Below are 55,368 nucleotides of genomic sequence, written 5' to 3' on the forward strand. Positions count from 1 at the left end.
AGACGTCGAAATCGACGTTGGCGATCGGCTCGACCTTGGTTTCCCTGATCACATGAGTGATCTGGGTCTTCTGTTCAACCGTCACATTGTTGATGGAAGCGGTCGAGGTCTTGTCCTCCGTGGAGGCCTTGCCCTGGGCCTGTTGATCGGTCTGGACCTTTGTCTTGTCCTGAGCTTGCTGATCCGTGGTGGTGCCAGCCTTGCCCTGTGCCTGCTGGTCAGTCTGGACCTTTGTCTTGCCCTGAGCCTGCTGATCCGTCGTGGTGCCGGCCTTGCCCTGTGCCTGCTGGTCGGTCTGGACCTTTGTCTTGTCCTGGGCCTGCTGGTCAGTCTTGGTGCCGGCCTTGCCCTGTGCCTGCTGGTCGGTCTGGACCTTGGTTTTGTCCTGGGCTTGCTGGTCAGTCTTGGTGCCGGCCTTGCCCTGGGCCTGTTCGTCCGTCTTGGCCTTGGTCTTGCCCTGTGCCTGCTCCTCTGTCTTGACCTTGGTCTTGTCCTGAGCCTGCTGATCAGTCTGGGACTTGGTGCCCTGCGCCTGCTCCTTCATCTTGGAGCCCTTCTGGCAGTTGGTCGTGCCGGAAGCGCAATTTGTGTCAGCTCCTGATTGGCTGTCGGCCGGCTGCTGCGTCTGAGCCATCGCCGTCCCGCAGCCGAGCCCGATCGCAAGCATGCTGGTAATGAGAACATGTTTCATAGGAAATCTCCTTCGGAGAGTTCGTCCCTTCAAGGAGTAAAACTTCGACCAAAAAAGATTGTTCCGAACTGGCTGCGTTAATGCACCGCTCCCGATGGTTCCGAGATCGATCTTCACGGTCTTACTTCACGCCGATGCCGGCGGTGAGGCCGCCATCTATCTTGTAGTCGGCGCCTGTGCAGAAGCCGGCCTTCGACGAGCACAGGAAAGCGATGAGTTCCGCCACTTCCTCCGGCTCGCCGATGCGGCCGAGCGGATGGGCCGCACCGAAGCGCCTGTAGGCCTCTTCCACGTCGGCATCGCTGCCGCCGTCGCCACGCGCGGCCTTTTCGAGGATCGGTGTGCGGATCGAGCCCGGGCTAACCGAATTGACCCTTATGCCGGATGCGGCATAGTCGAGTGCCAGCGAACGTGTCAGCGTATGGATGGCGCCCTTGGTCGTGGCATAGGCGGCAACGTTCTGCTGGCAGGCGAAGCCCTGCACCGAAGCGACGTTGACGATGGCGCCGCCGCCACGCTTGATCATTTCCGGGATGCCGAAATGGGCGGTCAGATAGATCGAGCCGACATTGACCGTCATAGCCCGGTTCCAGGTCTCCCAGTCGGTTGTCGTCGCCGTTCCGTAGGGATGCACCGCCGCCGAATTGACGATGATGTCTATGCCGCCGAATTTCGCCATGCCGGCCGCGACCGCGTCGCGAACCTGCTCTGAAACGGAGACGTCAACCGTTTGCACCAGCGCATCGGCTCCGGATCTGGCGAGGCTTTCCTGCAGGGCGGCATTGGCCGCGCTGTCGATCCCGCAGGCGACGATCGCGGCGCCCCCAGCCGCCAGGCGTTTGGCGGTTGCCAGACCGATGCCGGTCGTTCCTGTCACAAATGCCACCTTGCCGTCAAAATCAGTCATCGCGGAAGCTCCTTCATTCGCTATCGAAACCGGCCGCTCTTAGTTTGACACCCGTCGTGCTCAAACAATAGGTTGCCGGTCTCTCGCGGAAAAGGAAGTGGCAATGGAACAATGCTGGCGCTGGTACGGTCCCGATGATCCTGTGACGCTTGAACACGTCAAACAGGCCGGCGCCACCGGCGTGGTTTCAGCGCTTCACCAGATCTATGACGGCAGGGCCTGGCCTGAAGCCGATGTGCTCGAACGCAAGCGCGTCATCGAGGCGGCTGGGCTGACCTGGTCGGTTGTCGAGAGCATTCCGGTTCACAATTCCTTCAAGATCGGCGCGCCGGAGCGCGAGCGCTATGCCGGCTATTATCGCGACAGCATCCGCGCGCTCGCGAAGGCCGGCATCCAGACGATCTGCTACAATTTCATGCCTGTGGTCGACTGGACTCGCACCGACCTGGCCTACCGGCTGCCGACGACCGGTTATGCCTTGCGCTTCGATGCCATCGATTTCGCTGCCTATGATCTGTTTGTCCTGCAGCGCAAGAACGGCGCGGCAAGCTATACGCCGTCACGTATCGCCAAGGCCGAGAAGCGCCTTGAGGCGCTGACACCGGAGCAGATCGACCAGATCGAGCGCAATCTGATCGCCGGCCTGCCGGCGACGGAGCGTAGCTATAACAGGGACAGTTTCCGCGAGGCGCTGGCGGAATACGACGCGATTGGGCCTAAGGAACTGCGCGACAACCTTGCCTGGTTCCTGCGCGAGATCATCCCGGCGGCCGAAGAGGCGGGTGTGCGCATGTGCATCCACCCCGATGATCCGCCGTTCTCGCTTTATGGCCTGCCGCGCGTCGTTTCGACGGCCGAGGATGCGCGTTTCATCCTCAAGACGGTCGACAGCCCGGCAAATGGTTTGACGTTCTGCACCGGCTCCTACGGTACGCGCGCCGACAACGACATTGTCGCCATGGTCAAGGAATTCGCCGACCGCATCCATTTCGTCCACCTGCGCAACATCACCATCGAGGAGGACGGTTCGTTCTACGAGGCCGAGCATCTCGAGGGCGGCACTGACATGGCGCATGTCATCCTCGCTTTGATGCAGGAAGAGAAGCGCCGTCGCGGAGAAGGCCGAGCCGACTGGCAAATTCCGATGCGGCCCGATCATGGCCATCTGCTTGCCGACGACATCGGCAAGAAGAAGATCAACCCCGGCTATTCGCTCATCGGCCGGCTGAAAGGCCTCGCTGAGCTGCGCGGCATCATGCGTGCGGTAGAGCGGTTCGGGCTGGCCTGAACTCATCGGACGGCAAGCTAACGTTCGCGATCCTCCGCCGGAATGTCGCGACAGGTATGAGCGAGCGCTTCGCTTCGTCCGGCATTCGCATGCCCTAACCACCCGATTGTCGACGAAGCCGAGGGCTGCCCTGCGACGAGAAGCGGCTTCGACGGGTGGTCAACAATTTTATCGAGCTGGCACGCAAATTTTCGAGGTCGGTCGTGTAGTGCTCGTCGGCGTACTTCCTGCTTGGCCAGTGTCCGAAAGCGGGCGACTTTCGCGCCACTGGGACCAGCCATCGGCGTGGGGCACGCTTATGAAAAAAGGACAGTCCTTTGACGATCTTCCCTTTTACCGAAGCCAGTCCGATCCAGTTCCAGGCGCCGCTGCCGAAGACGTCGGATGTGGTCATTGTCGGCGGTGGCATCATCGGCGTGACCGCAGCCCTGTTCTTGGCCCGTCACAACATACCGGTGACCTTGCTGGAGAAGGGACGCATCGCCGCGGAGCAGTCCTCGCGCAATTGGGGCTGGATTCGCCAGCAGGGCCGCGACGCGGACGAATTGCCCATCGTCATCGAAGCGCTGCGTCTCTGGCGCCAACTGGCGGAGGAGTGCGGCGAGGATATAGGCTTGACGCAGACGGGCGTGACCTATCTTGCGCGGACCGACAAGGAGATGGCCGGTTTCGCCAAGTTCCTGAAGATCGCCGAGGCCCATGGCGTCGACACGCGCCTCCTCGACCAGGGCGAGACCGCCAAGCTGATCCCGGCCATGTCACGCCCCTTCAGGGGCGCCATGACCACGCCGTCGGACATGCGTGCCGAGCCCTGGGTCGCCGTGCCGGCGCTTGCCCGCCTGGCCGCTCGCCAGGGTGTCACAATCATCGAGAACTGTGCGGCACGGATGCTCGACATCTCCGCAGGGCGGATCAGCGGTGTCTGGACCGAACGAGGCCGCATCGCCACCTCGAACGTGCTTGTCGCCAGCGGCGCCTGGACGTCGCTGTTCCTGCGCGCGCATGGCATCTCGATCCCGCAGCTCAGTGTCCGCACGACCGTCGCGGCGACCGCGCCTATGCCCGAAATCCATGCCGGCGCTGCCGCGGACGAACGCATCGCCTTCCGGCGTAGGAAGGACGGCGGATACACGCTCGCCGCGGGAGGCAGCCACCTGCTCTATGTCGGGCCGGATGCATTGCGTCACGCACCGAAATACCTGCCCGCCCTGAAGGCAAATCCTTTCGGCACGCGCTATCTGCCGGCGGCGCCGCGTGCATATCCGGATAGCTGGTTCACCCCGCGCAAATGGGATGCCGACAAGGAAAGCCCGTTCGAAAGGATGCGTGTTCTCAATCCTGCCCCGGAGCCCAGGGCCCTTCGCGCCATCGATCATGGGTTCAAGGCGCTTTTTCCGCAATTCGAGGCGGTGCCGCTCAGGGCAAGCTGGGCCGGCATGATCGATGCGATGCCGGATGTAGTGCCGGTGGTCGATCGCGCCGCAACGGTCGATGGTCTCGTCATCGCGACCGGGATGAGCGGCCATGGCTTCGGCATAGGGCCCGGCATGGGCCGCGTCCTGTCCGACTTGATCCAGGGCAACGAGGCTGGACACAACCTACACAGGTTCCGTCAATCCCGGTTCAGCGACGGCAGCCCTATCCGGATGGGACCATCGCTTTAGGCGAGATTGCCCTGACGCCGGTTGCGGCAGGTCAGGTCGGGCGACCTGATGCAGGTGCCTGGCTTGTCGGGATTCACGCCATGACCGGACTGAGCGATGCCGGCGAGTTCGAAGGCGGCATCGGTACGACCTACAATCTGCTTAGCAGGCTCTATGTGGCGGTCGACCAGGCCATTCGTGCCGGCGACGTGGCGCGGGCAAAGGCGCTGCGGATGGTGTCGCAGGGCTTCATCGAGGCAGTGCTGGAAGCCGGCGTGCTGCCGGGCATGAAGGCGGACGACCGGCCTCTACCAGGAGCTCGACATGCTCGCCGACCCTGACGAGCCACGCGACCTGTTCGGCATGCTGCTCAGGGCAGCCCAATAGCGTGGAGGTCGCGCGCCTGCTGGCGGTCCGATCTGCGCGAGTGATCGCGGTCATTGTCAGCTTGCCGGCGCGCGCGCAAAAATTGTTCATCGCGGCGGCCTCGAAGGGCCGATCGTTTCTTTCTTGGCAATCTGGCGTCGATGACACTTGCAGGCATTGCTGGCGGTTGTGACCGCCGAAAAGTGCACGCCTGTCCAACAGTCCTGGTTTGCGGACGATAACATCCGCACAAAGCCGGGAAAGGAGCCTCATATGCCCCGAATAGTACCCGTGCTCGACTTGAGCCGCTTTGAACAAGGCGCGTCGGAACGCCGGACATTTCTGGCGGATCTGCGTTCCGCTTCGCGCGACATCGGCTTTTTCTACCTGGCCGGACATGGCATCTCGTGGGCGGAAATCAGTGAGGTGCTCACCGCGACGCGCCGCTTCTTTGCCTTGGCCGAGGCCGACAAGCTCGCGATCGAAATGGTCAAATCCTCGCAGTTTCGCGGCTATACCCGCGCCGGCGGCGAGCTGACCAAGGGCAAGGCCGATTGGCGCGAGCAGCTCGACATCGGCGTCGAGCGTCAGCCCATAGCGCAAGGGCCAGGAATTCCCGCATGGACGCGGCTGCAGGGCCCGAACCAGTGGCCCGCTGCGTTGCCGGAACTCAAACCCGCCCTGCTGGCATGGCAGGCCAAGGCAACAGCAGTGGCCATCAGGCTGTTGAAAGCCTTCGCGCTGTCGCTCGATCAAGCCGAGGACGCCTTCGACCCGATCTACCGCGAGCAGCCAAACCACCGCATGAAAATCGTGCGCTATCCCGGCCGAGAGGCGACCGGCGATGACCAGGGTGTCGGCGCGCACAAGGATGGCGGTTTCCTGACGTTGTTGCTTCAGGATGACAATAAGGGGCTTCAGGTCGACTATGACGGAAGCTGGGTGGATGTGGACCCCATTCCCGGTACGCTCGTCGTCAACATCGGCGAATTGCTCGAACTGGCCTCAAACGGCTATTTGCGTGCGACCGTGCATCGTGTCTTGACGCCGGCGGCAGGCATTGAACGCATTTCGGTGCCGTTCTTCTTCAGCGCCAGGCTCGATGCAACGATACCGCTGCTTAGCCTTTCCGAGGACCTGGCGGCTCGGGCGCGCGGGCCGGCCAGCGATCCGGACAATCCGCTGTTTCGCGATGTCGGAACCAATGTGCTGAAAAGCCGGCTGCGCTCGCATCCCGATGTCGCTCGGCGACATTATGCGGATCTGCTTGAGCCGGAAAGCCCGGCCGTCTGAGTCTTGGATAAGAAAGAACGGGTTTTTTCCATCCCGACCGATTCTTGGAAAATCATTCGTCGTATCCGGCGAAGAATCGGCTCAAAAAGTAAAGATCCGTTCGGTGTTTTCCTCCCATTTCATTGAGCGGTGTTCCCCTCTGAAGGTTACGACCTTCTTTTTTGGCCGGGCCGTTTCGCGCCCGGCCATTTTTCTTTCCGCACTGCGTGTTGCCGGTGCGGCGCTGATCCGGCAGAGTTCAACATGCGTCGGCGGTTGAAATCAGTGGAAGAAGGAGAGGGTCTCATGACATCCAACGTTACCGTCATAGCAGGGGCGGGCTCCGGATTGAGCGCCTCGCTCGCGCGTCTTCTCGCCAGGGAAGGGTTCCATGTCGTCCTGGCCGCCCGAAACATCGAGAAGCTCGATGCGTTGCAAGCGCAAACCGGCGCGCAAGCCGTGGCGACGGATGTCTCGGATCCAGCATCGGTCGAGCATCTGTTCGATATCGCGGACAAGGCTGGCCCGCTTTCCCTCGTGATTTTCAACGCCGGCGGCCGCGCTCGCGGTCCAATAGCCGAACTCGATCCCGAGGCTGTCCGACAGGCTTTGCTGGTCGGGGCCTATGGCGGGTTCCTGGTAGCTCAGCAGGCGGCCCGCCGGCTGATCGCTCAAGGGGCGGGCTCGATCCTCTTCACCGGAGCGACAGCAAGTGTGAAGGGGTTCGCCGGCTCCGCGGGCTTTGCGATGCCGAAATTTGGATTGCGCGGGCTGGCGCAATCCATGGCCCGTGAACTGGCGCCCAAGAACATCCACGTCGCGCATTTCATCATCGACGGCGCCATTGCTTCGGCCGCTTCCGGACAGGAGCCCGGGCCGCAGGATCGCCGGCTGTCTCCGGATGCGATCGCAGAGGCCTATCTCGCCATCCATCGCCAGCACCGCAGCGCCTGGACGTGGGAAATGGAGCTCAGGCCGTGGGTCGAAAATTTCTGACTGGATCAGCGATCCATGCGACTTTTGCATGGCTCGTCTGCACGAGCTTGAGGAGAGTCGACATCGGACGAGGATGTCACTATATAGCGGCGGCTTCGCGGGCTCACGCCTTCAAGCGCAACGTCATAAGGCGGCTGTAGCGACAGCCATTGAGATTAAGAAACGGACTGGAAGCCGTAAAAGGTAGAAGCAATTGCTCGGAGCGGGAAGATCCCGCCAACGGTACAGTCCTTCAGAATCAGAAAATGTTCTTCACCCCTCGATTTCCTTCGGCTCTGTGGACCCTGGACGGCTTCGGCTTGCCGGCTGGCCGCGACTCGGCTCGAATGGGAGCATGCATCCTTCACGGGATGCCGACGCTTATGATTACCAACCGGCTTTGCCGCCAGGGAACAGCAGTATGAGTGAACACGCGATCGAGTTCTTGCGGGGATGGATCGGCGAAAAGGTCCATTGCCAGTCCCACGCCAGGATCGAGAAGCAGGCCGAGACGTTGGCCCGCGAATGCGCCGCCAAGGCTGCCGAGGTCGGCATACCGCTGGAGGACATCCAGGAGGAAGTCGGCGACATCCAGGAATTGATTGCTTCGCGGCTCGAGGAAGCGGCCGAGGCCGACGAAAACCAGCAGGCTTCCAGCAAAGCCGCGGAATAACTACGGGGTCAAACCTGTTCGAGACGCGCGGGCTTCGGCCCGCGTTTTCGTCTCAGCCATCCCTCTCACCCAAACTTTTCTTCCAGCCACGCCTTTGGCAGCGCCGGCACGAAATTGCCGTCGCGCCCGGTCATGTCGTCATTGGCGATAAGAGCGTTGAGGATCGATTCCTCCACCGTCTGAACCACCGCATCGAAGAACGCGTCGATGTCTGCATCGGGAATGAAATCGGCGCTGGCGATGCGGCCGGACAGCCCCAGCGCCGCGGCGGGGTTGGCCGTCGAGAAGGCGAGGAAGATATCGCCCGAACTGTGATAGCCGAAGCCGCCCGTCAAGGCGACGCCGAGCGGCACACGGCGCGCCAATCGCTTCATTTGATGCGGCAGGAAAGGCGCGTCGGTCGCGATGATCGCGATGATTGAGCCCTTTTCCGCGCGCGACGTGGCTTCGCGGATCGCCGGCTCGGTGAGTTCGGCGCGCAGGCCACGAATGGTGAAATTATGCCGCTTGCCGAAATTCGACTGCACGAAGGCGCCGACCGTGTAGGTTCGCCCTTGCCATGCGGCGATGCGCGAGGCCGTGCCGGACCCTGCCTTGAAGCCGAAGGTGATCATGCCGGTGCCGCCGCCGACGCTGCCTTCCTCGACCGGTCCGCCAGCAGCCCCGTCAAGGGCTTCGGCGACGTGCTCCGATGTTAGATGGTGGCCGTTGATGTCGTTGAGAAACCCGTCATAAGTCTCCGCCGCCACCGGGAGCCCCCAGGCGCTGTCGATCGCGGCCGGCAGCACCCGGTTCATCCAGCGCAGCGTGCCGTCACGCGCAACACCACAGGAATGCGTGTTGGTGATGGTGATCGGGAAGTTGAAGGCGCCGGTTTCCTCGATGATGTGCGAGCCGGTCATCTCGCCATTGCCGTTCTGGCTGAAAACGCCCGCGAAGACCGGCGTGGCCAATTCGGCGCGGGGCCTCGGCAGGATTGCGGTCACGCCGGTGCGTACCGGCCCCTTGCCGACGATAAGCGGACCATCGCCCGTTATCAGCGTCGCATAGCCGACAGAGACGCCGGGCACGTCGGTGATCGCGTTGAACGGCCCGGGTGTTCCGTGGAAGCCGATGGTGAAGCTTCGCGCGCGCGGCTTGCCGGACGGCGTTGCCAGATGGTGCGGATTGTCGATCATGCTCTTAGAACAGGGATCCCTGATTGCCGGGTTCCTTTGCCTTTGCCGACGGTCTGGCCACGGGCTTTGGCCGCGCCGCGCCACTGGTTGCCACCGCATCCGCCGTGCCATCGGCGAACTCCAGCGACAGCGCCATCCCCGACGCCACGTCGGCGGCCTGCTTGATGACCGCGCCGTCGGTATCCTTCACCAGCGCGAAGCCGCGCGCCAGGACGGCCTTGTGCGAAAGCGTCGCCATCAGCCGGTCGGCCTGGACGATGCGGCCGCGCAACCGCTCCAGCCTGACCAGCATCGCCTGGCCGCCGCGTCTCGTCAAAGCCGTCAGAAGGTCCCTCTGCACACGTTGGCGCCGGGCTGTCGGCTCGATGGTGATTCGACCCTGGAGCAAAGCCAATTGCTGCCTGTGCCGCCGCAGCGATGCCTTGGCGCATTTTGGCAACTGATCCGCGGCACGATTGAGCTCCGCGCGCCGGCTTCTGGCCAGAGTGCGCAGCGCCCCTTGCGCCCGCAAAAGGTTACGGTCGTTGGCGCGCCGCGCCTCGGCAATCCGCTGCGACAGCATTGCCGGCGTCAGTTTTACAGCGAAGAATCGCGCCCGCTTGCGCTCGGTGGAAACCATCAGGCCACGACCGAGCCTCGATGTCGCCTCGTCCAGGCGCCGGCGCGGCAGCGCCAGCAATTGGTCGGGCGAGGGCAGCGCACGCGCCGCCGCACGGGTTGCCTGCCGCTTGCGTTCGAAGTTGCGCAAGACGGCGGCCTTGAGCCGCGCGCCGAGGCTGGCCAGCGTCGCTTCGAGGTCAGCCTTCACCGGCACGGCGATTTCGGCCGCGCCCGTCGGTGTCGGCGCCCGCACATCCGCGACAAGGTCGATCAGCGTCCAGTCGGTTTCGTGGCCGACAGCCGAAATCACCGGAATGCCCGAGGCGGCGACCGCGCGGGCGAGTGCCTCGTCGTTGAAGCCCCATAGATCTTCCAGGCTGCCGCCGCCGCGCGCCACGATCAGCAGATCGGGGCGCTGAATGGGGCTGTCCCATGCCAGCGCGTTGAAACCGGTGACGGCATTAGTCACTTCCGCACTCGCCGTGTCACCTTGAACCCGCACGGGCCAGACCAGCACATGCAGCGGAAAGCGGTCCTTGATGCGGTGGATGATGTCGCGGATGACCGAGCCGGTCGGCGAGGTGACCACGCCGATGACGCGTGGCATGAACGGCAGCCGGCGTTTGCGCACCGCATCGAAAAGCCCCTCCGCCTGCAGCCGGCGTTTGCGCTCCTCCAGCAGCGCCATTAGCGCCCCGGCGCCGGCCGGCTCGAGATTGTCGATGACGATCTGGTAGTTGGACTTGCCGGGATAGGTGGTGAGCTTGCCGGTGGCGATCACCTCCATCCCTTCCTCGGGACGGAATTTCAGCCGGCTCATCGTGCCTTTCCAGACCACGGCGTCGAGCCGCGCACGGTCGTCCTTCAGCGCGAAATAAGCATGGCCGGAGGAATGCGGCGCACGATAGCCTGAGATTTCGCCGCGCACCCGCACATTGCCGAAGACGTCCTCGACCGTGCGCTTTAGCGCGCCTGATATTTCGCTCACCGTGTATTCGGTGGCGTTGGTGCGTGATTCGGATGCTGCTTCGCTCATCGGTCGATTGGGGGCCGGTTGGACGCCGACGTCAAGGCGGCCGTGTCAGGCCCGATATTCATGACCCGGTTTTTACCAGCCCGGCAGGATCTGGTTCGGCTTGCTCCGCTTCATCTTGGAAAAGGCGAGCGCCGCGAAATCGAACGTCCCGGTCTCCTCGCCAAGCGGCACGGAGATGTTGTCCAGACTTTCGGAGATGTGGCGGGCAAGCGCATCGACGATCTCCGGCCGCGAGGTCTGGCCGCGCATGATGCCGATGCGGCAGTCGGGCAGGGCGCCGAAGCCGTCGGCCTCGCCCAGAACCCGCATGCCGGGCCTGAGCGCGCATTCCGGCAGCACCGAGATCGCCAGCCCCGAAAGCACGGCGGCGGTGATCACGGTCGCCGAGAAGCTGGTGAACAGGATGCGGTAGTCGCGGTTCTGCAGGTCCAATACGTCGACCGCGGCACGCCGCCAGATGCAGTTTGGCCGGCCGAAGGCCATCGGCAGCGTCTCCTGTTCATGTGTCGCATGGTTGGCCGAGGAGACCCAGAGCAGCGGTTCACGCCGCACCACCTCCGACTGGCCGCGCACATCATTGTGCGTCACCAGCGCCAGATCGAGATTGCCGCGCTTGATGTGCTCGACCAGCCCCGGCGTCGGTTCGCAGATGACGGTCAGTTCGACGCGCGGATTGGAGCGCGTGAACCGTGCCATGATCTCGGGCAGGAAACGGTCCGCATAATCGTCAGGCGTGCCGATGCGGATCGTGCCTTCGAGCCGTTGGTCGTCGAAGGCGGCGAGCGTTTCGCGGTTGAGATAGAGCAGCCGCCTTGCGTAGGAGAGCAGTTTGTCGCCTTCCTCCGTCAGCCTGTTCGAGCGCCCCTCCTTCTCGAACAACGGCTTGCCGATCCGCTCTTCCAGACGGCGCATCTGCATCGACACCGCCGACTGGGTGCGGTGCACTTCTTCCGCCGCGCGGGTGAAGCTGCCGGTATCGGCAATCGAGATGAAGGTCTGCAATTGATCGAGATCGAGCGGCGCTTTCATCGGTTCAATCCATCACTGCTGTTGATACTAAAGATTAGAAACATTCGTTGGATTAATCAATCGGTCGATGGCAAATTGGCATTGTCCAAATGAAAGCCATGCATGTAGCCCAAAAGTGGACACCGGTTTTGGGACGACGACATGCATCTCTAAAATTGTATTTGAGACCGGAACGGTCGCTGTCGCCAGCGCCGATCGTCGGGTTTCGTCCGTTCGAGTCTGAAGGAGACCGACATGACCACGATCGATTTCGCCACCGAGACCTCGCGCATCACCTCGCGTCCGGCCGTTGCAACGCGCGTGGCAAACATTGTCTCCAATGCCTACAGCGCCTGGAAAAACCGCCGCGCCTTCTACCGCCTTGGCGAGATGTCGGACGCAGAACTCGCCGATATCGGCCTGACGCGCGCCGACCTGCATGTTGCAATCGACGTGCCGTTTGGCCGTGACCCGACAGCAATCCTGCGTGAGATCGCCAGCGATCGCGTGGAAACGATCGAGGAAATCGCCCGCAAGGTGGCCTGATTGGTTCAGCTTCGGTTCCGTTGAATCCTTTCACGGTGCAGCGCGACCAAGGTTCTGCAGGCTCCCCACTCCCTGCCGGTTCCCCGCCGGCCTGCCTGCACGCTGCCCGGTCCTCCCAAGGACCGGGCTTTTCCTTTAGGTTTGCCGAAGGCCGGGCGACTACCGCCGGTCCATGTCCCGCTTGAACTGGTCGAAGATCGTTTCCACGCCCTTCTGGTATTCGTCGCGCTGCTGGGCCCCGGTCTGGAACATCTTGCCGAAAATGTCGTCGAACGGGTTCCTTGGCCGTCCGCTCGGATTGGCTTGGGGCTGTGGTGCCTGGCGCTGCTGCGGCTGCGCTTGAGGTTCCGGCGCCGGCTGCCCGCCGGGCATCCCGAGGCCGCCGCCACCGCCTTGCCGCAGCATCTCCTCGAAGATTTTCCCCAGCGGGTTGTCGCCGTAGGGGCTCTGTGTCGGCTGGGGCTCGGGCCGACTTTGTGGTTGCTGCGGCGCGCCGCCACCGAACATGTCCTGCAGCACCTTCCCGAGCGGATTGTCGCCATAGGGGTTGGGTGCCGGCCGCGGCTGGCTTTGCGGCCGCGGCGAGCCGCCGCCGAACATGTCCTGCAAGACCTTGCCGAACGGGTTGTCCATGGGGTTGTGGGGCGCCGGGCGCTGTTGCGGCGCCGGTGCCTGCATGCCGCCTTGCCGCATCATCTGCTCGATTATTTCGCCCAGTGGATTGTTGCCGACGCCACCAAGGCCAGCCGCTGCCTGCATCTGGTTTGTCGTCTGCTTGAACAGTCCGCCCATCACCATCGAGGCGATCGCGGGCAGCATCTGCTGAAGGATCTGCTGGCTGACGCCGCTCGCCTGCGCCGCCTGGCTGGCCACGGCGCGCGACAGGTCTTTCGAACCGAACAGATGTCCCAGAATGCCGTTGCCCTCATCGACGCCTTGCGGCGAGAAGGCGCGCGTGGCGTCCTCGAAATACTTGGCGTGCTGGCCGCTTGCCATCGCCGTCATGAAAGCGCCGAGCCCATAGGGATCGGCGGTGTTGCGTTGCAACCCTTGTGAAAAAGCTGGCAGCAGTGCGGCGACCGCCGCCTGCGTCTGCTGCAGCGAAAGCCCGTATTGCTGGGCAAGCGCCTGCATGCCGTTGCCGTTCTGGGCCTGCGCCAGCATGTCGAACAAGGTAGGCATAGGCTTCTCCTCCGGGAAATCCTCGAACGAGAGCCTAATTCGTTTCAACGCCCGATTGAAGCTACTTTTGCCGCCGGCCATGGCTCGCGGTTAATAGGCATACTCCATGAACACCGGCTCTATCGAGCCGCCCCAGCGCGTGTGGTAGGCCGACAGCATCTCCTCCGCACTGGTGGTGCCGCGCGCCACGACCTCGTCGAGCGTGTTGAGGAACGAGGTTTCGTCGTAGCCGTCACGGTTCTTCTTGCCGCGGTTCTTCAACCCCGTGCGCGAAATGGCCATGACGTCGCGGGCGACCTCGCGCAACGTCGTGTTGCGGAAGGGTGCGGCAATGCCGAGCTCCGGCACGGCGTTGCGCATGGCCAGCACTTCCTTGTAGGTCCAGCTCGACGTCAACGCCTCGGCCGCGTCGAGTGCCGCCTCGTCGTAGAGCAGCCCGACCCAAAAGGCCGGCAGCGCGCAGATGCGCCGCCAGGGACCGCCATCGGCGCCGCGCATTTCAAGGAAACGCTTGAGCCGCACGTCCGGGAACAGCGTCGACAGATGGTTCGCCCAGTCGCCCATCGTCGGCAGCCCGTCCGGCACTTCATTGCGCGCGGCCCCGGCCATGAACTGGCGGAAGGTGATATGCGTCATGTCGTGATAACGGCCATCGCGAATGACGAAATACATCGGCACGTCGAGTGCCCATTCGACATAGTCGGCGAAACCAAAATCGGGCGAGAAGCAGAATTCGAGCAGGCCCGAGCGCTGGTTGTCGGTGTCGCGCCAGATGTCGCCGCGCCAGCTCTGCAGCCCGTTCGGCCGGCTGTCGGTGAAGGGCGAGTTGGCGAACAGTGCGGTCGACAGCGGCTGCAGCTTCAGCGATACCTGCATCTTGCGGCGCATGTCGGCCTCGCTCTCGAAGTCGAGGTTCACCTGGATCGTGCAGGTGCGGTACATCATGTCGAGGCCCTTTGTGCCGACCTTGGGCATGTAGCGCGTCATGATCTCATAGCGCGACTTCGGCATTTTCGGTGTCTCGGCCAGCGACCATTTCGGGCTCCCGCCAAGGCCGAGGAAGCGGATGCCCATCGGCTCGGCGATCTCGCGCACCTGCGCCAGATGAGCGTTGCCCTCGCGGCAGGTCTGGTGGATCGTCTCCAAGGGCGCGCCGGAAAGCTCGAACTGGCCGCCGGGCTCGAGCGAAATTGCCCCCTGGCCCGTTGGTTCGACCAAGCCGATGATGCGGCCGTCATCCATGATCGGATCCCAGCCAAGCTTGGTCTGCATGCCTTCAAGGATGGCGCGGATGCCGCGCTCACCACCATAGGGGACCGGTGCGTTGCCATCGACATAGAAGGGGAATTTCTCGTGCTCGGTGCCGATGCGCCATTTTTCGCGCGGCTTGTTGCCTTCGGCCAGGTGTTCGACAAGCTCGTCTATGCCTTCGATGGGCCGGAAATCGGTTGTGTCGCGCGCCATTCTCAAGCCCTCAAAGGCGGTTGGACCACCGCCGGCGCTAAATGGACGAAATGTCAGTAGCCGATCAAGCGAAAAATCCTGAGCCACAGGTCAAGAGGAATTGAAGGCCACGCCCTGCAAGCACCTCTTGCAAGAGACAGAGCACTACCAGTCGCCAATTGTTGCCTGCATAACCGCTAGCGCTGCCACGGCCGCCGTGTCGGCACGCAGGATACGCGGCCCGAGCGGAATGGCGGTCACGAAGGGGAGCGCGCGCAGCATCTTACGCTCCTCGTCGGAAAAGCCGCCCTCGGGCCCGACCAGTAGGGCGAGCTTCTTCTCCTTCACCGTCTGCAAGGCAGGCAGTGGGTTGTTGGTCGAGGCGTCCTCGTCGCAGAAGATCAACCGGCGTTCCTTGTCCCAGCCGGTCAGCAGGCGCTCGAATTTTTCCGCCTCGCGAACGTCCGGCACCGCGAGGATGCCGCATTGTTCGGCGGCCTCGACGACATTGGCGCGCAGGCGATCGATCGACGGCTTGGCCACCTGGGTATGCTGGGTGATGACCGGCTGCAGGACGCCGGCGCCCATCTCGACCGCCTTCTGCACGAGATAATCCAGCCGGCCCTGCTTCAGCGGTGCGAAGCAATAGATCAGGTCAGGCAAAGGCGGCTGCGGCCTTTGCAGCCCCAGTACTTTCAGCCGCACCGACCGCTTCGATTTCGCTGATATCGCGGCCGACCACTCGCCGTCGCGGCCGTTGAAGACAAGGATCTCGGCGCCTTCGGCGAGCCGCAGCACATGCAGGAGATAATGGCTCTGCTGCTGGCCGGGTTCGACCTCGATGTCCGGTCCGAGGTCGTCGGGCACGAACAGACGTTGCATCTTGTAGTTGGCGCGCATGGCCGAGGAATGGGCGAGGCGGCCGCCGGCGTCAAGCCTTGGCGGAAGGATGCCACAAAGGCTGAAAACCACGACGCAGGATGGCAACCGTCGTTTCCGGGGTCAACAGCACCAGCGTCTCGTCCTTGAACCGATCCAGGCTGGTTGGCGGGCCGTATCCGGCAAAAGACCATGGCAACGCCTTGCCCTGGGACAAGGCGTAGGTCCCGCCGCCGGTTGCGATCATCGCGCCGTCGGGTAGGCGGGCAAGCGCGCCCATCGCGACGGCAGGCCGTTTGCCGCCCGACGCGAACCGCTCCTTGTGCAGCCGTTGGTCCACCTGCGGCGCGTGCGGCTCGGCAATGACGAAGGCTTGGCCGAAACGGCTGACAAAATCCCTGGCTCGTTCGCGCTGGCAAAAGAAGCAGGGACGATGCCCGGCGGCGAGCGCCGTCACCTCGTCGAGGAAGAACAATTCGGTCCAGCCGGCCTTGCCGCCGGCCCGGTTGCGGCCCATCGGCTCGCGCCGCACATTGCGGAATTGGCACATGCAGATGATCCAGGCCTGAAGCGCCCAGCGCTTTTTCAGGAGCGTCTTTGTCTCGGGGTCGTGGATGATGCCGCGATTGCCAGTGAACAGGCCGCGCTCCGGCACGGCATGAATGGCGCCGAACGGATCGACCCGGTTCTGCAGTGGCATGGTTTTCTCCTGGGACACGCATCTTGGCTGCAATACTGGCGACATGATATCGCTGGTTCCTCGTTTTCATGTCAGCAGGGTGTGCCATGCGGGTGCTGGTGGTCCAGAACTTCGACAATACCGGTCTTGGCCAGGTTGGCGCGGCGCTCGCGGAAGTGGGTGCCGATCTCGACGTGCGCCTTCCCTACAAGGGTGACGCGCTGCCAGGGGACGCAACCGGCCATGATGCCATGGTGGTGCTCGGCGGTGGCCAGAATGCGCTGGACGACGAAGAATATCCCTATTTCCCGGCGCTGTTGGAACTGACCCGCGATTTTGCCGGCAAGGACCGCGCGGTGCTCGGCATCTGTCTCGGCGGTCAACTCGTCGCCCCGTGCTTTTGGCGGCGTGAACCGCATCGGCGGTGCCAATGAATTCGGCTGGCGCGGCGTGTCGTTGACCCCGGACGCCAAGGCCGACCCGGTGCTGTCTGCACTGCCGGAAACGTTTCCGATCTTCCAGTGGCATGACGATACATTCGAGCTGCCGGATGACGCCGTGCGGCTCGCCGGCAACGATGTCGCCGAAAACCAGGCGTTTCGGGTCGGCCGCGCCGTTTACGGCTTCCAGTTCCATTTCGAGGCCGACCGACCGCTGGTGAAGGACTGGAGTTCCTCCTTCGCGCCGACCATTGCCGCGCTCCATCCCGACTGGGCCGGCGAGCTCGAGAGCGAAATGGCCCGCAACGGCCCTGACGCCGATGCTGCCGGCCTCGCCATCGCCCGTGCCTGGGTGGCGACGATCTAAGCATTCGCTTCCGCGTCCTACCGCGTGACATAATTGGCACGGGGGCCGGAATCCGTCTGGGGAAAACCCTTTCATCCTTGGCTTGTGTCCGCACGCTATCCTAGAAGGCGCGCGCTATATCGGCTGTGCAACGGGGATGAACCTTTTGTGTGACCCGTGCGACACACCATCGATACAGAACACGCCTAGAAGCGCGAAATCGTCGAAACTTTGAAGCGATTTTTCCGTTTCAACGCATTGGTAACCGCCTCGTGCACAGATGCAGAAAGCTCAACAAGAGATGACCTCCGTGAAAGCAGCTCTTCTGTCCTTTGCCATGCTGTCCGCCATCGTGCTTTGCGGCCTTGGCATCTATGCCGCCGATGCAGCCAACAACCACAATGCGGTCGACGGCTACGGCGTCACCGCCTCCCTACGCTAAAGCCCAGGCATCCCTCGCGCCAGGATCCCTCGCGCCAGTATTCCTCGCGCCAGGATCGCTCGCGCTCTGGGGCGCCGGGTCTCAAGGTTCCTTTATCGACATTTCGAGGATGCGTTTGTGCGGGCCGTCCACGACGAGCGCGGTAAGCATGCCTGACTGCCAGGCAAGCGTGTCGACATTGACGCGGTTGGCCATCACTTCCGCCTCGGGAACCGGCGTGTGGCCATGCACCACGATCTTCGGAAGGAGAGCGGTGTGATCGTGGAAGACGTCACGGATCCAGATCAGGTCCTGCGGATTCTGTTTCTCCAACGCAATGCCTGGCCTTATGCCGGCATGGCAGAAGAAGAAGTCGCCTGACGTCACCGAGAACGGCAGCGACCGCAAGAAGTCGATATGGCTTCGCGGCACGGCCGCGAGCAGGGCTTGATGGCCCTTGCGCGTGGCTGACTCGGCCTTGCCGAACCAAATGCCGCTGCCGTTGTTGATCGTCACCCCATAGGATTGCGCGGTCTGGATGCCGCCAAAACGGATGAAGAGCCCTTCGGGGTCGGGTGTCTGGAGAAAGTCGAGAAAACCAATGTCGTGATTGCCGGCCAGCATCAGGTTTCGCTGATCGCGTTGGCGTGCCTCGATCAGGAAGTCGATGACGCCCTTGGAGTCCGGTCCTCGGTCGACATAGTCGCCGAGATGGATGATGCGCCAGTCCGCGACTAGGTCCCTGGCGATCTCGGCCTCGATCTGTCCGTGCATGGCGGCCAGCAGGTCGAGCCGGCCATGCACGTCGCCGATCGCGTAGAGACGCACGCCGTCCGGCCCGCGTGCGTCGAGGAAATGGATGCCGGGTTCCGCCAAGGTTCTGGTCTCTCCGCGATCAGATGTCACGGACTTAGCGCCGAAGCTGATCCCTGCCCATGTCGGTGACCAGACGCTTTCCGCACAGCGCCAGCGTAATGTCCATCTCCTTGCGGATGATTTCCAGCGCCTTGGTAACCCCTTCCTTGCCGAGCGCGCCCAGGCCGTAAAGAAATGGCCGGCCGATATAGGTGCCCTTGGCGCCCAGGCAGAGTGCTTTCAACACATCCTGGCCGGAGCGGATGCCGCCGTCCATATGCACTTCTATTCTGTCGCCGACCGCATCGGCGATCTCTTCCAGCGCCATGATGGAGGACGATGCACCGTCGAGCTGGCGCCCGCCATGATTGGAAACGATGATGGCATCGGCGCCGGTGTTGGCCGCCAGCAGCGCGTCCTCCTTGTCGAGGATGCCCTTGAGGATCAGTTTGCCACCCCAGCGCTCCTTGATCCAGGCGACGTCCTTCCACGACAGGTGCGGATCGAACTGCTCGGTCGTCCAGGACGACAACGAAGCCACGTCGCCGACGCCCTTGGCATGGCCGACGATGTTGCGGAAGGTACGGCGCTTCGTGCCAGCCATGCCCATCCACCAGCCAGGCCGCACAGCGATGTTGGCGATGTTGGCGAGCGTCATCTTGGGCGGCGCCGAAAGCCCGTTGCGGACATCCTTGTGGCGCTGGCCGAGGACCTGCAGGTCGAGCGTCAGCACCAGCGCCGAGCACTTCGCCGCCTTCGCCCGGTCGATCAAATTGAGGACGAAGTCCTTGTCGCGCAGCACATAGAGCTGGAACCAGAACGGTTTCTTCGTCACCGAGGCGACATCCTCGATCGAGCAGATGCTCATTGTCGAAAGCGTGAACGGCACGCCGAATTCCTCTGCCGCCTGCGCTGCCAGCATCTCGCCGTCGGCGTGCTGCATGCCGGTCAGGCCTGTCGGCGCCAGCGCCACCGGCATCGACACTTTCTGGCCGATCATGGTCGATTCCAGCGAGCGGTTGCTCATGTCGACCAGCACGCGCTGGCGGAATTTGATCTTCTGGAAATCTTCCTCGTTTGCCCGGTAGGTGCTCTCGGTCCAGGCGCCGGAGTCGGCATAGTCGAAGAACATCTTGGGCACGCGACGGCGCGCGAGATCCTTGAGGTCTGCGATGGTCAGAATGTCGCTCATGATGGTCCCCGCTTGATCGAATTGATTAGGAGCGGCTGCGCGCTGGTTCGCTGCCGCCGGTTTCCGAGCGCTGCCTTAGCCTCAGCCGCGACACGCGTTGCCAGTCGCCGCTGCGCTCGGCTTCCGCCATCGAGCGCTCGACATAGGTCATGTGGTCCATCGCCGCCTGGCGGGCGGCGGCCGGATCACCAGCCCTGACCGCGGTGTGAATCGCCCGGTGCTGCGCCAGCAGCGCCTCTCGCGCGCCCGGCACGGTAAACACCAGCAGCCGGTTCTGGAACACGCCTTCCGATAAGAGGCGGTAGCAGGAGCGCAGCGTGTGCAAGAGCAGGATGTTGTGCGCGCATTCGCAGATCGCATGGTGGAATTCTACGTCGATTTCTGCCTCGTCGTCGAAGTCGCCGGTGCGATGCGCCTCATCCATGCGCGCCATGATGCGGTCGAGCAGGGCAAGGTCTTCGGGTGTGGCGCGCCGCGCGGCGTATTCGGCGGCTATGCCCTCGACCTCGCGGCGATACTCCAAATAGTCCGTCACCGCCTTGCGATGCGTCGAGATCAGATCCGCCACGGGCTTGGTAAACAACTGGCCGATAATGTCGGCGACATGCGTGCCGCCGCCGGCCTTGGTCGTCAGCAACCCACGTCCTTCGAGCGCCTTCAGCGCATCGCGCAGGATGGGCCGCGATACATCGAACTGGCGCGCCAGTTCGCGCTCGCCCGGCAGCCGGTCGCCGGTGCGCAGCACGCCTTCGAGGATGAGGCTTTCGATCTGCTGCACGACTTCGTCGGCGGTGCGCGAATGCTCGATCCTGGAGAAAATATCGCTCAAAGGCAGCGCCTGGGGAACGGAATGAATGTCGCGCAGATTAAAGCGTCTGTCGCCAACTGGTCAAATTATTTATCCAATTCGTCTGGTTCGGTCGATTTTCGCATCGCGCCGGCATATCGCCTCGCGCTAAACTTTGCTGTTTACGTGCCTTGTCGATTGCCGCAAGACGGCACCATTGCACGAAGGGTCGAAACCAGGGGGACCAGACGTGTCGGACGAGACGTCCAATCTTGAATTCCAGCCGCGCAGCCAAGGCAGCGTCCTGGGCTTTCCGGCGCATGAAGGCCGGCCCGGCGCGCTCGGCGAGGTTCATGCCCGTCCGCATCCGCTCGTCGAGAAGCCGCGCGTCCTCGTCCAACTCTCCTTCATGACCGAGGGAGGCTCCGCGGTCGACCATGCCGTGCTTTCGGAACTGTCGCGCCGCCTCGGCATCGCGGCCCCCGAGCGTCATGCCCGCCACCACGCCATGAAATGGGGCAAGGGCACGCTGCGCTGGGAGCGGCATACGGAGTTCTCGACCTATCTCTGGGAAGGGCCGCTGGCCGAGAATGGCCGGGGGCAAGAGGATTCGCCGTTCGGCAATGGCTTTTCGCCGCCGGGAACCGTCATCTCGGGCATCCGGCTCGAGATCCGCAAGTGGACGCAGGCGAACGAGAGGCTGATCGCCGGCTTCGACCCGACCAGCCTCTGTCACTCGCTCGTCGAGCGCGGCAGCGCGGCTATTGTCACCGACTTCCGCCAAGACGGCGATGGCATGACCCGCATGCTGGTCCTCGATCGGGGTCTGACCCCGGCCAGCACCGGCGCGCTGTCGCAGCGGCTGATCGACATCGAGACCTACCGCACGCTTGCCATGCTCGGTTTGCCGCTGGCGCTCACCTTGTCCAGCCGCGCCCGCCGCATCGAGGACCGCTTGGCACAGACGACCCTGGAAATGAAGGTGGCCGAGACCCGCGACAGCCAGACGCTGCTCGCCGACCTGACGGAGCTTGCCGCCGAACTGGAGGCTGATGCCGCTTCCAGCCTTTACCGCTTCGGCGCCAGTCGCGCCTATGACGGCATCGTTACTGAAAGGCTCGAGGCACTGGATGAGGAGCCAGTGCAGGGCTACGACACCTGGGCGGGCTTTCTGCTGCGGCGCATGGCGCCAGCCATGCGCACCTGCCGCTCGGTCGAGGAGCGCCAGGCCAACCTGTCGCGAAAGCTGACCCGTGCCACCACGCTGTTGCGCACCTGGGTCGATGTCGAGGTCGAGAAGCAGAACCGCGACCTGCTCGCCTCGATGAACAACCGCGCCCGGCTGCAACTGCGCCTGCAGCAGACCGTCGAAGGGCTCTCGGTCGCCGCCGTCTCCTACTATGTGGTGGGCCTCATCGGCTATGTCGCCAAGGGCGCGTCGGTCTTTGGCCACGCCTTCGCGCCGGAGGTCGTTACCGCCGCATCGGTGCCGGTCGCCATCCTGCTCGTCTGGTGGGGCGTGCGCAGGGTCCGACAGATGCATTCCGAGCCGGCGAAGCATCCGGCCGAATAGACCGCGCCAAGCTTCGAAGCGCGATAGATGTGCAGCGGCAGATTGCCGCTGCGGAAGCCTTGCTTGCATCCGCCCCCGGATGCCATCAAAGCAAGGTTTGCAACAAATGTCGCTAGCTGGTAAATCATTTTTACCAGTTGAGTGGAGGAAGCGCCGATGTCCGGCCTTGCCATGCCCAAGCCAAACGCCGAGACTCTGCGCCGGCGAAGCGAAATCGTCGCCGACATGCGCATCATTGTGCCGGGCGAGGGCGTGGTCGACGCGGCCAATGAAATGCGGGCCTTCGAAAGTGATGGCCTGACCGCCTACCGGCAAGTGCCGCTGGTGGTGGTCCTGCCCGAGACGGTGGCGCAGGTTTCCCGTCTGCTGAGATACTGCAACGACCGCAACATCCGCGTCGTGCCGCGGGGATCCGGCACCTCGCTGTCGGGCGGCGCGCTGCCGCTGGAAGACGCGGTTCTGCTCGTCATGAGCCGGTTCAACCGCATCCTCGAGATCGATTTTCCCAACCGCATGGTCGTCGCCCAGCCCGGCGTCACCAATCTCGGCATCACGTCAGCCGTCGAGCAGGAGGGCTTTTACTACGCCCCCGATCCATCCTCCCAGATCGCCTGCTCGATCGGCGGCAACGTCGCGGAGAATTCCGGCGGCGTGCACTGCCTGAAATACGGCCTCACCGCCAACAATGTGCTTGGCATCGAGATGGTGCTGATGAGCGGCGAGGTGGTGCGGCTCGGCGGCGGCCACCTCGATGCGGAAGGCTATGACCTGCTCGGCGTCATGACCGGTTCGGAAGGTCTGCTGGGCGTCGTCACCGAGGTCACCGTGCGCATCCTGAAACAGCCGGAGACGGCGCGGGCGCTGCTGATCGGCTTTCCGACCAGCGAGCAGGGCGGCCAGTGCGTCGCCGACATCATCGGCGCCGGCATCATTCCGGGCGGCATGGAAATGATGGACCGGCCGGCGATCCATGCCGCGGAGGATTTCGTCCATGCCGGTTATCCCCTCGATGTCGAGGCGCTGCTGATCGTCGAACTCGACGGGCCGGGCGTCGAGGTCGATCATCTCATTACGGCGGTCGAGGCGATCGCCATTCGCAACGGCTCGACCACCTGCCGCATCTCGCAGTCCGAGCAGGAGCGGCTGAGTTTTTGGGCCGGCCGCAAGGCGGCCTTCCCCGCCGTTGGCCGCATCTCGCCCGATTACTACTGCATGGACGGCACGATCCCACGCAAGGAGTTGCCGCGCGTGCTGGCCGGCATGCGCCAGCTGTCGCAAAAATATGGGCTCGGAGTCGCCAATGTCTTTCACGCCGGCGACGGCAATCTGCATCCCCTGATTCTTTATGACGCCAACGTGCCTGGTGAACTCGACAAAGCCGAAAGCTTTGGCGCTGACATTCTGAGGCTTTGTGTCAAGGTCGGTGGCGTGCTCACCGGCGAACATGGCGTCGGGGTCGAGAAGCGCGACCTGATGCCGGAAATGTTCACCCAGGTCGATCTCGACCAGCAAATGCGCGTCAAGTGCGCCTTCGATCCCAACCATCTGCTCAATCCCGGAAAGGTGTTCCCGCAACTGCGCCGCTGCGCCGAACTGGGGCGCATGCATGTGCATCGCGGGCTGGTGGCGTTTCCCGACATTCCGAGGTTTTGAGCTGATTGGGCCTCGGAACCAGGTGCGACTATGACCATCTTCACCCCCGCCACCTCAGCCGAAGTCCTCTCCACCGTTGCCTGGGCGGCGGCGGAGGAGACGTCGCTCGAAATTCTCGGCCACGGCTCCAAGCGCGGCATCGGCCATCCGTTGCAGACCGAGCACACGCTCGACCTGTCGAAACTCTCGGGCGTGACCCTCTATGAACCCGCGGAATTGGTGCTGTCGGCCAAGTCAGGCACGCCGCTGGCCGAGATCGAAAGGCTGCTGGTTGAAAACGGCCAGCAACTCGCCTTCGAGCCGATGGACTACGGCCCGCTGCTCGGCGGCGAGCCGGGCAAAGGTACCATCGGCGGCGTGCTCGGCGCCAACCTGTCCGGTCCGCGCCGGCTGAAGGCGGGCGCCGCGCGCGATCATATCCTTGGCATCAATGTCGTCTCCGGCCGGGGCGAGACCTTCAAATCGGGCGGCCGCGTGGTCAAGAATGTCACCGGCTACGACATGTCGAAGCTGATGGCCAACAGCTGGGGCACGCTATCCGTCTTTACCGACGTCACTTTCAAGGTGCTGCCTGCGGCCGAGACCGAAGTCACGCTCGCTGTCCGTGGCCTGCTCGATGATGCAGCCTGCGCCGCCATGGCCTTGGCCCTTGGTTCCAGCGCGGAAGTGTCGAGCGCTGCCCATCTGCCGGAGCGCATCGCCGCCCGCGTTGCCGGCGGGATGCTCGGCAGTGAAGCCGCCACGCTGCTGCGCGTCGAGGGCTTTGGCCCCTCCGTTGCCTATCGCATCACCGCGCTGAAGACCCTGCTCGGCAAGGCCGGGCCGCTGGAGGAAATTTCCGGTGAGACCTCCAAGGCAATCTGGCGCGACGTGCGCGATATCAGGCCCTTCGTTGATGGCAGCGAGAAGCCGGTCTGGCGGGTCTCGATGACGCCCGCCCGCGGGCACCTGATGGTTCTGACTCTACGCATGCAGGCCGCCGTCAGTGCCTTCTACGACTGGCAGGGCGGGTTGGTGTGGCTGCGCATGGAGGAGGGTGATCCCGAAGCCACCCTGCTTCGCGGACTGTTGCGGGAACATGGCGGCGGCCACGCGACGTTGGTGCGCGCCGCCCCCGCCCATCGTTCCGCCCTGCCGGTGTTCGAGCCGCAGGCGCCGGCGCTTGCAGCGCTCAGCCATCGCCTGAAACAGGAATTCGACCCGAAGAACATCCTCAATCCCGGCCGCATGGCCTAGGACATCAGAGATGCAGACCAATTTTTCGCCCGCCCAGCTTGCCGACCCTGACGTCGCCGAGTCCGAAAAGATCCTGCGCAAATGCGTGCATTGCGGTTTCTGCACCGCCACCTGCCCAACTTACGTAACGCTTGGCAACGAGCTCGATTCACCGCGCGGGCGCATCTACCTGATCAAGGACATGCTGGAAAACGGCCGTCCCGCCGACAAGGAAATCGTCACCCATATCGACCGCTGCCTGTCCTGCCTGGCCTGCATGACCACCTGTCCTTCGGGCGTGAACTACATGCATCTGGTCGACCATGCGCGGGCCCATATCCAGGAAACTTACAAGCGGCCGCTGCTCGACCGGCTGACCCGCGCCATGCTGGCCTTCGTGCTGCCTTATCCCCAGCGCTTCCGCGCCGCGCTCAAGCTTGCGAGGCTGGGCAAGCCGTTTATCGGCCTGTTCGAAAAAGCCCCGGCGTTGAAGCCGCTCGCCGCGATGCTCAAGCTCGCGCCTGCATCGATCCCCGCGGCCTCGCCGATGGCCTTGCCGGGTGTCCATGCCGGGCCGGGGGCGAAAAAGGGCCGCGTCGCCATCCTGACCGGCTGCGCGCAATCGGTGCTCGACCCCGCCATCAACGACACCACCATCTCGCTGCTGACACGGCTCGGTGTCGAGGTTGTGGTGCCGCCGGGCGAGGGCTGCTGCGGCGCGCTGGTCCATCACATGGGGCGGGAGGAAGCCGCCCTTGCCTCGGCTAGGCGGAATGTCGATGCCTGGACGCGTTCCATTGAGCGGGGCGGGCTCGACGCCATCGTCATCACCGCATCGGGCTGCGGCACGATGATCAAGGACTACGGCTTCATGCTGCGGCTCGATCCTGCCTATGCCGACAAGGCCGCGCGCGTGTCGGCGCTGGCCAAGGACATCACCGAATATCTGGCAAGTCTCGAGCTCCCTGAACCGGTGCGCAAGCCGGGCACGGTGGTCGCGTATCACTCGGCCTGCTCGATGCAGCACGGCCAGAAGATCACCCGCGAGCCGAAGGAGCTGCTCGCCAAGGCCGGTTTCATTGTGCGCGAGCCGCGCGAGGGCCATCTCTGCTGCGGCTCGGCCGGCACCTACAATATCCTGCAATCCGAGATTTCGGCTAGGCTGCGCGATCGTAAGGTGAAAAATATCGAGGCGACTGGCGCTTCGATCGTCGCCACCGGCAATATCGGCTGCATCACGCAGATCGCATCCGCCGCCAGCATGCCGGTGGTGCACACGATCAAACTGCTCGACTGGGCCTATGGCGGGCCGAGGCCGGATGGCATTTTGGATGAGAGTCTGGTCGCGGCGGAGTAGGCCGGGCGCTACTCCGCAGCTAGCCTGTCCGCCACACCGTATGTCGCCTGATAGAGCGCGCGCTGGCGGCTGAGCGCGACCATGGTATTTCGCAGCAGGATCGCCACCGTCAGCGGACCGACGCCTCCCGGCACCGGCGTGATCCACGAGGCCACTTCCTTGACGCTGTCGGTGTCGACGTCGCCGACGATGCGGCTCGTGCCGTCCGGTCCGATCTCCGAATTGATGCCGATGTCGATGACGGCGGCACCTGGCTTGACCATATCGGCCTTGATCAGCCGCGGCTTGCCGACAGCGACGAACAGCGCGTCCGCGCGCCGCGCATGGGCGGCGACCGACCGTGTCATATGATGGCAGACCGTCACCGTCGCGCCCTCGCTCATCAGCAGGAAGGCGATCGGCTTGCCGACGATTTCCGAATGGCCGACGATGACCACTTCCAGCCCCTTGAGATTGAGGCCGGTTTCCTTGAGCAGTTCGACCGAGGCGGCCGCCGTGCAAGGCGCTAGATCGAGCTGGTTGTAGACGATGTTGCCGATCGAGGCCGGATGCATGCCCTCGACGTCCTTCAGCGGATGCACGGCCGCCTGCAGCATCTTGATCGGGATATGCGCGGGAACCGGCCGCTGGATGATGATGCCGGTGACACGCGGATCGGCATTCAGCCCATGGATGGCTGCTTCGAGTTCACCTGAGGTGATTGTGGCGGGAAAGCGCCGTTCCTCGAAATCGATGCCGGCAAGTTGAGCCTTGGCACGCTGGTTGCGCACATAGACATCGACGGCATCGGTATCGCCGACGGTGATCGAGATCAGTTTGGGCGGAAAGCCCTCGGCCTTGGCAATGGTCGCGTCCTCGCGCACGGCGGCGATGATGCGCTGGGCAACCGGGCCGCCCCTGAGATAACGGCTGTCGTCGGACAGGGACATGGGTCGAAACCTTTGGTGGGGAAATTGTGCACTGCAATAGCAGAGCATGGCCCGGAAATCAGCCCTGAAAACGAAACACCGTGCCTCCGGGGCGACCTGTCGCACCGTGAAACGAAAAGGGCAGCCCGGTTACCCGTGCTGCCCTCTCGTGACTGGCCGTATCCCCACACGGCCCGTCCCCCGCTAAGTCGTTGCCAGTCTAAGCACGTCTTGCAAAACTGCGCTATGGCTTGAGGGCAACAGTGCGCCAAAACCTGCTCAGCACTGCTTAACCGGCTGATTCGATGCCACTATATCACCTCGACGGTGGTTCCGACATTGACCCGCTCGTAAAGGTCGACCACGTCCTCGTTGCGCATCCGGATGCAACCCGATGATACAGCGCCGCCGATCGTCCAGGGCTGGTTGGTGCCATGGATTCGGTACTCGGTCGTGCCGAGATAGAGCGCGCGCGCGCCGAGCGGGTTTTCCATGCCGCCGGCCAGATAGGTCGGCAGGTAGCGGCCCTTGGCCGCTTCGCGCTTGATCATCTCGGCCGGCGGACGCCAGTCCGGCCAGACGCGCTTGTTGGTGATCTTGTGCGTGCCCGACCATTCGAAGCCGGGCTTGCCGGTGCCGACGCCGTAGCGCCGCGCCTTGCCGTTTTTCTCGACTAGGTAGAGGAAATTCTGCGTGGTATCGATGACGATGGTGCCCGGCTTCTGGGCGCCGTCATAGGCGACTTCCTGCGGCAGGTAGACGGGGTTGATCTGCCGGCGCATGAGCATGCGTTTGGCCGGCGCCTGCACGGCGGCCGTCTGTACGCTGTCGGGCTGTGCCGGCTGCAGGGTGCGTTGGCGCGGCTGCTGCACGGCCTGTCGGTTCTGCCGCACGATTCCCGGTGCATGGCCGAGCTGCAGCACCCAAGGCGCGGAAAGGTCGGGGCTCACCATCACCGGTGGCCTGTCGGCATAACGGTCATTGGCGGTTGAGGGCGTGACGCCGGCGGCAAACACAGCCACGGCGCCGAGCAAGGGAAACAGAATTCTCTTCATCGGGAAGGCACCTTGATCGTCTAATACGCCGGGCAAGAACACTCCCGGCTTGCGCGATCATTGGCGGCGAGCAGCAACCGAAACATGAATCGGAATGCGTAAAATGCCGTTCTGCCAGTAAACTCTTTGGTGTGGTTACCGCCCGGTTCAGGAATCTGGTAAAGCCACGGTAAAGACAGCGCGCAAGCGCGTTAACGGATGGACTTCTTGGATGAGCAATGAAAACACCGGCCTGCTTGCCGGTCCTGACGGTGTCGTCCGGTGCTTCTGGCATGGCAATCTGCCCGATTACCTGCATTATCATGACCATGAATGGGGCCGGCCAGTGGCCGACGACCGCAGGCTGTTCGAGAAGATCTGCTTGGAAGGGTTTCAGTCGGGTCTGTCGTGGCTGACCATTTTGCGGAAGCGGGAGAATTTTCGCGAGGCCTTCGCTGGCTTCGACTTCGACAAGGTCGCCGCCTTCAACGAACGGGATGTCGAGCGCCTGCTCGGCAACGCCGGCATTATCCGCCATCGCGGCAAGATCGTCTCGACCATCAACAACGCCAAACGCGCCCGCGAGATGGTGGATGAGTTCGGCTCGCTGGCCGCCTGGTTCTGGAAGTTCGAACCCGGCAAGGAGGAGCGGCCCAAGAACGTCGACCTCGCCCATCTGCGCGCCAACCCGACCACCGCGGTCTCGGTGCGCATATCGAAGGAGCTGAAGAAGCGCGGCTGGAGCTTCGTTGGCCCGACCACGGTCTACGCCTTCATGCAGGCGATGGGCCTCGTCAACGATCACCTCGAAGGCTGCGTCTGCCGCAAGGGGGTCGAGAAGGAACGGAAGGCTTTCCAGCGGCCGAAATAGCCGCGGACAGCTCAGGTGCCGTTGGCGCTGGCGAGGAACAGCCCGGCGACGATTGCCGCCACCGTGGCGACCGTCGGATAGATCACCAGCAGACCGGTCACCAAGGTGTCGCGCAGGGAAGGCTCGTTGCTGGTGCCTGGCGGCACATCGAACGGCCCGGCTGCCTGGCCATCTATCTTCGGTGCATGGGTGCCCGCCGGGCGCAGGCGCGTCGGCACCTCGCCGGCCTCGCTGTGGGCATCAAATTCCGTTGCGCTGGTCATGTCCCGAACCCCTTCGTTTCGGTGCGCTATATCGGCCGCGATTGTGTCGGCACGATGCCGCGCTCGTGGCCGCATTGTTTCATTTGTGGTGCGGTTTTGTTTCAAAGGGGTTCGACTGTTGCCGCGCTCGTCGGAGATGGCGCCGGGTGCCGACCCTTGCTGCTCCGGGCCTCTTCGGTTAGGACACGCCCGTTGCGAAAATCGCAACATCGTTGACCTCTAGACACTCCACGAAAACACCGAGCGAAATCCCATGGCCGACAAATCGGAAAAGACGAAAGCGCGGCTGCCGCGCGGGTTTGCCGACCGTAGCGCCGAGGATATCCGCGCCGTCGAGAAGATGATGGCGACGATCCGCTCGGTTTATGAGCTCTATGGCTTCGAACCGGCCGACCAGCCGCTGATCGAATATACCGATGCGTTGGGCAAATTCCTGCCCGATCAGGACCGGCCGAACGAAGGCGTATTCTCTTTCCAGGACGACGACGACCAATGGCTGTCGCTGCGCTACGACCTGACCGCGCCGACCGCGCGCTTCGTCGCCGAGAATTTCGAACGCCTGCCAAAACCCTACCGCAGCTACCGTTCCGGCTGGGTGTTCCGCAACGAAAAGCCCGGGCCCGGCCGCTTCCGCCAGTTCATGCAGTTCGACGCCGACACGATCGGTACGCCGGGCGTCGCGGCCGACGCCGAGATGGCGATGATGATGGCCGACGTGATGGAAGCGCTCGGCATCAAGCGCGGCGACTACGTCATCCGCGTCAACAACCGCAAGGTGCTGGACGGTGTGCTCGAGGCGATCGGTCTTGGCGGCAAGGAAAATGCCGGACGAAGGCTGACGGTGCTGCGCGCCATCGACAAGCTCGACAAGCTCGGTCCGGACGGCGTCCGGCTTCTGCTTGGCCCTGGGCGTTGGGACGGCGGCAAGGAAGGCGAGGGCGACTTCGCCAAGGGCGCCGGGCTGAATGACACCCAAGCGCAGGCTGTTCTTATGGCGACAGCGCGAAATGTGCAGGCGGGCCAGGATGCCAGCGTCAGCGGGAACGCGGTCTACCAGGAGGGCGTTGGCGAACTCGCGACCATCGAAGCGCTGGTCAGGGCTGCCGGATATGCCGAGGACCGCATCGCCATGGATCGTTCAGTCGTGCGCGGCCTCGAATATTATACCGGCCCAGTCTTCGAGGCCGAGCTTCTGGCCGAAATCCCCAACGAGGACGGCCAGATCGTGCGGTTCGGCTCGGTCGGCGGCGGCGGCCGCTATGACGGTCTGGTCTCGCGCTTCCGTGGCGAACCGGTGCCGGCGACCGGTTTTTCCATCGGCGTCAGCAGGCTGATGACGGCGCTGAAAAATCTCGGCAAGCTCGACAGCGCCGACGTGATCGCGCCGGTTGTCGTGCTGGTCATGGACAAGGACACCGAAAGCCTCGGCCGCTACCAGAAGATGGTTGGCGAATTGCGCGCCGCCGGCATTCGCTCCGAAATGTATCTCGGAGGCGCCGGCATGAAGGCGCAGCTCAAATATGCCGACCGGCGCGGTTGTCCCGTCGCCGTCATTCAGGGCGGCGACGAGCGGGCCAAGGGCGAATTGCAGATCAAGGACCTGATCGAAGGTGCGCGCATGTCGGCGGAGATCACCGATAATGCGGAATGGCGTGCCTCGCGCCCGGCGCAGGTGACGGTGGCGGAAGGCGAACTGGTCGCCGAGGTGAAGAGGATTTTGGCTGCGCAGGCTGCCGATCGTGTGAAGGGTGGCACGTCGCGCCCATCCAGTCCATGACCACCCGCTACCCCGCAATATCAGCCGACATCATCACCCTCTTCGCCGCGCGCGACACGCATGCGGTGGAAGTCGCGGTGCTGCAGCCGGCCGATCCCTTCCTCGACATGGCCGGCGAGGATCTGCGCCGCCGCATTTTCCTGACCGAAAGCGAAACCGGGCAGACGCTCTGCCTGCGGCCCGAATTCACCATCCCCGTCTGCCTCGACCACATAGCCAGCCAAGCCGGCACGCCGCGCCGCTATTCCTATCTGGGCGAGGTGTTTCGCCAGCGCCGCGAGGGCGGCAATGAGTTCTTCCAGGCGGGCATCGAGGATCTCGGCGACCGCGACACGGCCGAAGCCGATGCCCGCTCGGTCGCCGACGCCCATGCGTTGCTGTCGCTGGCGCTGCCTGGCCAGTCGCTGGCGGTCACGCTTGGCGACCAGGCTATTTTCGAGGCCGTGCTGGCGGCGCTCGGCCTGCCGCGCGGCTGGCGCATGCGGCTGGCCCGCGCCTTCGGCTCGGCGCCTATGCTGAAGGCAGCACTCGCCGACCTCGCCAACCCGCCGCGCAACAGCCAGCTCTCCGGGCCGGTCGCGGCGTTTGTCCTCGATGGCGATCTGGAGCGTCTTTCCCAGCATATTGCCGGCGGCATGGAGGAAGCCGGCTTGTCGGAATCGGCCGGGCGCGCGCCGTCGGATATCGCGCGGCGGCTGATCGAGAAGGCCGAGTTGCGCAGCGTGCGGCTGTCGAACGAGGCTTTCGCGGCGCTGAAAGGTTTTCTGGCGATCGACGTGCCGCTCGATGGCGCGGCCCAGGTGTTGGAAACCTTCGCGGCCGGCGCCGGACTTTCGCTGGGTGCGGCGCTGGAAAAATTCTCGGCCCGCGCCAAGGCGATGGAGGCGCATGGCTTGCCTTCCGAAAAAATCCGCTACGACGCCGCTTTCGGCCGTCCGCTCGACTACTACACCGGTGTCGTCTTCGAAATCGCGGCCGCCAACGGCGAGCGCGCCCTGGCCGGTGGCGGGCGCTACGACCGGTTGCTGACGCTGCTCGGCGCCAAGACCGCGATCCCCGGCGTCGGCTTTTCGGTGTGGCTCGACCGCATCGAGGCGTTGCGGGGGGTGGCATCATGATCACGCTCGCCGTTCCCTCGAAGGGTAGGCTCAAGGAGCAGGCGCTGGAGGTGTTGGCCAAGGCCGGCCTCGCCGTCAGCCTGCCCGGCGACGAGCGTAAGTATCACGCCCGCGTCGAGGGCCTGGACAATGTCGAAGTGCTCTTCCTGTCGGCCTCCGAAATATCGGGCGAAATAGGCCAGGGCGCGGTCGATCTCGGCATCACCGGCGAGGACCTGGTGCGGGAAAGTCTCGCCGACTGGGAAGCGCGGGCCGAGATCGTCGCCCGCCTCGGCTTCGGCCATGCCGATGTCGTGGTCGCGGTGCCCGAGATCTGGCTCGATGTCGACACCATGGCCGATCTCGACGATGTCGCCGCCGACTTCCGGCAGCGCCATGGCCGCAGGCTGCGGATTGCGACCAAATATTGGCGGCTGACGCAGCAGTTCTTCTCCCAAAAGCACGGTATTCAGGTCTATCGCATCGTCGAGAGCCTCGGCGCCACGGAGGGCGCGCCGGCGGCCGGCCTTGCCGACGTCATAGTCGACATCACCAGCACGGGCTCGACGCTGCGCGCCAACCATCTCAAGGTGCTGGGCGATGGCGTGGTCCTGAAATCGCAGGCCTGTCTGGTCGCGTCAAGGAAGATACGTGCAGCTGCCGACGACGCCGTTTTGCGCGACATCGTCGCGAAAATGGCGGCAGCGGTCGCATAGCGATCCTCAGGGAAGGGGCTCCAGGACCATCGATGGGATTTCCAGCATCCCGGCAGGCTGATAGGTTCGGCCAGTCTTCGGAGGAGCCAGCGATGCCGGTCAATCTCGACGAACTCAAGAATGCCACCAATCTGCGCGGACGCGGCGCGCGCGCCGGCAGCGTTTTTATTGCACCGGTCGATGGCAGGGCGCATGTCTCGGGCGATCGCAACGTGCCGTTGCTCGACAAGACCATTCCTGAGCATTTCTCCGACACCGTCAGCAAATACGGCACGCTCGATGCCGCTGTGTTCGTGGGCCAGGACAAGCGCTTCACGTGGAGCGAATTGTCGGACACGGTGGATGCGCTGGCCGCCGGCTTCTTGGCGCTCGGCCTCCAGAAGAGTGACCGGATCGGCATCTGGGCGCCCAACCGCTGGGAATGGCTGGTGACGCAGTTCGCCACCGCCCGCATCGGCCTGATCCTGGTCAACATCAATCCGGCCTACCGGCTGACCGAGCTGGAATATGCCCTGAACAAGGTTGGCTGCAAGGCACTGGTGACGGCGGCGAGCTTCAAGACATCGGACTATCTCGGCATGATCGAGACTCTGGCGCCGGAGATCGCCACGGCGACACCCGGCAAGCTGAAGGCCGTGAAATTGCCGGCGCTCAGGATCGTCATCCGTATGGGCGAAGAGAACTCGCCAGGCATGTTCAATTTCGGCGACGTGCTGGCCATGGCCGGTCGCGACGAGCATGATAGCCTCGACCGCATCTCGGAAGGGCTGAAGCCGGGCGATGCAATCAACATCCAGTTCACCTCAGGCACGACAGGCGCACCCAAGGGCGCGACGCTCACCCATCTCAACATCGTCAACAACGGCAATTTCGTCACCTCGGCCATCAAGCTCACTGTCGACGACCGGCTCTGCATCCCGGTGCCGCTCTATCACTGCTTCGGCATGTCGATGGGCACGATGGGCTGTGTGTCGAAGGGTGCGACCATGGTTTTCCCCTGCGAGGGGTTCGATTCGGGCCTGACGCTGAAGGCGATCGCGCGGGAGCGCTGCACCGGCCTCTACGGCGTGCCGACCATGTTTGTCGGCATGCTCGACCATCCGGATTTCCCGACCTTCGATCTCTCCAGCCTACGCACGGGCATCATGGCCGGTTCGCCATGCCCTGTCGAGGTGATGAAGAAGGTGGTGTCGCTCATGCACATGGCTGAAGTGACCATCGCCTACGGCATGACCGAGACCAGTCCGGTCTCGTTCCAGAGCAGCACCGACGATCCGCTGGAAAAGCGTGTCTCGACTGTCGGGCGCATCCACCCGCATGTCGAGGTCAAGGCGATCGACGCCGGCGGCGCCACCGTTGCGGTCGGCGCGCCGGGCGAGCTTTGTACGCGCGGCTATTCGGTGATGAAGGGCTATTGGGACGACGACGAAAAGACCCGCGAGGCGATCGATGGCGATGGCTGGATGCACACCGGCGACCTCGCCACCATCGATGCCGAGGGCTATTGCAACATTGTCGGCCGCGTCAAGGACATGGTCATTCGCGGCGGTGAGAACGTCTATCCCAGAGAGGTCGAGGAATTCCTCTACCGCCATCCCAAGGTGCGGGAAGTGCAGGTCTTCGGCATCCCGGACGCCAAATATGGGGAGGAGCTGTGCGCCTGGATCGTCTTGAAGCCGAGCCAGATCGCCACCGAGCAGGAGATCAAGGCCTTCTGCGCAGGCCAGATCGCCCATTACAAGGTCCCGCGCCACATTCGCTTCCGCACGGAATTGCCGATGACGGTGACCGGCAAACCGCAGAAATTCCTGATGCGTCAGGCGATGGTCGAGGAACTCGGGCTGGTGGCGCAGAAGACGGCGTGAGGCCGGATCAACCGTGTCGCACAAGCTCGCCGATAGCGTCGAGCAGCGCCTGTCGGTCGCCGGCCCAGAACCAGTGGTCGTCGCCGTCGACCTCGATGAACCGCGCGCCCGGAATCCTGGACGCGAGGAACCGCCCGGCCTCGATGCGCACGGCGCGGTCGCCGGAACGGTGGAGGATCATCGTCGGGGCGGAGACCTTTTCCAGGAGGTGACGGACATCGGCGTCCCGCAACGCCTCGAGCAGCCCTGCGAGCGCGCCGGGACTGGAGGCTGCCCTCAGCAATCCGGCCCACCAGGTCCTCGCCTGACGGTCGCCAGCGAGGCTCGGGGCGAAGGTTTCGATTTCCGCCGGGCCACCCCAGCCCGCCAGCAGGCGTTGCTTCCACAGATCATACTGCGCGACGGTCAAGGCGTGGGGATAGTCAGGTGCGAGGCTGCCCTTCGCGAGCGAGCCCCACAAGACAAGGCCCGTCAGCCGATCGGGATGCTGGACCGCAAAACGGATACAGCCTGGCCCACCCTCCGACGCGCCGACCAGCAAGGCCCGGCGGCTGCCGGCCGCGTTCATGACCGCCAGAATATCCTGCGCCGTCGCCTCGACCGTGGGGCGGGCACCGACGCGGTCGGAAAGCCCCATGCCGCGCCGGTCGAAGAGGATCAGGCGACCCAGGCGCGAAACCGCGGTCAGCCAGGCGCGGCAACCCGGGTCTTCCCAGATACGCTCGACATGCGAAATGAAGCCGGGAACAAGCACGATGTCCGTCGGGCCGCTGCCAAGGACCTGGTACGCGATGTGGATGCCGCCCACCGCGACATAGCGCGTCCTGGGCACATCCAGGGCGGCGTCCTGAGTTGGCCGGCTCAGCATGGCAAGCGTGGCGGGGTCCGGCGCTACACCGAGTTCGTCCCGCAAGAGCCGGATGCACGTGTCGATCTGCCGCTCGGCCGCCGCCCTGTCCCCGGCCGCCAGATGGGCACGGATCAGATGTCGGTGCGCGCTTTCGCTCAAGGGGTCGAGTGCTGCCAGCCGTGTCGCGTGAACGACCGCGCCGCGAGGCTGGCCGTCGGCGATCTTGGCGTCGACCAGCCGCTCCAGCGCCTGCACCAGCCGGCCGCGCAACGTCTCTCGCCGAAAGAAGACCCATTCCTCGAATTGCGGACAGTCCGGCAGCGAGAAGCCGGCGAGATAATCGTCTTTGTGGATCTCGGCTGCCTTGTCGAGTGCGCCGGAGTTGCAGGCCTGCTCGAACATCCTGGTGTCGATCTCGGCGGACAACGCCGGGGGCAGGCTTAGCGAGACGCCTGTGGCGACGATGATCTCGCTGCCGAACGCGATGCGGATTTTGTACAGCGTACGTCGAAGGCGGGCGCGTGTGGCCTGCTCGTCGGCTTCTGGCCATAATAACGTGGCGGCGACCTCGCGCGCCACCGGCCCGCTGGCCTCGGCGAGATAGATGAGGAGGGCTGCCGCCTTGCGCAGGGCGAGTTCCACCCGCCGGCCGTTCAAGCGGAACTCCGGAAAACCCAGAAATCGGAATTCCAATCGCTCCATCGATCCGACCACGGCCATGCAGGGACGTTGAGGGGACGCCGGCCTTCTATCCATTCCCACGACATCGGGCCGATCGGGCCCGATCATGAGACTCCCTTGGAGCGAGAAATGTCACTGGTCAATACTCTCACCCGCCCTGTCGGTACCGCCAACACACGGCAAGGAGGCTGAGACATGTGCCAATCCTGTCTCTCCTGGTACGCGCGCTGCATTGCTCCCTACCTCGTCCACGCCGGCTGTTCGGCCCACGCTTTCACGGACATGCGAAGGCGTCTGATCCCGCGGGCGGGGGGCGTCGTCGTCGAAGTCGGTTTCGGCTCCGGCCTGAACCTTCCCTATTACGACGCCGCCAGGGTGAAGCGGCTGGTCGGCGTCGATCCCGATGGCACGATGCTGGGCCTTGCCGAACCGAAGAGCCGTTCCATGCCATTCGATGTCGACTGCATCCGGGCCAGTGGTGAAAGGCTGCCCTTGGCCGACAGCTTCGCCGACACGGTGGTCGTCACCTATGCCTTCTGCACCATTCCGGACCCCGAGGCGGCGCTGACCGAGATCCGGCGCATCCTCAAGCCCACGGGCCGGCTGATCTTCATCGAGCACGGCCAGGCCGAAGGGCCGCGTTGCCGCCGGTGGCAAGAGCGTCTGAACCTGATATGGGGCCGGCTCGCCGGCGGTTGCCACCTCAATCGCGATCCATTGCACCTGATCCGGACGGCGGGCTTTCATACCGTCGAAGCGCAGCGCGAGCGGTTCCAGCTACCCTTCTGGCAGTTGGGAAGTCACCATGCCGGCATTGCGATACCCCTAGCGGGTTGACTGGACAGGTCGTCCGCTAACGCCGTCCGCGCCGAATTTCCGCCGGCCGTGGCGCCGAACCCGGCTCCTGCACCAGCGGCCCCAGCAGCACCTCGCCGAACAGTGGCTGGTAGCTGCGGCGCACCGCCGGGTCCTCGTTGAAGGACAGCGCACATTGCCCGATCTGGTGGAAATAGGTGATGCGGGCCCTGACCAGGCTTTCGTCCTCCGGATAACCCATGGCGCGGAAGGAGCGGATCAGGAGTTCGATGCGCAGGTTGACCTCCCGCGCCAGCTTTTTCGAAGTTCGTGACCAGTCGCGCACGGCGAGGTCGAGCAGGGGACTGAACGGCGTGTCGGCTTGGCCGACAAGGTCGACCGCTATCCCCGCGAATTGTTCGGGGCCAGCAGCAGCGTGTCGCGATCGCGCGCGCCATGGCGATGAAGCCCAAGGTGCTGCTCTTCGACGAGCCGGCCTCGGCGCTCGATCCGGAACTGGTCGGCCGAGTCCTGCAGGTCATGCGCGACCTTGCCGTGAGCGGCATGACGATGGTTGTCGTTACCCACGAGGTCGGCTTTGCCCGCGAAATCGGACCAACTCGCGTTCATGGACGGCGGCGTGATCGTCGAAGGCGGCGCGCCGCGCGAGATGATCGCCAACCCGGCGTCGCCGCGCACCCGCGAGTTCCTGTCGCGGGTGCTGTAACGAGCGTTAGGGCAACCTCTCAGGCCGGCAACAGCACCGGGCCTAGTCCCCGAATAATCTTGGCTAGCTCGACGCATTCGCCGTGCCGCGCATTGTTGCTTCGCCAGGCTAGGCAGATCATGCGCTGCGGCATCGGCTCCTGGAACGGCACGATCTTGAGGTCGGGGATGGTGCCGGCGGGGCCAGTCGCCATTTCGGGGATGAGCGTGACGCCGAGCCCGTGCGCCACCATCTGCAGGAGCGTGGTCAGGCTGGTGGCGCCATAGCTTGCCATCGCCACCGGCCGCACATTGCCGCAGACGGCCAGCGCCTGTTCGCGCAGGCAATGGCCTTCTTCCAGCAGCATCAGTCTTTCCAGCGCTGGGCTCTCGGGTGGAACCGGCGGCGAGGCAAAGGCCGGATCGTCCGACGGCACGGCCAGGAAGAACCGGTCGGGAAAGAGCGCCTCGGTGATCAGTCCTGGATGGTCGAGCGGAAGCGCGGCGATGAAGGCGTCGAGTTTTCGCGATGCGGTGTCCTCGACCAGGGAGGTGGTTACCGCCTCGCGCAGCTCGAGCAGCAAGGCCGGGAAATGCTTCTTCAGTTCGGGCAAGGCGCGCGGCAGAAGATAGGGCGCGATAGTCGGGATGATGCCCAGCCGGAAGCGTCCCTCCATGGCCGTGCGGCCGCGCCTGGCCGTCGTTTCCACGTCACGTATATCAGCCAGGATGCGCTCGATACGCGGCAACAGGGCGATCGCTTCGTCCGTCATGCGCACCGACTTGCCGCCGCGTTCGAAGAGCCGGCAGTTCAGCCGTTGCTCCATTTCGGCGATCTGGGAGGAAAGCGCCGGCTGGCTGACGCCGGCAAGTTTCGCCGCACGCCCGAAATGCAGCGTCTGCGCCAGCGCGTCGAAATAATGCATCTGGCGAACTGTCAATCCGATCATACGGTCAAGGCCATCATAAGGAAATCCTATCGAAATAAACAGGAAAGACAATTTGTTTTTATCATCGGCGTGGCCTAGGCTGGAATGGTTCCAGATTGGCGCGGGCCGCTGACCGCCCCCAAAATCTCGGCAAAAAATCAACCTCGGCAATCAAACCTCGGCAAAATTGGAGTGAGAGATGGACGCGAAAACCGACGACAGCAGCGCGGGCAAATGCCCTGTCGCGCATGAATCCGCCGGCCGGACCAACCGTGACTGGTGGCCGAACCAGCTTGACCTCGGCGTTCTCCATCAGCAGTCGAACCTGTCGGACCCGATGGGCGAGGACTTCGACTATGCCAAGGAATTCGCCAGCCTCGATCTCGATGCGGTCATCAAGGACCTGCACCAAGTGATGACGGATTCGCAGGATTGGTGGCCCGCCGACTTCGGCCATTACGGGCCGCTGTTCATCCGCATGGCATGGCACAGCGCCGGCACCTATCGCATCGGCGACGGCCGCGGCGGTGCCGGAGCGGGCCAGCAGCGTTTCGCGCCGCTCAACAGCTGGCCTGACAATGCCAATCTTGACAAGGCGCGCCGCCTGCTCTGGCCGGTCAAGCAGAAATATGGCCGCAAGATTTCCTGGGCCGACCTGTTGATCCTCACCGGCAACGTCGCGCTGGAATCGATGGGCTTCAAGACCTTCGGCTTCGCCGGCGGCCGCGCCGACGTCTGGGAGCCCGAGCAGGACGTGGACTGGGGTTCGGAAACCAAGTGGCTCGGCGACGAGCGCTACTCGGGCGACCGTGAGCTTCGCGGCCATCTCGGCGCCGTGCAGATGGGCCTGATATACGTCAATCCGGAAGGGCCGAACGGCAAGCCCGATCCGCTGGCCTCGGCCCGTGATATCCGGGAAACCTTCGCGCGCATGGCGATGAACGACGAAGAAACCGTGGCGCTGATCGCCGGCGGCCACACTTTCGGCAAGACCCATGGCGCCGGCGATGCCTCGCTGGTAGGCGCGGAGCCGGAAGGTGCCAGCATCGAGGCGCAGGGCCTCGGCTGGTCGAGCAAACATGCGTCAGGCATTGCCGGCGACGCCATCACCTCGGGTCTCGAAGTCACGTGGACCACGACGCCGACCAAGTGGAGCAACAACTTCTTCGACAATCTGTTCAATTTCGAATGGGAGCTGACGAAGAGCCCCGCGGGCGCCCATCAGTGGACGCCGAAGGGTGGCGCCGGTGCCGGCACGGTGCCGGATGCGCACAACCCCTCCAAGCATCACGCGCCGGCCATGCTGACCACCGACCTCGCGCTGCGGGCCGACCCCGCCTATGAGAAGGTCTCGCGGCGTTTCCATGAACATCCGGATCAGTTCGCCGATGCCTTCGCCCGCGCCTGGTTCAAGCTGACCCATCGCGACATGGGTCCGGTGGTGCGCTATCTCGGCCCGTTGGTGCCCAAGGAAGAGCTGATCTGGCAGGATCCGATCCCGGCGCTCGACCATGAACTGGTCAGCGAGCAGGACATCGCATCGCTGAAGGCCAAGATCCTGGCCTCCGGCCTGTCGGTTTCCGAACTGGTCTCGACCGCCTGGGCCTCGGCTTCGACATTCCGCAACTCCGACAAGCGCGGCGGCGCCAATGGCGCACGCATCCGGTTGGCGCCGCAAAAGGACTGGGAAGTCAACCAGCCGGGCGAACTGTCGAAGGTGCTTGCCAGGCTCGAAGGTATCCAGACGGAGTTCAACACCGCGCAGACCGGCGACAAGAAGGTCTCGCTGGCCGACGTGATCGTGCTCGGCGGTGTCGCCGCGGTCGAGAAGGCCGCGAAGGATGGCGGCAACGACGTGAAGGTGCCGTTCACGCCCGGCCGCATGGATGCATCGCAGGAGCAGACGGACGTCCACTCCTTTGCCGCGCTCGAGCCGAAAGTCGACGGCTTCCGCAACTATGTCAGGGGCAAGCAGCCCATGTCGGTTGAAGCCATGCTGGTGGACCGCGCGCAGTTGCTGGGCTTGACGGCGCCGGAACTGACCGTGCTTGTCGGCGGCCTGCGGGTGCTTGGCGCCAACACCGGGCACTCAAGGCACGGCGTGTTCACCGACAGGCCGGGTACGCTGACCAACGACTTCTTCGCCAACCTGCTCAGCATGAGCACGGTCTGGGATCCGGCCGCCGGGTCCGAGCCGGGTTCGGAAGAAGTGTACGAAGCGCGCGACCGCAAAACCAAGGCAGTCAGGTGGACCGGCACCCGTGCCGACCTTATCTTCGGTTCGCATGCGCAGCTGCGGGCATTGGCCGAGGTCTACGGATCGGCGGACGCCGGGCAGAAATTCGCCCGGGACTTCGTTGCGGCATGGACCAAGGTGATGAACGCCGACAGGTTTGATATCGCGGCCTAACCCGAGCTTCAGAACCTACGAAAAAGGCGCGGGCCGTGGCCTGCGCCTTTTGCATTCAGGCCTTGGAATCAATCCTTCTCGAAGACGCGCGCCTTGGCGATGACGCCGGCAATGGCGCCGCCGATCAGCGGTGCCACGATGAACAACCAGAGTTGGCTGAGTGCGGCACCGCCGGTAAACAGCGCCGGGCCGATCGAGCGCGCTGGATTGACCGAGGTACCGGTGACCGGGATCATGGCGAAGTGAATGCCCGCTAGCGTCAGGCCGATGACCAAGCCGGCAAACGCCGTCGAGTGCTTTTCAGCGGTAACGCCAAGGATCACCGTGACGAAGGTGAAGGTGCCGATCAGTTCCCATAGGAACGCCGAGCTCATGCCCCATTTCGTCTCGTCCCAGCCATTGGCGCCGAAGCCGCCGGTATGGCCGCCGGTTTGGCCGGAAACGATGATCCACAACGCCAGCGAGGCGATGATGGCGCCGATGATCTGCGCGATCCAATAGGGGATGACATCCTTGGCCGGCAGCCGGCCGGCAAGGAACACGCCGAGCGTCACCGCCGGATTGAGATGCGCGCCGGAAATCGGGCCGATCGCATAGGCCGCCGCGATGAGGCCAATGCCGAATGCCAGACCGATGCCTTCCTGGCCAAGCGGCAGCGCGCCGCCGAAGCCGCCCGTCACCACGGACGCCGTACCGATGAACACCAACAGAAATGTGCCTAGAACTTCCGCCAGATAAGTCTTCATTGCCCTCTCCTCGTGACGATCCGCCGGTCCACGTTTTCCGCGCCGCGAATCATGGCGGCAAGAGTATTCCCAACCGAAAAACTTGGAAAGCAGAGCTCTGGCGCCACTCGCCATCCTTGCGGCCGTCGGTTGAGAACATTAGAGATCTTGCATCTACTAGTCTAACTGCTGCTAACCGCCGCGAAGATTTACCGTCGGACAGGTTTCGCCGACCACTGCCAGCTTGCGCTGGCGGCGAGACCGGGCGGGGTTCAATCCGGACGTGAAAGGCTCTAAGAGCAGATCGGGATAATGTGATCGATTGATGGAATGACGAATGCGACTGGGCGGACGGCTGGCTGCGGCCATTGAAGTGCTGGAGGACATTGGTCGGCGTCACCGGCCGGTGGCCGACGCGCTGAAGGATTGGGGCCTGTCCCATCGCTTCGCCGGCGGTGGGGATCGCGCCGCGATCGGCAACATCGTCTACGACGCCCTGCGCCACAAGCGCTCCGCCGGTTGGTTGCTGGGCGAAGACACGCCGCGTGCCATCGGCTTCGGGGCGCTGCTGCTCGAATGGAGCCAGACGGCGCAGTCGCTCAACGCAGCGCTCGAAGGTGACAAGTTCGCGCCGCCGCTACTGGACGCCACGGAACTCAAGGCAATCGCGGAGCGCCGGCTTGCCGACGCGCCGCCCGCTGTTCGCGCCGACATACAAGATTGGTGCGAACCGCTTTTCCAGCGGGCCTTTGGCGACACATGGGTCGAGGAGGGCGCGGCGCTCGCCACACGTCCGCCGCTAGACATCCGGGTCAACACGCTGCAGGCCGATCGCGCCAAAGTGTTGGCCGAACTCGCGCAGACCGGTGCCAGTGCCGCACGAATGGCACCCAACGGCATCCGCATCCCGCCGATCGACGGCGACGGCCGGCACCCGAATGTGCAAGCCGAGCCGGCCTTTCAGAAGGGCTGGTTCGAGGTCCAGGACGAGGGGTCGCAAATTGCGGCGGCGCTTGCCGGCGCGACGGCAGGCATGCAGGTGCTCGATTTCTGCGCCGGCGCCGGAGGCAAGACGCTGGCGCTGTCGGCGGCGATGGACAATCACGGTCAGATCTTCGCTCACGATGCCGAAAAGGCGCGCCTGGCGCCAATCTTCGACCGCATTCGCCGCTCGGAAAACCGCAATGTGCAGGTCGCCACCAAGCCGGCCGAGCTTGCCCCGCTGGCCGGCTATATGGACATCGTGTTGGTCGACGCGCCCTGCACCGGCAGCGGCACCTGGCGGCGGCGTCCCGACGCCAAATGGCGGCTGACGCAGAGACAGCTTGACGCCCGCAAGGGCGAGCAGGCGACGATCCTCGATGCCGCCAGAACCTACGTCAAACCCGGTGGCCTGCTGGTCTACGTAACCTGCTCCGTGTTCGACGAGGAGAACGGCGAACAGGTCGCCGCGTTTCTCGAGCGACACGGCGGCTTTGCCTCGGTCGATCATCGCCAGCTCTGGGACAGCCGTTTTCCGGGCCACACCGCCGCGATACGAATCGGGGCCCTGGGCGGCATTTCGCTCTCGCCGGCGCTGAGCGGCACAGACGGATTCTATTTTTGCGCCATGCGCCGGGCCAACTGACGCTGCCGTTGACAGCTGCCCGCAGCGCCCCCAAATGCGGATGAGCGGCGTTGCGCCGCCACAGGGTGAATGTTTGCAAAGATATCTGTCGCTTCTGCTGTTCCTCGTCCTGGTGCTGGGCGGAGGCTTGCTGATCGGTTTCGCCACCTTGCCAGGTGCCTGGTATGCATCGCTAGCCAAGCCTTCGTTCAATCCGCCCAACTGGGTTTTCGCGCCTGCCTGGACACTGCTCTATGTGCTGATCGCCGTGGCCGGCTGGCGAACATGGTTGCGGGACCCGGCCGGCACCGCGATGAAGATCTGGGGCGCTCAGCTCGTCCTGAATTTCCTGTGGTCGCCAACCTTCTTCGGCGCAAAAATGATGGGGACTGCTCTGGTCATCATCATGCTTCTTTTAGCCGTCATCGTGTTGTTTATCGCCAGCGTCTGGACCCGCGATCGGCTCGCCTGCTGGCTTTTCGTGCCCTACGCGGCGTGGGTGGCGTTCGCCACCTTGCTCAACGCCTCGCTTCTTTGGTTGAACTAGCTGGTGTGCGGTTTGCTGCAGTGCAGCAAAAGCATTTGCCTGCCGCTCATGCCTCTGCGATAAGCTTTCCCGGCAAACGTGAAGGCAACGGCGATGGCAGCAAAGATCGTACCGGCTCCGGACTATGAGGATCGCGTCAGGGCGTCCTTCGCACGCCAGCAGGCGATGGCGACGATCGGCGCCGAACTGACATTGGTGACCCCCGGCATCATCGAGATCGAGATGCCCTATTCGGCGGCGCTGACCCAGCAGCATGGGTTCCTACATGCCGGCGTCATTTCGACGGCGCTGGACTCGGCTTGCGGCTATGCGGCGTTCTCGCTCATGCCGGAGAATTCCGGCGTGCTGACCATCGAATTCAAGGTCAACCTTCTGGCGCCGGGCCGGGGTGAGCGTTTTCTGTTCCGCGGTTCGGTGACCAAACCGGGCCGCACCATCATCGTTGCCGACGGCCAGGCCTATGCCTTCGCCACCGACGGCGAGGCTAAGCTGATCGCCACCATGACCGGGACGATGATGACGGTGCTAGGCCGCGATGGTATCGCTGGGTGAGTGGCCGGTTCGCCGCAGGCGAATTCATCGTGGCGGTCGCACGGGGCTGCCGCGGGCAGAGGCCAGGCCGTTGGTCATAATCTAACGCAAGCAGGAGGATCGCCATGACTGGCAACGTCGTGCGCATCGGCGGCAAGGATGTCCTCTTCGTCATGGCGGCGCAGGCCGAGTATGGCCCGCATCTGCAGCGGCTGTTCACGCCGCTGATGACGGGCGTGGGCCCGGTCGAGGCCGGCGTGCGGCTGGGCGTTGAACTCTCCTGGTTGAAATCGGACAAGGCATTGCCCGATCTGGTGGTATCGCTCGGCTCCGCTGGTAGCCGGACCCTGGAACAGACCGAAATCTACCAGGCCGTCTCGGTGAGCTATCGCGACATCGATGCCTCGCCGCTGGGCTTCGAAAAAGGCGCGACGCCGTTTCTCGACCTCCCGGTGATCGTACCGTTGCCGTTGCGTATTCCCGAAATCAAGGAGGCGACACTGTCGACCGGCGGTGCCGTCATTACCGGCGCGGCGTATGACCCGATCGCAGCCGACATGGTCGACATGGAGACCTTCGCCTGCTTGCGCGCCTGTCAGCTTTTCGACATCCCGCTCATCGGGCTCCGCGGCATTTCCGACGGCGCGGCTGATCTCAGGCACGTCGGCGACTGGACCGAATATCTGCACGTCATCGATGAAAAGCTGGCCGACGCCGTCATGCGGCTCGAACAGGCGATCGGTTCGGGCTTGCTCCGGCAGGATTCACCTCGTGACGAGGCGACACCGCTCTGAGAGTCAGGCGACGCAACCCATTGCACTGACTCGTTTCTTTCTCTAAAGGCTCGCCATGACGACAGCCAATCACACCGACACCGTCCTGATTGTCGATTTCGGCAGCCAGTTTACGCAGCTCATCGCCCGCCGCATCCGCGAGGCCGGCGTGTTTTCCGAGATCGTGCCGTTCCAGTCGGCCGAGGCGGCATTCAAGCGCATCAGCCCAAAAGCGGTGATCCTGTCCGGCGGCCCGGCTTCGACCTCCGATATCGGCAGCCCGCGCGCGCCACAGGTCGTCTTCGATGCCGGCGTGCCGGTGCTTGGCATCTGCTATGGCCAGATGGCCATGTGCGTGCAGATGGGTGGTGTCGCTGAAAGCTCCAACCATCGCGAATTCGGTCGCGCCTTTGTCGAAATCGAGAAGGACAGTCCGCTGTTCGAGGGCCTCTGGGCCACTGGCCAGCGCCATCAGGTGTGGATGAGCCATGGCGATCGCGTCATCGCCCTGCCGCCGGGCTTCGAGGTGTTCGGCAAATCGGAAAGCTCGCCCTTCGCCATCTTCGGCAATATCGAGCGCAGGATGTACGGCATCATGTTCCACCCCGAGGTGGTGCATACGCCGGATGGTGCGAGGCTGCTCAGGAACTTCGTCCACAACATCGCCGGCATCGAAGGCGACTGGACGATGCGCGCCTATCGCGAGCACGCGGTCGAGGCGATCCGCGAGCAGGTCGGCAAAGGCAAGGTCATCTGCGCGCTGTCGGGCGGCGTGGATTCCTCGGTGGCTGCCCTTCTGATCCACGAGGCGGTCGGCGACCAGCTGACCTGCATCCTCGTCGACCATGGCCTGATGCGCAAGGACGAGGCCGCTGGTGTGGTGGCGATGTTCCGCCAGCACTACAATCTGCCTTTGATCCTGGTCGATGCCTCGGACAAGTTCATCTCGCAGCTGGAAGGCGAGTCCGACCCGGAAACGAAGCGCAAGACCATTGGCCGGTTGTTCATCGAAGTGTTCGAGGATGAGGCCAAGAAGCTCGGCGGCGCCGATTTCCTGGCGCAAGGCACCCTCTATCCCGACGTCATTGAAAGCGTCTCCTTCACCGGCGGCCCCTCGGTCACCATAAAGTCGCACCACAATGTCGGCGGCCTGCCCGAGCGCATGAACATGCAACTGGTCGAGCCGTTGCGCGAACTGTTCAAGGACGAGGTGAGGGCGCTGGGCAAGGAGCTCGGCCTGCCCGAAAGCTTCATCGGACGCCATCCGTTCCCAGGCCCCGGCCTCGCCATCCGCTGCCCGGGCGGCATCACGCGGGAAAAGCTGGAGATCCTGCGCGAGGCCGACGCAATCTATCTCGACGAAATCCGCAAGGCCGGCCTCTATGACGCTATCTGGCAGGCCTTCGCCGTGCTGCTGCCGGTGCAGACTGTCGGCGTCATGGGCGACGGCCGGACCTACGAATTCGTCTGTGCGCTACGCGCCGTGACCTCCGTCGACGGCATGACGGCTGACTTCTACCACTACGACATGGCCTTCCTGGGCGCCGCCGCCACGCGTATCATCAATGAAGTCCGCGGCATCAACCGCGTTGTGTATGACGTCACGTCGAAGCCGCCTGGCACAATCGAGTGGGAGTGATTCAGGCCTACCCAAACGCTGAACGGACGCCGCGAGACCACGCATCTCGGGCTTAGAGCGAAGCGTCGCGGAAATTCGCCGCGCTGTTCCATTTCGTAGATCGTACTGTCTGCAAACGGCACCATTTCGCGAAGCTGGTGTCTCCGGTTTGTACGCTTCAGTGCTTCTTCATTCGACCTTGTCATCTCGTACTCCTCAGCTGTGAGCCGAAATTAAAGGCGATTGTATGCGATGCGAAAAGAGCCTCAGCTCGGACGTCGTGCAAAAGGCGGTTTCGACTGTGAAAGGGACAGGTCCACCTACGCCGATGGTTCGACTGAAATGGAAGATCGACTGCCTCGTTCGTGATGTATTGAAAGGGGGGCCATCGCCGGTCGGGGATTGGTAGCGGTAGAGCGCTGCATCCCGAGACCCACTATCGAAGAGGCGTTCTTCTGCTATCGGAGACACAACCTTAGTCGAAGATTTTCCAATTTGTGACAGAGTGAACCTTGCCTCCGAAGGCACAGGTCACAGGTTCGAATCCCGTCGGATGCGTCAGATACCCCGGGTCCGTTCCGGACACATGGGTTACGGTTTATACCGGAGACATGGGCAACACTTTGGCCCGAAGGGGTTTTGGAGTGGTTCGAGCCTGCATGCCTCATCGTCGAAGTATTCCAGATCATAATCCATGAAGGAAGCCGGCCAGATATGGTCCTCGACCTGTTTGATGCCGACGGTCTGGCCGGCAAAGAAGGCTGAGATTGATCTTCTTTCGGTCGAAACAGATGCGGCCGCATGTGGTGACGGTGACGGCCTTGTCGTGAAACGGGTAATCGAGGTCAGGCAGGCCAGTGTAGCGGCGTGGTGACGGCGTGTAGCGCCCGGCCGGGCAGTGCATGTCGAGCGCCTGGTGCCGCCGCTCATTGTTGAAGCACTCAATGAAGTCGTCGAATTTGGCCCGTTGCTGAAGAAAGCTTGAGCAACGGTCATAGCGTGTCGAGTGCTGGCTAGGTGCTGGTGTGAAGGCTGCTTGGAACGCGTCAGTCAACAGCTTTGCACTGTTCGCGCTGCAGGCGAAGCCTCCCCACCGATGACGATAGGCGTTACTTCGGCCTAGGCTAGAGACGCTGCGGGACGGCTGCTGCAAAGAAGTCGGTCGCGCGGCGTACGCGTGCCGGCACGAACCGACGCTTCGGCCAGACGAGGCTGATGTCTCTGACGTCGTCGAGAAAGTCGTCGAGTATCGTGATCACGTCAGGATGATTGAGCTCATCGGCGAGCGAGACCTTGGCGAAGAGGCCGATTCCGACCCCGGCTAGAACTCCAGCCCGGATCGTTTCGACGCTGTTGGACGATAAGTTGCCGCGAACGGTCACGCTGAACCGTCCGTGTGGGCCTGTAAACGGCCATTTCGCCAATTCCGTCAGGCCACCGTATAGAAGGCAATTGTGCCCACTCAGGTCTGCGGGGGACTTCGGCATCCCATGCTTCTCGAAATAGCGACTGGATCCGACGCAAACGAGGGGCGTGACCGCCACCCGGCGGACAACCGCGTCTGAGTCTTCGACAGGCCCCACCCTGATCGCCAGGTCGATCCGATCTTCCACCATGTCTCGCACGAAATCCGAAAGAACGAGATCCACCTGAAGGCCGGGATAAAGCGACAACAACTCGGGTATCAGCGGCAGGATATGCAGGCGGCCAAATGTGGAGGCCGCGCTGATCCTGATCAGGCCCGAAACAGTCTGCGTGCTGCTCGTGAGTTCGCTATCGGCATCGTCGATTTCATCAACCAGCGGCTTCGTCCGGTCATAGTATCGCTGCCCCTGGTCCGTCAGGGTCACGCTGCGGGTGCTCCGATTGAACAGCGCCACGCCGAGGCGTTTCTCGAGTGCCGCGATTGCCTTGCTGACAGCGGGCTGTGACTCGCCGGTCCGACGCGCAGCAGCCGAAAAGCCGCCCGATTCGACCACCGCGATAAAGGCATTCAACTCGTGAAATCGGTCCATTATATTCTCCCAAGGCATCAGTCTTATGGAAATCAGCGTTATTATCAATGTTTTTCACATGACTTAAATGAAGCGTCTACCAACGCTTGAAAGGAAATGTGCCATGGAAATCGATAGTACCGGACGCAAGGCGGTTGTTACTGGGTCTACGGCGGGCATTGGCCGAGCCATTGCCGAAGGGTTGGCGCGTGCGGGCGCCTCGGTCGTCATCAACGGTCGCCGCGAGGACAGGGTCGCCGCAACGCTTCGCGAGTTGCACGCGCTTTTCCCGAAAGGCGAATTCGTCGGTGTCGTCGCCGATCTTGCCACCCCGGAAGGCGCGGCCGAGTTGTTCGCGCGGGTGCCGGATGCGGATATCCTCGTCAACAATGTGGGCACGGGGCGCCCGAAGCCGTTCTTCGATATTGCCGACAAGGAGTGGATTGACCTCTTCGAGCTCAACGTCATGAGCGGCGTCCGCGCTTCCCGCCACTATGCGTCGGGCATGGCGAAGCGCGGCTGGGGGCGTGTCGTCTTCATCAGCAGCGAGTCTGCGCTCGCAATCCCCAAGGACATGATCGATTACGCCATGACCAAGACCGCTCAGCTCGCCATCGCGAGGGGACTGGCCGAGGAGGTCGGCGGAACGGGCGTCACCGTCAATTCGGTTCTCCCTGGTCCAACGAATTCGGAGATCATGAGCGGTTGGATGAAGGCGGCCGCGGAGGCGCAGGGCATTACGCAAGAGGAAGCCGAGCAGCAGTTCCTGAAGACGTTGCGCCCGACAACACTCCTCAATCGCTTCACGACAACTGAAGAGGTCGCGAACCTGGTCGTCTATGTCTGCTCGGAACAGGCGTCGGGGACAACAGGCACGTCCTTGCGTGTCGACGGCGGTGTCGTGCGGACAATCGCGTAAGGCTTCCATTTCGCGCAGCGCTTGACGCGGCTCCGGGAAGGGCAAGGCACCCGTCCCCTATCGGGGCAGACCACGGCCCAGGTCAAATGCACCTGCCTTCGTACGCATATCTCCTATTCAACAGCGATGTAGGCAGGCTGATAATCGGCTCCGAATTGATTGTCAGATCGAGTCGGAGGTCGATGTTGGGGGCAGAGCCGGAATCGTCCCGGTCATTTCAGAAAGCGCGTGGATACCAGGTATCCACCAGGACATGCTCGACCCAACCGATCCGTTTCCAACGGGCAATCGGGTTCCCGACACCTGGCCGCTTGAGAACGTTATTTGAAGGCGATGGTGCCGATCCTTATGCTGCCTTCTGTTGCCTGAGCCCCGAGATGGCACCGCCGTTGGAGCATTGATCGGTACTTTTCTACGCGGTTGGGACGCGCTGTCGATCATCGCATTGTGCAAAGAATCGTCCGATTGGTCTCGATAGTTGGTGAAAACCTCAAATTTTTTTTGTGGCGATTTTCCTTCAAATCAAAAGCGCAATTTTCTGACGGATCCGGTGTCGGTATTTGCGCGGCGATTAGTAATATTTAACAGCGATTTCAAGTGGGGTTGTGAAAATCGAGGAGACAGTCGGAGTCGCGGGCGTGGTGTCGGCGCTGAATTGGTTCAGCCGCTTGCCAAGCTCAATATCGAAGGCTCTATGCTGTCTCGAGTAATGTCGACCGTCGCAAGGGTGACAGGCAGCTTAAACCGTCGTGGGCCAGCGCTGCCCGGATTCAAATAAAGCACGCCATCCACTGTCTCCATCCTCGGCACATGCGAGTGACCGGACACGATCAAATCGATGCCCTGGGCAACCGGGTCGATCTGCAGCGTCTTGAGATCATGAAGCACGTAGATTGCTCGCCCGGCAAGACGTACGAGCTCGGTTTCCGCGTATGGCAGCGCCCAGCCACCGGTGTCCGCGTTTCCTCTGATCGCGGTAACCGGCGCGATAAAGCGAAGCGCCGTGATGATCTCGGGGCGACCGATGTCTCCTCCATGAATGATGTGGTCGACCCCGGCCAGGCAACGCGCCGCCTCCGGCCTCAGCAAGCCGTGCGTGTCCGAGATGACGCCAATTCTGAATGTCATGGCTCTGCCACTTAGACGGTGAGGGTGGTGAAATCCGTTGCGACAAGGCTGTTCGCAAACGCCTGAACGGCTTCCGCGAGAATTTCTTCGTCGCGATAGCGGCCGGAGATGTGCGTAAGAACGAGCTGTTTTACATCGCTGGCCGCTGCCAGCGATGCTGCCTCCGCAGCTGTCAGATGTCCGTAGTCGCGCGCCATCGTTGCATCTCGTTGCAGGAATGTGGCTTCGATGACAAGCAGGTCGGCGCCGCTCACCTTGTCGGCCATTCCATCAGTGGTTTCGGTGTCGCCTACAATGACCAGCTTCTTGCCAGCCTCGGGTGTTCCGAGGACTGCTTCGGGAGCAATCGTTCGGCCGTCGGGGAGAGAAATTGAGCGGCCTTCGGCTAAATCCTTCCGGATCGGACCGTCTGGCACACCGAGAGCTACCAAGCGCTCCGAACGGAGGTGACGACGCGCCGGCGTCTCGAAGACGAAGCCATAGCTGTCGGAGTCGCGATGGCGAACTTGAAAGCAATCGACGGTGAACTCATCCACCTCGAACACGCGTCCGGGGACAAGCGGCACGAGTTGCAGCGGGATCGGCGCGCGTCCCTCACCCCAAAGGCCAGCGAGCATGCGGGCGACGACGTCAAGAGTGTCCGCGCTGCCATGAATGGACACATGGTTCTCGCTCTGCCGAAGCCGAAGCGTCGAGAACAAACCTGGAATCCCGAGCACATGGTCGAAATGCGCGTGGGTGAGGAGCAGGCGATCAAGTCGCCTGAATCCGGCGCCGCTGCGCTGAAGCTGACGCTGGGTGCCTTCCCCGCAATCGACCAGCACCCGTTGACTGCCGGCTTCAACGAGCAGCGCCGGGTGATTACGCTCGGCCGAGGGCACGCTGGCCGAGGTCCCGAGGAAGATAAGCCTGAAGGTCATGCGAGCAGTCTACCTCGGGGACAACGAGACCTCAAAGCGGGCGAAAGAGCGGTCCTTGATAGACGTTCGCGTAGCCGGCTTGGTGCAACAAAAGAGTGGGCGTGAGCGCATTCGGCATCGCGTGTCGCGTATCACGCCGGATAGGCAGTGAGATACCTCACAATCCTCTCCGATCCGTGTTCAAGAGGGCTGCGCTACGCCCGCACCTTTGCTCAAGAGAACGGACGGCCAAGGCCCCTCCGTGTGGAAGCGGCAACGCTTTCACGGTTGCGGGAGCTGAGCCCAGCGCGGGGCGGATCACTCACTGTCAGGGCCTCAGGAACCGATAGGCGAAGCGATCGGTCTTGCCCTTGATCGAAGGATCGAACACCTTGATCGAGTGCGGATCGTCCTTGTTCGCCAGCATGGTGCTTTCCGCGTCCAGGACGAAACCGGCCGCCTCCACCTCCTCGCGAACGGATGCAGGCTCGATCCGATGCAGCGACTGTGCCTCGCTCGTGCCGGCCCCAACGGCGGCGGCGTGGTCCACGATGACGTAGGAACCACCGGGCTTCAGCCGCTCGTAGACGGCTCGATTAAAGTCGGCCGCCGTCGCGCCCCTGGCCTGAATCAGAGCGGTGTGGAGATCGTGATAGAACAGATGCAGCCATATAACGTCAGCTGGCTGCGTGACCTCCGGCATCGCCACAAGGTCCGTTGAGACGGCTTCGACATTCTCTCGGCCCGGCTCCTTCACGAGCGTCCGCATGCGGCCGACCGGATCGTCCTTGAAATTAGCGACTTCGGCCGGCACGAAGCTGTAGACACGTCCTTGGGGTCCCACGATGTCTGAGAAGACGCGGGTCCAGTCGCCGCCGCCCGGGTAGACGTCGATGACGGTGAAGCCCGCATCTGCGCGTGCGAACCGGATCAACTCGGATAGCTTGGATTGGTCGTACATAGAGATCTCCTTTCGATTGAGCATTCGAGGGGGCGATCCGCCGCTGATCCGCCGTCTACCCCATTCCGATGGCCGCGGATGGCCAGCGCTACGCCGGTCCGGACGCGTCCATCTGCGAGGCACGTGCCAGTGCTTGTGTGTCGACGTATTCCCGGATATTGGTCAATCTGCCGTCCCGGACCGTGATGGCGAAGATCCAGTCGTCCTCGAACGTCTTTTTCGTGGCTTTGATCCTTCCCCTCGCGGAGCCGACGACCAAAACCCGGTCTCCTAGCGCTATGAACTCCCGGGGTTCAGTGGACGTTTCTATCGACTTGGATGCCGTCTCAAGCAAATTCGCCAGCCCCGCGTGTCCGCGGTACGTTCCGGCCAGCGGCCAGTCCTCGCCCGGAATGATCCACTCGATGTCTTCGGCGACCAGCGCCAGCAGAGACTTCCTGTCGCCGCGGCCGATCGCGGCGAAGAAGTCCTTCACGGTCTGGATGGTCTTCTCGATAGTCATGGGAATTTCCCTATTTCGCTCGGACCGGATCACGTGACCCTGCCGGTGGGCACGTCGTGTTCGTCAGTCGAACTTGACCAGGTCCTTAAAGATCAGATGACCCCAACTATTTCCGCGCGCCTGGACCAGCAGCCCACCTTCCGAAAGCCCGCCAAGTTTGATCGGCGAGAAGCCGAGATTTTCCGCGAGCGTACCAATCTCCGCTGCGGCAGCGTTATCGTCGCTCGCCAGGAACACGACTCTCTTGCCACCATGCACTGCTGGATCTTGGTCAAGGGAGGCAGCGATCAAATGGTTGAAGCCCTTGACCAGTCGTCCACCGGCGAAAGCCTGCGCGATGAACTTGGAAGAAGGCTGTCCTCCCAGGTCCTCGGGGGGCACGCCGTAGGCATTGGTCACATCGACGATGGTCTTCCCCTTCCAGGTGGACAGCGCCTTCGCGACATCCGGATGCGACTCGAAACGGACTGCCAAAAAGATGATGTCCGCCTTGACCGCGTCCGCCAGCTTTTTGGGGACGATCGTAGGCCCGATCGCGGCCGCGTCGCCCGCAAAGCTTTCCGGGTCGCGCGTGGTTGCGACGGCTACCTCGATACCCTTGCGAGCAAAAGCCTTGGCGAGGGCTCGGCCGATATTGCCGAAGCCGATAATTGCGTAGCTCATGATGTTTCTCCGATCTTGTGTGGTGCCGAGGTCAGACCTGGGCCATGCCTCCATCGACGGCGAAATCCACGCCGGTGATGTAAGAGCTTTCGTCAGAGGCAAGGAACGTGACGGCAGCCGCGATTTCCTCTGGCTTGCCCCTGCGACCCATTGGGACCTGTGAAGCAAACTGGGCGGCCGCTTGCTCCGCTTGCTCGGGGGTAAGGCCCGTCGTTGTCGCCAATGCCGGGGTCTCGATTGGTCCGGGACTCATTGAATTCACGCGAATTTTGCGATCTTTCAGCTCCAGTGTCCAAGCGCGCGCGAAGTTTCGCACCGCCGCTTTACTCGCAGCGTAGGTGCTGAACCCTGGCAGCCCCAACACGTTGGAGACCGAAGAGGTCAGAATGATCGAACCGCCGTCACTGAATAGTGGAAGCGCCTTCTGTACCGTGAAAAACAGCCCCTTCACATTGACATCGAAGGTCTGGTCAAAATGGGCCTCTGTCGCTGCGGCGAGCGGTGCGATTGTCCCCGCTCCCGCGTTCGCGAAGAGAATGTCGATGTGGCCGTGTTCCTCTTTCACGACCGCGTAGACCCGGTCCAGATCCTCCAAGCGCGACACGTCGCCTGCGACCGGCGTAACGTTTCTCTCGATGAAGGCTGCGGCCTCCTTCAGCTCTGTCTCTCGTCGTCCGGTGATCACGACGTGCGCGCCTTCTTCAACGAAGCGCTTGGCTGTCGCCAACCCGATCCCGCTGCTTCCGCCGGTGATGACAGCGACCTTATCTTGTAGCTTTTTCATGATCTTTTATCCTTCGTTGTGTGGGCCAGGCGCGGGAACGCGCCGGCGTCAGAGTTGCGCCAGGCCGCCGTCGACGGCGACCTCGCTGGCGGTCATGAAGCTGCTGTCCGACGACGCGAGAAAGGCAGCCACCGCCCCGATTTCCGCCGGATCGGCCATGCGCTGCAGCGGAGTCATCGAGGCGAAGGCCTTCTGTCCTTCCTCGCCCAGCGCTTCCTTCGCGAGTTCGGTCGCCGTCGCCCCGGGCGACAGCACGTTTACGCGGATGCCGGTGCCCTTCAGGTCTTCCGCCCAGCTCCGCGCGAGGTTGCGCACTGCCGCCTTGCTCGCGCTGTAGGCAGTGAACCCCGGGGCGCCCGTGGTGCCGGCGCTCGACCCGGTCAGGATGATCGAACCGCCCGGGCCCATCAGCGGCAACGCCTTCTGGACCGTGAAGATCGTACCCTTCACATTGGTGTCGAAAGTTTCGTCAATGTGCTCGGCGGTGATCTGGCCGAGCGGAAGCGGGGCTCCAGCCCCGGCATTGGCGAAGACGATGTCGAGGCTCCCGCGCTCGGCCTTGACCGTAGCGTAGAGCCGGTCGAGGTCGGCCTCATCCGAGACCGAGCCTTT

General features: G+C 63.4%; 54 protein-coding genes and 3 pseudogenes (2 of these 57 cut by a window edge). 28 read left to right on the forward strand and 29 right to left on the reverse strand.

Annotation, left to right across the window (positions count from 1 at the left end):
• A protein-coding gene (locus AC3CB8_RS12270; protein WP_435302934.1) for a DUF1236 domain-containing protein crosses the window boundary here: on the reverse strand, window positions 1–808 show its 5' portion. Its footprint begins 167 nt before the window's first position; only the first 808 of its 975 coding nucleotides appear in the window; its start codon is at window positions 806–808; its stop codon lies off the left edge, out of view.
• A gap of 4 nt (window positions 809–812) precedes the next feature.
• Window positions 813–1,598, reverse strand: a complete 786-nt coding sequence (locus AC3CB8_RS12275; RefSeq protein ID WP_352562850.1) for an SDR family NAD(P)-dependent oxidoreductase — start codon at window positions 1,596–1,598, stop codon at window positions 813–815.
• A 103-nt stretch (window positions 1,599–1,701) separates the two neighbouring features.
• Between AC3CB8_RS12275 and uxuA the strand changes: the two genes are divergently transcribed.
• The 6 genes from uxuA to AC3CB8_RS12305 all read left to right on the forward strand — a co-directional run bounded on the left by uxuA (window position 1,702) and on the right by AC3CB8_RS12305 (window position 7,815).
• Window positions 1,702–2,886, forward strand: coding sequence for a mannonate dehydratase (gene uxuA / locus AC3CB8_RS12280; RefSeq protein WP_352562851.1), 1,185 nt, complete (start codon window positions 1,702–1,704; stop codon window positions 2,884–2,886).
• Between the two features lie 317 nt (window positions 2,887–3,203).
• Complete coding sequence (locus AC3CB8_RS12285) at window positions 3,204–4,550, forward strand: NAD(P)/FAD-dependent oxidoreductase (RefSeq protein WP_352562852.1); 1,347 nt, start codon at window positions 3,204–3,206, stop codon at window positions 4,548–4,550.
• An 80-nt stretch (window positions 4,551–4,630) separates the two neighbouring features.
• Window positions 4,631–4,870 carry a hypothetical protein gene (locus AC3CB8_RS12290; RefSeq protein ID WP_352562853.1) on the forward strand — a complete coding sequence of 80 codons (240 nt, stop codon included), beginning with the start codon at window positions 4,631–4,633 and terminating at the stop codon, window positions 4,868–4,870.
• Window positions 4,871–5,168: 298 nt separating this feature from the next.
• A complete protein-coding gene (locus AC3CB8_RS12295) occupies window positions 5,169–6,188 on the forward strand; it encodes an isopenicillin N synthase family dioxygenase (protein WP_023771376.1) in 1,020 nt (339 codons plus the stop codon).
• Window positions 6,189–6,473: 285 nt separating this feature from the next.
• Window positions 6,474–7,163, forward strand: coding sequence for an SDR family NAD(P)-dependent oxidoreductase (locus AC3CB8_RS12300; protein ID WP_023771375.1), 690 nt, complete (start codon window positions 6,474–6,476; stop codon window positions 7,161–7,163).
• Window positions 7,164–7,563: 400 nt separating this feature from the next.
• Window positions 7,564–7,815 (forward strand): DUF768 domain-containing protein, encoded by a 252-nt coding sequence (locus AC3CB8_RS12305; RefSeq protein WP_015316487.1) that lies wholly within the window; start codon window positions 7,564–7,566, stop codon window positions 7,813–7,815.
• A 65-nt stretch (window positions 7,816–7,880) separates the two neighbouring features.
• Here AC3CB8_RS12305 and AC3CB8_RS12310 read toward each other — a convergent pair whose 3' ends face one another.
• The 3 genes from AC3CB8_RS12310 to AC3CB8_RS12320 all read right to left on the reverse strand — a co-directional run bounded on the left by AC3CB8_RS12310 (window position 7,881) and on the right by AC3CB8_RS12320 (window position 11,658).
• Window positions 7,881–8,993, reverse strand: a complete 1,113-nt coding sequence (locus tag AC3CB8_RS12310) for a DmpA family aminopeptidase (protein WP_352562854.1) — start codon at window positions 8,991–8,993, stop codon at window positions 7,881–7,883.
• Between the two features lie 4 nt (window positions 8,994–8,997).
• Window positions 8,998–10,629: an exodeoxyribonuclease VII large subunit gene (xseA, locus tag AC3CB8_RS12315; protein ID WP_352562855.1), complete on the reverse strand. Its 1,632-nt coding sequence runs from the start codon at window positions 10,627–10,629 to the stop codon at window positions 8,998–9,000.
• A gap of 72 nt (window positions 10,630–10,701) precedes the next feature.
• Window positions 10,702–11,658: a LysR substrate-binding domain-containing protein gene (locus AC3CB8_RS12320; protein WP_023771372.1), complete on the reverse strand. Its 957-nt coding sequence runs from the start codon at window positions 11,656–11,658 to the stop codon at window positions 10,702–10,704.
• Between the two features lie 234 nt (window positions 11,659–11,892).
• Between AC3CB8_RS12320 and AC3CB8_RS12325 the strand changes: the two genes are divergently transcribed.
• Window positions 11,893–12,183 carry a DUF1127 domain-containing protein gene (locus tag AC3CB8_RS12325; protein WP_352562856.1) on the forward strand — a complete coding sequence of 97 codons (291 nt, stop codon included), beginning with the start codon at window positions 11,893–11,895 and terminating at the stop codon, window positions 12,181–12,183.
• Window positions 12,184–12,342: 159 nt separating this feature from the next.
• On the opposite strand, the gene AC3CB8_RS12330 is transcribed toward AC3CB8_RS12325, so the two are convergent.
• From AC3CB8_RS12330 to AC3CB8_RS12345, 4 genes are all read right to left on the reverse strand, one after another.
• Window positions 12,343–13,365, reverse strand: a complete 1,023-nt coding sequence (locus AC3CB8_RS12330; RefSeq protein ID WP_352562857.1) for a DUF937 domain-containing protein — start codon at window positions 13,363–13,365, stop codon at window positions 12,343–12,345.
• A 90-nt stretch (window positions 13,366–13,455) separates the two neighbouring features.
• Window positions 13,456–14,829 (reverse strand): glutamate--cysteine ligase, encoded by a 1,374-nt coding sequence (locus tag AC3CB8_RS12335; protein WP_023782445.1) that lies wholly within the window; start codon window positions 14,827–14,829, stop codon window positions 13,456–13,458.
• A gap of 144 nt (window positions 14,830–14,973) precedes the next feature.
• Window positions 14,974–15,708 (reverse strand): 16S rRNA (uracil(1498)-N(3))-methyltransferase, encoded by a 735-nt coding sequence (locus tag AC3CB8_RS12340; RefSeq protein WP_352563025.1) that lies wholly within the window; start codon window positions 15,706–15,708, stop codon window positions 14,974–14,976.
• Window positions 15,709–15,739: 31 nt separating this feature from the next.
• On the reverse strand, window positions 15,740–16,387 hold the full coding sequence (locus AC3CB8_RS12345) for a hypothetical protein (protein ID WP_352562858.1): 648 nt from the start codon (window positions 16,385–16,387) through the stop codon (window positions 15,740–15,742).
• Window positions 16,388–16,473: 86 nt separating this feature from the next.
• Between AC3CB8_RS12345 and AC3CB8_RS12350 the strand changes: the two are divergent.
• Both AC3CB8_RS12350 and AC3CB8_RS12355 read left to right on the forward strand, forming a co-directional pair.
• A pseudogene (locus AC3CB8_RS12350) lies at window positions 16,474–17,173 on the forward strand (type 1 glutamine amidotransferase).
• A gap of 289 nt (window positions 17,174–17,462) precedes the next feature.
• Window positions 17,463–17,594, forward strand: coding sequence for a hypothetical protein (locus AC3CB8_RS12355; RefSeq protein WP_013893872.1), 132 nt, complete (start codon window positions 17,463–17,465; stop codon window positions 17,592–17,594).
• An 81-nt stretch (window positions 17,595–17,675) separates the two neighbouring features.
• Here AC3CB8_RS12355 and AC3CB8_RS12360 read toward each other — a convergent pair whose 3' ends face one another.
• The 3 genes from AC3CB8_RS12360 to AC3CB8_RS12370 are packed head-to-tail and all read right to left on the reverse strand — an operon-like array spanning window position 17,676 to window position 20,449.
• Entirely contained in the window at window positions 17,676–18,449 is a 774-nt protein-coding gene (locus AC3CB8_RS12360) for a metallophosphoesterase (RefSeq protein WP_352562859.1), read from the reverse strand.
• Between the two features lie 34 nt (window positions 18,450–18,483).
• Window positions 18,484–19,620, reverse strand: coding sequence for an alpha-hydroxy acid oxidase (locus tag AC3CB8_RS12365; protein WP_023771364.1), 1,137 nt, complete (start codon window positions 19,618–19,620; stop codon window positions 18,484–18,486).
• Between the two features lie 25 nt (window positions 19,621–19,645).
• Window positions 19,646–20,449: an FCD domain-containing protein gene (locus AC3CB8_RS12370; RefSeq protein WP_015316499.1), complete on the reverse strand. Its 804-nt coding sequence runs from the start codon at window positions 20,447–20,449 to the stop codon at window positions 19,646–19,648.
• 208 nt (window positions 20,450–20,657) lie between these two features.
• On the opposite strand from AC3CB8_RS12370, the gene AC3CB8_RS12375 reads away from it, so the two are divergent.
• The 4 genes from AC3CB8_RS12375 to glcF all read left to right on the forward strand — a co-directional run bounded on the left by AC3CB8_RS12375 (window position 20,658) and on the right by glcF (window position 26,205).
• Complete coding sequence (locus AC3CB8_RS12375; protein ID WP_023771362.1) at window positions 20,658–21,980, forward strand: DUF3422 family protein; 1,323 nt, start codon at window positions 20,658–20,660, stop codon at window positions 21,978–21,980.
• A gap of 156 nt (window positions 21,981–22,136) precedes the next feature.
• The gene (locus AC3CB8_RS12380; protein WP_352562860.1) at window positions 22,137–23,633 is read left to right on the forward strand and encodes an FAD-linked oxidase C-terminal domain-containing protein; all 1,497 of its coding nucleotides are present in this window, start codon (window positions 22,137–22,139) and stop codon (window positions 23,631–23,633) included.
• A gap of 30 nt (window positions 23,634–23,663) precedes the next feature.
• A complete protein-coding gene (locus AC3CB8_RS12385; protein ID WP_023794747.1) occupies window positions 23,664–24,869 on the forward strand; it encodes an FAD-binding protein in 1,206 nt (401 codons plus the stop codon).
• A gap of 10 nt (window positions 24,870–24,879) precedes the next feature.
• Complete coding sequence (gene glcF, locus AC3CB8_RS12390; protein ID WP_352562861.1) at window positions 24,880–26,205, forward strand: glycolate oxidase subunit GlcF; 1,326 nt, start codon at window positions 24,880–24,882, stop codon at window positions 26,203–26,205.
• Between the two features lie 8 nt (window positions 26,206–26,213).
• Here glcF and AC3CB8_RS12395 read toward each other — a convergent pair whose 3' ends face one another.
• Together AC3CB8_RS12395 and AC3CB8_RS12400 are read right to left on the reverse strand one after the other, a co-directional pair.
• On the reverse strand, window positions 26,214–27,134 hold the full coding sequence (locus AC3CB8_RS12395; RefSeq protein WP_023771358.1) for a bifunctional 5,10-methylenetetrahydrofolate dehydrogenase/5,10-methenyltetrahydrofolate cyclohydrolase: 921 nt from the start codon (window positions 27,132–27,134) through the stop codon (window positions 26,214–26,216).
• A gap of 290 nt (window positions 27,135–27,424) precedes the next feature.
• The gene (locus tag AC3CB8_RS12400; protein ID WP_352562862.1) at window positions 27,425–28,168 is read right to left on the reverse strand and encodes a L,D-transpeptidase; all 744 of its coding nucleotides are present in this window, start codon (window positions 28,166–28,168) and stop codon (window positions 27,425–27,427) included.
• Between the two features lie 211 nt (window positions 28,169–28,379).
• Between AC3CB8_RS12400 and AC3CB8_RS12405 the strand changes: the two genes are divergently transcribed.
• Window positions 28,380–29,018 (forward strand): DNA-3-methyladenine glycosylase I, encoded by a 639-nt coding sequence (locus AC3CB8_RS12405; protein ID WP_023771356.1) that lies wholly within the window; start codon window positions 28,380–28,382, stop codon window positions 29,016–29,018.
• 11 nt (window positions 29,019–29,029) lie between these two features.
• On the opposite strand, the gene AC3CB8_RS12410 is transcribed toward AC3CB8_RS12405, so the two are convergent.
• Window positions 29,030–29,281, reverse strand: a complete 252-nt coding sequence (locus AC3CB8_RS12410; protein WP_023782434.1) for a hypothetical protein — start codon at window positions 29,279–29,281, stop codon at window positions 29,030–29,032.
• Window positions 29,282–29,534: 253 nt separating this feature from the next.
• Here AC3CB8_RS12410 and hisS point away from each other — a divergent pair, with 253 nt between their 5' ends.
• The 4 genes from hisS to AC3CB8_RS12430 all read left to right on the forward strand — a co-directional run bounded on the left by hisS (window position 29,535) and on the right by AC3CB8_RS12430 (window position 34,736).
• Window positions 29,535–31,058 carry a histidine--tRNA ligase gene (gene hisS, locus AC3CB8_RS12415; RefSeq protein WP_352595009.1) on the forward strand — a complete coding sequence of 508 codons (1,524 nt, stop codon included), beginning with the start codon at window positions 29,535–29,537 and terminating at the stop codon, window positions 31,056–31,058.
• Window positions 31,055–32,176 carry an ATP phosphoribosyltransferase regulatory subunit gene (locus AC3CB8_RS12420; RefSeq protein WP_352562864.1) on the forward strand — a complete coding sequence of 374 codons (1,122 nt, stop codon included), beginning with the start codon at window positions 31,055–31,057 and terminating at the stop codon, window positions 32,174–32,176. The genes hisS and AC3CB8_RS12420 overlap by 4 nt, the downstream gene beginning before the upstream one ends.
• On the forward strand, window positions 32,173–32,871 hold the full coding sequence (hisG, locus tag AC3CB8_RS12425) for an ATP phosphoribosyltransferase (RefSeq protein WP_352562865.1): 699 nt from the start codon (window positions 32,173–32,175) through the stop codon (window positions 32,869–32,871). Before AC3CB8_RS12420 ends, hisG begins: the two co-directional genes overlap by 4 nt.
• A 92-nt stretch (window positions 32,872–32,963) precedes the next feature.
• Entirely contained in the window at window positions 32,964–34,736 is a 1,773-nt protein-coding gene (locus tag AC3CB8_RS12430) for an AMP-binding protein (protein WP_352562866.1), read from the forward strand.
• Between the two features lie 7 nt (window positions 34,737–34,743).
• Here the strand turns inward: AC3CB8_RS12430 and AC3CB8_RS12435 are convergent, their stop codons facing one another.
• Window positions 34,744–36,288 carry a bifunctional AfsR/SARP family transcriptional regulator/alpha/beta hydrolase gene (locus tag AC3CB8_RS12435; protein ID WP_352562867.1) on the reverse strand — a complete coding sequence of 515 codons (1,545 nt, stop codon included), beginning with the start codon at window positions 36,286–36,288 and terminating at the stop codon, window positions 34,744–34,746.
• A 174-nt stretch (window positions 36,289–36,462) separates the two neighbouring features.
• On the opposite strand from AC3CB8_RS12435, the gene AC3CB8_RS12440 reads away from it, so the two are divergent.
• The gene (locus AC3CB8_RS12440; protein ID WP_023782429.1) at window positions 36,463–37,104 is read left to right on the forward strand and encodes a class I SAM-dependent methyltransferase; all 642 of its coding nucleotides are present in this window, start codon (window positions 36,463–36,465) and stop codon (window positions 37,102–37,104) included.
• 16 nt (window positions 37,105–37,120) lie between these two features.
• On the opposite strand, the gene AC3CB8_RS12445 is transcribed toward AC3CB8_RS12440, so the two are convergent.
• Complete coding sequence (locus tag AC3CB8_RS12445; RefSeq protein WP_023782428.1) at window positions 37,121–37,408, reverse strand: hypothetical protein; 288 nt, start codon at window positions 37,406–37,408, stop codon at window positions 37,121–37,123.
• A 24-nt stretch (window positions 37,409–37,432) separates the two neighbouring features.
• On the opposite strand from AC3CB8_RS12445, the pseudogene AC3CB8_RS12450 reads away from it, so the two are divergent.
• Window positions 37,433–37,789: pseudogene (locus tag AC3CB8_RS12450) on the forward strand (ATP-binding cassette domain-containing protein); the annotation flags it as partial.
• 19 nt (window positions 37,790–37,808) lie between these two features.
• Here the strand turns inward: AC3CB8_RS12450 and AC3CB8_RS12455 are convergent.
• A complete protein-coding gene (locus AC3CB8_RS12455) occupies window positions 37,809–38,717 on the reverse strand; it encodes a hydrogen peroxide-inducible genes activator (RefSeq protein ID WP_023771345.1) in 909 nt (302 codons plus the stop codon).
• A gap of 178 nt (window positions 38,718–38,895) precedes the next feature.
• Between AC3CB8_RS12455 and katG the strand changes: the two genes are divergently transcribed.
• Window positions 38,896–41,106, forward strand: coding sequence for a catalase/peroxidase HPI (katG, locus tag AC3CB8_RS12460; protein WP_352562868.1), 2,211 nt, complete (start codon window positions 38,896–38,898; stop codon window positions 41,104–41,106).
• 68 nt (window positions 41,107–41,174) lie between these two features.
• Here the strand turns inward: katG and AC3CB8_RS12465 are convergent, their stop codons facing one another.
• Window positions 41,175–41,852: an MIP family channel protein gene (locus tag AC3CB8_RS12465; RefSeq protein WP_352562869.1), complete on the reverse strand. Its 678-nt coding sequence runs from the start codon at window positions 41,850–41,852 to the stop codon at window positions 41,175–41,177.
• Window positions 41,853–42,168: 316 nt separating this feature from the next.
• Here AC3CB8_RS12465 and AC3CB8_RS12470 point away from each other — a divergent pair, with 316 nt between their 5' ends.
• The 5 genes from AC3CB8_RS12470 to guaA all read left to right on the forward strand — a co-directional run bounded on the left by AC3CB8_RS12470 (window position 42,169) and on the right by guaA (window position 46,927).
• A complete protein-coding gene (locus AC3CB8_RS12470; RefSeq protein ID WP_352562870.1) occupies window positions 42,169–43,458 on the forward strand; it encodes an RsmB/NOP family class I SAM-dependent RNA methyltransferase in 1,290 nt (429 codons plus the stop codon).
• Window positions 43,459–43,498: 40 nt separating this feature from the next.
• A complete protein-coding gene (locus AC3CB8_RS12475; protein WP_352562871.1) occupies window positions 43,499–43,984 on the forward strand; it encodes a TspO/MBR family protein in 486 nt (161 codons plus the stop codon).
• A gap of 93 nt (window positions 43,985–44,077) precedes the next feature.
• Window positions 44,078–44,536, forward strand: a complete 459-nt coding sequence (locus AC3CB8_RS12480; protein ID WP_023771340.1) for a PaaI family thioesterase — start codon at window positions 44,078–44,080, stop codon at window positions 44,534–44,536.
• Between the two features lie 104 nt (window positions 44,537–44,640).
• The gene (locus tag AC3CB8_RS12485) at window positions 44,641–45,309 is read left to right on the forward strand and encodes a 5'-methylthioadenosine/S-adenosylhomocysteine nucleosidase (RefSeq protein ID WP_023782421.1); all 669 of its coding nucleotides are present in this window, start codon (window positions 44,641–44,643) and stop codon (window positions 45,307–45,309) included.
• A gap of 55 nt (window positions 45,310–45,364) precedes the next feature.
• Window positions 45,365–46,927, forward strand: a complete 1,563-nt coding sequence (guaA, locus tag AC3CB8_RS12490) for a glutamine-hydrolyzing GMP synthase (RefSeq protein WP_023771338.1) — start codon at window positions 45,365–45,367, stop codon at window positions 46,925–46,927.
• 35 nt (window positions 46,928–46,962) lie between these two features.
• Here guaA and AC3CB8_RS12495 read toward each other — a convergent pair.
• The 3 genes and pseudogenes from AC3CB8_RS12495 to AC3CB8_RS12505 form a co-directional block, all read right to left on the reverse strand.
• Window positions 46,963–47,112: pseudogene (locus tag AC3CB8_RS12495) on the reverse strand (helix-turn-helix transcriptional regulator); the annotation flags it as partial.
• A gap of 479 nt (window positions 47,113–47,591) precedes the next feature.
• On the reverse strand, window positions 47,592–47,960 hold the full coding sequence (locus AC3CB8_RS12500; protein ID WP_245273852.1) for an IS3 family transposase: 369 nt from the start codon (window positions 47,958–47,960) through the stop codon (window positions 47,592–47,594).
• Between the two features lie 70 nt (window positions 47,961–48,030).
• On the reverse strand, window positions 48,031–48,921 hold the full coding sequence (locus tag AC3CB8_RS12505; RefSeq protein ID WP_352562872.1) for a LysR family transcriptional regulator: 891 nt from the start codon (window positions 48,919–48,921) through the stop codon (window positions 48,031–48,033).
• Between the two features lie 103 nt (window positions 48,922–49,024).
• Between AC3CB8_RS12505 and AC3CB8_RS12510 the strand changes: the two genes are divergently transcribed.
• The gene (locus tag AC3CB8_RS12510) at window positions 49,025–49,819 is read left to right on the forward strand and encodes an SDR family NAD(P)-dependent oxidoreductase (protein WP_023771335.1); all 795 of its coding nucleotides are present in this window, start codon (window positions 49,025–49,027) and stop codon (window positions 49,817–49,819) included.
• 166 nt (window positions 49,820–49,985) lie between these two features.
• Window positions 49,986–50,147, forward strand: coding sequence for a proline racemase family protein (locus tag AC3CB8_RS12515; protein WP_435052987.1), 162 nt, complete (start codon window positions 49,986–49,988; stop codon window positions 50,145–50,147).
• A gap of 332 nt (window positions 50,148–50,479) precedes the next feature.
• On the opposite strand, the gene AC3CB8_RS12520 is transcribed toward AC3CB8_RS12515, so the two are convergent.
• From AC3CB8_RS12520 to AC3CB8_RS12550, 7 genes are all read right to left on the reverse strand, one after another.
• Entirely contained in the window at window positions 50,480–50,947 is a 468-nt protein-coding gene (locus AC3CB8_RS12520) for a metallophosphoesterase family protein (RefSeq protein ID WP_352726334.1), read from the reverse strand.
• Between the two features lie 11 nt (window positions 50,948–50,958).
• A complete protein-coding gene (locus AC3CB8_RS12525; RefSeq protein ID WP_352546785.1) occupies window positions 50,959–51,867 on the reverse strand; it encodes a ribonuclease Z in 909 nt (302 codons plus the stop codon).
• A 307-nt stretch (window positions 51,868–52,174) separates the two neighbouring features.
• Complete coding sequence (locus tag AC3CB8_RS12530; RefSeq protein ID WP_352595015.1) at window positions 52,175–52,807, reverse strand: class I SAM-dependent methyltransferase; 633 nt, start codon at window positions 52,805–52,807, stop codon at window positions 52,175–52,177.
• A gap of 88 nt (window positions 52,808–52,895) precedes the next feature.
• Window positions 52,896–53,309, reverse strand: a complete 414-nt coding sequence (locus AC3CB8_RS12535) for a nuclear transport factor 2 family protein (protein ID WP_352595018.1) — start codon at window positions 53,307–53,309, stop codon at window positions 52,896–52,898.
• Between the two features lie 63 nt (window positions 53,310–53,372).
• Complete coding sequence (locus AC3CB8_RS12540; RefSeq protein ID WP_352562876.1) at window positions 53,373–53,972, reverse strand: NADPH-dependent F420 reductase; 600 nt, start codon at window positions 53,970–53,972, stop codon at window positions 53,373–53,375.
• A gap of 31 nt (window positions 53,973–54,003) precedes the next feature.
• On the reverse strand, window positions 54,004–54,756 hold the full coding sequence (locus AC3CB8_RS12545; RefSeq protein ID WP_352546789.1) for an SDR family NAD(P)-dependent oxidoreductase: 753 nt from the start codon (window positions 54,754–54,756) through the stop codon (window positions 54,004–54,006).
• Between the two features lie 48 nt (window positions 54,757–54,804).
• On the reverse strand, window positions 54,805–55,368 hold the 3' portion of the coding sequence (locus AC3CB8_RS12550) for an SDR family NAD(P)-dependent oxidoreductase (protein ID WP_352546790.1). The gene runs 171 nt beyond the window's last position; only the last 564 of its 735 coding nucleotides appear in the window; its start codon lies off the right edge, out of view; it ends in the stop codon at window positions 54,805–54,807.

This window comes from Mesorhizobium sp. P160927, assembly GCF_057766385.1.

Excerpts from the sequence above, each read along its gene's own strand:
- AC3CB8_RS12275 (WP_352562850.1), bottom strand. The coding sequence starts at position 1,598 with ATGACTGATTTTGACGGCAAGGTGGCATTTGTGACAGGAACGACCGGC.
- uxuA (WP_352562851.1), top strand. The coding sequence starts at position 1,702 with ATGGAACAATGCTGGCGCTGGTACGGTCCCGATGATCCTGTGACGCTT.
- AC3CB8_RS12290 (WP_352562853.1), top strand. The coding sequence starts at position 4,631 with ATGACCGGACTGAGCGATGCCGGCGAGTTCGAAGGCGGCATCGGTACG.
- AC3CB8_RS12295 (WP_023771376.1), top strand. The coding sequence starts at position 5,169 with ATGCCCCGAATAGTACCCGTGCTCGACTTGAGCCGCTTTGAACAAGGC.
- AC3CB8_RS12300 (WP_023771375.1), top strand. The coding sequence starts at position 6,474 with ATGACATCCAACGTTACCGTCATAGCAGGGGCGGGCTCCGGATTGAGC.
- AC3CB8_RS12305 (WP_015316487.1), top strand. The coding sequence starts at position 7,564 with ATGAGTGAACACGCGATCGAGTTCTTGCGGGGATGGATCGGCGAAAAG.
- AC3CB8_RS12310 (WP_352562854.1), bottom strand. The coding sequence starts at position 8,993 with ATGATCGACAATCCGCACCATCTGGCAACGCCGTCCGGCAAGCCGCGC.
- xseA (WP_352562855.1), bottom strand. The coding sequence starts at position 10,629 with ATGAGCGAAGCAGCATCCGAATCACGCACCAACGCCACCGAATACACG.
- AC3CB8_RS12320 (WP_023771372.1), bottom strand. The coding sequence starts at position 11,658 with ATGAAAGCGCCGCTCGATCTCGATCAATTGCAGACCTTCATCTCGATT.
- AC3CB8_RS12325 (WP_352562856.1), top strand. The coding sequence starts at position 11,893 with ATGACCACGATCGATTTCGCCACCGAGACCTCGCGCATCACCTCGCGT.
- AC3CB8_RS12330 (WP_352562857.1), bottom strand. The coding sequence starts at position 13,365 with ATGCCTACCTTGTTCGACATGCTGGCGCAGGCCCAGAACGGCAACGGC.
- AC3CB8_RS12335 (WP_023782445.1), bottom strand. The coding sequence starts at position 14,829 with ATGGCGCGCGACACAACCGATTTCCGGCCCATCGAAGGCATAGACGAG.
- AC3CB8_RS12340 (WP_352563025.1), bottom strand. The coding sequence starts at position 15,708 with ATGCGCGCCAACTACAAGATGCAACGTCTGTTCGTGCCCGACGACCTC.
- AC3CB8_RS12345 (WP_352562858.1), bottom strand. The coding sequence starts at position 16,387 with ATGCCACTGCAGAACCGGGTCGATCCGTTCGGCGCCATTCATGCCGTG.
- AC3CB8_RS12365 (WP_023771364.1), bottom strand. The coding sequence starts at position 19,620 with ATGAGCGACATTCTGACCATCGCAGACCTCAAGGATCTCGCGCGCCGT.
- AC3CB8_RS12380 (WP_352562860.1), top strand. The coding sequence starts at position 22,137 with ATGTCCGGCCTTGCCATGCCCAAGCCAAACGCCGAGACTCTGCGCCGG.
- AC3CB8_RS12385 (WP_023794747.1), top strand. The coding sequence starts at position 23,664 with ATGACCATCTTCACCCCCGCCACCTCAGCCGAAGTCCTCTCCACCGTT.
- glcF (WP_352562861.1), top strand. The coding sequence starts at position 24,880 with ATGCAGACCAATTTTTCGCCCGCCCAGCTTGCCGACCCTGACGTCGCC.
- AC3CB8_RS12395 (WP_023771358.1), bottom strand. The coding sequence starts at position 27,134 with ATGTCCCTGTCCGACGACAGCCGTTATCTCAGGGGCGGCCCGGTTGCC.
- AC3CB8_RS12400 (WP_352562862.1), bottom strand. The coding sequence starts at position 28,168 with ATGAAGAGAATTCTGTTTCCCTTGCTCGGCGCCGTGGCTGTGTTTGCC.
- AC3CB8_RS12405 (WP_023771356.1), top strand. The coding sequence starts at position 28,380 with ATGAGCAATGAAAACACCGGCCTGCTTGCCGGTCCTGACGGTGTCGTC.
- AC3CB8_RS12410 (WP_023782434.1), bottom strand. The coding sequence starts at position 29,281 with ATGACCAGCGCAACGGAATTTGATGCCCACAGCGAGGCCGGCGAGGTG.
- hisS (WP_352595009.1), top strand. The coding sequence starts at position 29,535 with ATGGCCGACAAATCGGAAAAGACGAAAGCGCGGCTGCCGCGCGGGTTT.
- AC3CB8_RS12420 (WP_352562864.1), top strand. The coding sequence starts at position 31,055 with ATGACCACCCGCTACCCCGCAATATCAGCCGACATCATCACCCTCTTC.
- hisG (WP_352562865.1), top strand. The coding sequence starts at position 32,173 with ATGATCACGCTCGCCGTTCCCTCGAAGGGTAGGCTCAAGGAGCAGGCG.
- AC3CB8_RS12430 (WP_352562866.1), top strand. The coding sequence starts at position 32,964 with ATGCCGGTCAATCTCGACGAACTCAAGAATGCCACCAATCTGCGCGGA.
- AC3CB8_RS12435 (WP_352562867.1), bottom strand. The coding sequence starts at position 36,288 with ATGGAGCGATTGGAATTCCGATTTCTGGGTTTTCCGGAGTTCCGCTTG.
- AC3CB8_RS12440 (WP_023782429.1), top strand. The coding sequence starts at position 36,463 with ATGTGCCAATCCTGTCTCTCCTGGTACGCGCGCTGCATTGCTCCCTAC.
- AC3CB8_RS12455 (WP_023771345.1), bottom strand. The coding sequence starts at position 38,717 with ATGATCGGATTGACAGTTCGCCAGATGCATTATTTCGACGCGCTGGCG.
- katG (WP_352562868.1), top strand. The coding sequence starts at position 38,896 with ATGGACGCGAAAACCGACGACAGCAGCGCGGGCAAATGCCCTGTCGCG.
- AC3CB8_RS12465 (WP_352562869.1), bottom strand. The coding sequence starts at position 41,852 with ATGAAGACTTATCTGGCGGAAGTTCTAGGCACATTTCTGTTGGTGTTC.
- AC3CB8_RS12470 (WP_352562870.1), top strand. The coding sequence starts at position 42,169 with ATGCGACTGGGCGGACGGCTGGCTGCGGCCATTGAAGTGCTGGAGGAC.
- AC3CB8_RS12475 (WP_352562871.1), top strand. The coding sequence starts at position 43,499 with ATGAGCGGCGTTGCGCCGCCACAGGGTGAATGTTTGCAAAGATATCTG.
- AC3CB8_RS12480 (WP_023771340.1), top strand. The coding sequence starts at position 44,078 with ATGGCAGCAAAGATCGTACCGGCTCCGGACTATGAGGATCGCGTCAGG.
- AC3CB8_RS12485 (WP_023782421.1), top strand. The coding sequence starts at position 44,641 with ATGACTGGCAACGTCGTGCGCATCGGCGGCAAGGATGTCCTCTTCGTC.
- guaA (WP_023771338.1), top strand. The coding sequence starts at position 45,365 with ATGACGACAGCCAATCACACCGACACCGTCCTGATTGTCGATTTCGGC.
- AC3CB8_RS12505 (WP_352562872.1), bottom strand. The coding sequence starts at position 48,921 with ATGGACCGATTTCACGAGTTGAATGCCTTTATCGCGGTGGTCGAATCG.
- AC3CB8_RS12510 (WP_023771335.1), top strand. The coding sequence starts at position 49,025 with ATGGAAATCGATAGTACCGGACGCAAGGCGGTTGTTACTGGGTCTACG.
- AC3CB8_RS12520 (WP_352726334.1), bottom strand. The coding sequence starts at position 50,947 with ATGACATTCAGAATTGGCGTCATCTCGGACACGCACGGCTTGCTGAGG.
- AC3CB8_RS12525 (WP_352546785.1), bottom strand. The coding sequence starts at position 51,867 with ATGACCTTCAGGCTTATCTTCCTCGGGACCTCGGCCAGCGTGCCCTCG.
- AC3CB8_RS12530 (WP_352595015.1), bottom strand. The coding sequence starts at position 52,807 with ATGTACGACCAATCCAAGCTATCCGAGTTGATCCGGTTCGCACGCGCA.
- AC3CB8_RS12535 (WP_352595018.1), bottom strand. The coding sequence starts at position 53,309 with ATGACTATCGAGAAGACCATCCAGACCGTGAAGGACTTCTTCGCCGCG.
- AC3CB8_RS12540 (WP_352562876.1), bottom strand. The coding sequence starts at position 53,972 with ATGAGCTACGCAATTATCGGCTTCGGCAATATCGGCCGAGCCCTCGCC.
- AC3CB8_RS12545 (WP_352546789.1), bottom strand. The coding sequence starts at position 54,756 with ATGAAAAAGCTACAAGATAAGGTCGCTGTCATCACCGGCGGAAGCAGC.